The sequence below is a fragment of the Scytonema sp. NUACC21 genome, assembly GCF_054684315.1.
In genome coordinates this window covers 1-57,671 of the sequence record NZ_BAAFZH010000062.1, presented here as the reverse complement: position 1 = coordinate 57,671, position 57,671 = coordinate 1, and the positions used below count along the sequence as shown (strand labels likewise).

Here is a 57,671-nt window from a genome sequence, read left to right as displayed (position 1 = left end):
TAAACCTCTAGGTATTGTACCCAAGGTTGATGCATGATAAAACAAAATTTGAGCATCCTATAAACAAGATCGAATTAAATGCTTTTGAGTGAAACAAAGATGGTTAGACAGCATAGTCGGCACGCAATGTTACGTGAAAACACAATCATCGCAGCAAAGAACTTTCTAGTGGAGATGGAAAATGGTGCCAAGCTGGAACAATTGGAGTTTATTGCCAGCGCTGCAGGTGACATTGCTCTCTTTTGGCATTTGATTGGCAATCCTGATGAAATTCCCTTATACGAGTTACAGGGGTAGTAATGCCTAATTCTCATTCTCAATGTCAAAGTTCATCTTCCGATCGCTTTTTTAGGCTGATTAACTTTTAAAATTTAACAAATAACTTTTCAGGTTTCATATCAAAATAAACTTGACATTGTTCAATTGGTGGGCAGTGCCCACCCTACGATCGAGATAAGCTTTTTGGGCTTTGATTTTTGCAATAAGGTGATGGTGCAAGATATGAGTTCTAGAAATCATCTCTTAATTTAGAGAAATGGTATTAATTTCCACAATCTGCGAAGAACAAGAAAATGAGAGAAGCTCTATCTCAAAAGATTCAAAATGACTTTAACTGCATTGCGTTACTTGAGCAACCCACCTGGGATCATAACAATCACTATCATACTTTCCTACTGAAGCAACTGCCATCACGTTGTGAAAATGTCCTTGAAATTGGGTGCGGTACTGGTGCATTTTCTCGTCTCCTGGCTCAACGTTTTGATAGAGTTCTGGCTATTGATCTATCCCCTAAAATGATAGAGGTGGCTAAGTCAGAATCTGAAGGTCACCAAAATATCGATTTTCAGGTGGCTGATGTTTTGCAGTGGGAGTTCCCTATCCATCGCTTGGATGCTATTGTATCAATTGCAACGTTTCACCATGTGCCAGTTGAAAGCTTACTACCTAAATTGAAAAGTGCTTTGAGACCCGGCGGTAAACTCATCGTTCTAGACTTAGTAGAAAATGAGAATTTACAGGATAGCCTGAGCGATGCGATAGCAGTACCTGTAAACTGGATATTTCAAGTATTCAAAAATCAACGCATCAAACCAACACCAGAACAAGTCAAAGCTTGGAGAGAACATATCTCCACAGACAAATATCTGACTTATCAGCAGGCAAAAAAACTCTACACCGAGTTACTTACAGGTGCAAAATTGAGGAAACACTTGTTGTGGCGATATTCAGTAGTATGGGAAAAAGTGTAGCGATTGGGTAAGAGCTGTGTCAGTATAGGAACACAACAAATGTTAAACTGCGCCCAGAGCAAGTACACCCATTACATAGCAACGGCACATAGTGACCTATCTCTACATTGACCGTTGCGTCAGGGTGTTTGATGCGAAGCAATAAAGAAATGCTAACTGGGCGAAGCAAAGCCAAAGGTCACATAACCAAACTGCGTAGCGATGCAACTACAAACCATAACGCTACAAACTAGTGAAACTGTATTCAAGCTCCGGTTTGTTTGTTATTGGACTGGTAGCGGTGACGACGCCGACGTTGATTGCGTAAAGCTTCGGCTTTGCGTCTCCGTTTTTCGATAGGTGTTTCAAAGTGTCTCTTTTTCCGTAAATCCGGCAAAATACCTGCTTTGGAAACTTGTCGCTTAAATCGACGTAGGGCGGAATCGATTCCTTCTGCTTCTCCCAAAATGACTTGAGTCATTCGCTCTCCTATACCATATCTCTGTGTTCATACTCTATTCTATGGCGATCCATTTCATTTAGTTCGCCGGACATTGAACAGGGCTGGCATTGAGTTTCCCCATCAGCCCCGATCTCGAACCCAAATCTGTTATTGCTTAATAACGGTTCCGGAAATTATTCCGGTTTCCACCAAAGGAACCTTTGTTTTCACGGGGTCTAGCTTTATTGACTTTAAGGTCTCGACCCATCCATTCAGCACCATCTAAACCCTGGATGGCTGCTGCTTCCTCTGCGTCAGATGACATTTCTACAAACCCAAAGCCGCGTCGCCGACCGGTCTCACGATCGGTAGGAATCTGCACATCTTTGACTGTTCCATATTCTGCAAACACCTCTTTTAAATCGTCTGGTGTGACTTCGTAGGAAAGGTTGCCTACATAGATTGACATTGATTGTCTCCAAAATCATTGAGTTGTAGAGAGCAATATTTCGGAGACAAGGCTGTAAAAATCAAAAAGGCAAAGCCTGTCAATTCTAATAACACACATTGCAACCGAAATGACACTCAAGTACTAGCTTAACACAAACTAATACTTACAAGAGTCAAATTGATTGCAAACGATAAAGAATTTGAGCCTACTTTACCCTCAAGGGGTTTAGAGTAGCCCCAAACTCTTTTGTCTGTGTAAGTTCGGAAAAATTGGGAGATTCCATTTCCATAAACCTGTAGAATAGCAACAGTCAAACAAAATCAGCTAAAAACAATAGCTTCTATGGAATGGAAAGACTACCAGTTTTCGTTCCTGTTATATTACCATTTGAGACATGAAACACAGTGCATACTGATTTCCGAGTTATGCGTTCAGAATCACCGCACAGAACAATTATCATCGCATATGGAAAGCGAATGAGTCAAGCTTACCCATTACTGACCAAAGCGAATACTTTATAACTAATTTATATTTTACACCACCCGTGCAAGGAACAGCCAAGAAATTTCATCTTTATAAGAAAAAATCTGCCACCTCCTCGCTCTACTAGAATGAGCTTATGGTTATCTGAGGTAAAGACTTATAAATAAACGTTTACAAAGTTTAGTAGAATAACATCATTCACAAATAAGTATTTATTCTTATTGTCATGATGGCGGATCGATTCCCCTGGCTTACGGCGATTATCCTGTTGCCTCTCGTTGCTTCCCTACTTATCCCCGTGTTGCCTGATAAAGATGGCAAGCGCGTGCGGTGGTATGCCTTAGGCGTAGGAATCGCGGACTTTGTCTTAATGTGCTATGCCTTTTGGAAGCATTACGATGCAAGCAGTGCCACTTTTCAACTTGTAGAGAAGTATGCCTGGGTGCCTCAGTTAGGTCTAAACTGGGCAGTTTCAGTTGACGGTCTGTCCGTCCCACTTGTGCTTTTAGCAGGACTAGTGACGACGCTTTCGATTTTTGGAGCTTGGCAAGTCGATCGCAAGCCCCGCCTCTTTTACTTCCTGATGCTTGTGCTGTATTCTGCACAAATAGGGGTATTTGTCGCACAAGACTTGTTATTGCTGTTCATTATGTGGGAACTGGAACTGGTTCCAGTTTATCTGCTTGTCTCTATTTGGGGTGGGAACAAGCGTCGTTATGCAGCTACAAAATTCTTACTGTATACCGCAGCAGCATCCATCTTCATTTTAGTTGCGGCACTGGCAATGGGGCTCTATGGCGGCACCATGACCTTTGATATCGTCGAGCTTGCTCTGAAGGATTATCCACTGGCTCTAGAACTACCCCTTTACGCGGGATTGCTCATTGCCTTTGGGGTCAAGCTAGCTGTTTTCCCCATGCACACCTGGCTACCTGACGCCCACGGTGAAGCTTCTGCCCCAGTGTCAATGATTTTAGCTGGTGTACTGCTAAAAATGGGCGGTTATGGGCTGATTCGCCTGAATTTAGAACTTCTCTCCGATGCACATATTTACTTTGCACCAATTCTAGCTATTCTAGGCGTGGTCAACATTATCTACGGTGCGTTGAACTCCTTTGCCCAGTCCAACATGAAACGTCGTTTGGCGTATTCGTCGGTTTCCCACATGGGGTTTGTACTGCTAGGTATTGCCTCCTTCACGGATTCAGGAGTCAGCGGCGCGATGCTGCAGATGATTTCACACGGTTTGATTGCAGCGGTCCTCTTCTTTCTAGCAGGTGTGACCTACGATCGCACCCACACAATGTCAATGGAAGATATGGGCGGTATTGGTCAAGCGATGCCCAAAGTGTTTGCTCTATTTACCGCAAGTGCAATGGCATCACTGGCTCTTCCCGGTATGAGTGGCTTTGCCAGCGAACTCATGGTTTTCGTTGGTGTCACAACTAGCGACATCTATAGTTCGACTTTCCGCACCGTAACAGTCTTCTTAGCGGCTGTCGGAGTCATCCTCACACCGATTTATCTGCTTTCCATGCTGCGACAGGTCTTTTATGGTTCTGGTTTAGCACCTGCGTGCGACCTAAACAATGCCAACCTGCAGAATCAGCAAGATGATGAAGTGGTTTGTTTTGGTACAAATTGCGTTCTGCCCGCTCAAGCAGAATATAGAGATGCTAGACCTCGCGAACTGTTTATCGCTGCCAGTTTTTTACTACTGATTATCGGCATCGGTTTCTATCCCAAGCTGGCTACACAGTTGTACGATGTGAAGACTGTTGCAGTAAATACTCAGATTCGCCAATCCTATACCCAAATCTCGCAAGCGAACCCCCAAATTTATAGCAAGGGATTTTTGTTTCCTGAAATCGCAGAATCTGAAGTTGCATCTGTTTCGGGAATCACCAAGTAACCAGGTCGGTACAAATACAGTTAACTGATTTTGGTGGTTCTTTGTCATTCGTCATTCGTCATTCGTCATTTGTAATTACTATATAGCGGTTTTCATGTGCGTGAGGTACACCCAATTGTCAAAACCTCACTGTCTCCCAAACCGCTATATTTAGCTGTTATTGGTCATATCAAGTCCGGTTAATTAGTTATGATTAAACAATCTGTACAAAAACCAGAAAACTCGCTCCCCCTCTCCCTCTCCTATTCTAAGCCGTATTTTTCTAGCTCTAATTCTTGTACAACTGGTCCCAAGTGAATAAACTCGTGGTCGATCGCACACAAGTTAAACTTAAAACCTGGTGCTTCCTTTGGCAAACATTCCTCTGTAGTTGCCGCGCCACCGGGAACAGAACGCTTTTCCAGTAGCAATACGCTGTAACCCGCTTTCAGCAAATAAGCAGCACATACTAACCCATTGTGTCCTGCTCCAATAATTACAACATCATACGCTTGCATAGTTCATTGTCGGCAACTAGATTTACTCTCGATATTAGAAAACTATTAACAAAATTTCATCAATCGTGGGTTATAAAAATTAACCTTTAGGAATATTTTTGGTATTATTACTTTTGCTAAAGGTTAATAATTAACACTTTTTCAATTGAGCAGTAGTCCTTCCTATCATACTGAAGGTATTTGCTTTACGTAAGCGTCTACCAAAAGTACTAATTTGCCCTCTTGTAACTCCATATTTCTGACACGTAAAATCGTATCCTCAAACTCAAAATAAGGTAAATTAATCAGTTCTTTTACCTCCTCCATTAAGGCAACAACTATATCCAGTGCAATCCCTTCTCCCTCTGTGCAGTTGAAATTTTCTAACATGACAGGTTTATCCTGAGTTCGTGGAGAAGCCATTGCTGCAAAAGACACGGATTGAGTATTGCCCTCATCGCATAACTGTACTTTTCCATTCAATGTTATTTTGCCGCTTCCTGGTAAGTAAATTTGTATCTCTTCCGGCTTAAGACTAACAATTCTACCATCTACATTCAAATCAAAATTTTGTATTTTACTGCGAACATAGTTAGACCTCAAAGCATTGTTGATATCTGCTTCGTTCAGCACAATACGAGCAGTTGCATTAACTGGTTTGTTAAGTTCTACTTCACCAAAAAGAGCACTTAAAGGATTGATAGAAACACTATTTGTTTGCAGTAACATTTCCTGTATGCGGATGTTTCGCATCACCAATCCCCGACCTTTAACAGAAACCCGATTGGCTTCTCCCTGAAGGATTTTCAGCAAGTCGGTTTGCACGTCTACGTCTATTTTTTCAACACTATCTAGTTGCTGAGATATCGTTGTTTCAGCGACTTGTGACAGCATCTGTTCTTCTAACCGTTGTTCTTCTAACATGCGTTTTCCATCTCCCTACATCTTCTTATTGCTTAATCTAGACGTGGGAAGTTTGGGATGGTATCTGCATGAGGATATAGAATTGACAACAGATTTCATAGCATAATTTGACAGGCAAGGATGCCCGTCCCACAGGAGTATTTTCACAAATCAAATAGGATTGCTAGGGTGGATTTCTGAGCTATCCATTGCTTACAACCATCCGCACACCGCCTGAAGGAACAATCGTAATACCACGGCGTACTGGATGTACAGGACGCTTATCGGCAAGTGCTAGTTGAAAGCTTGACAGAATTGTCGCCAAGACTAATTTCATCTCATACATGGAAAATGCTGTGCCGATACATCCGCGATAACCTCCACCAAAAGGCAAATATTCATAAGGTGAAAACTTCTGGTTTAAAAACCTTTCTGGGAGAAATTTTTCGGGTTCCGGATAGGTTTCTGCACGTTGATGTGCTAAGTAAATGCAGGGAACTAAAACTGTCCCGTTGTTAAATGTATGCCCTACAATTTCTACTTTATCTTTTACCATTCGTGGCGTGCAGATTAAGGCAATGGGATGAACTCGCAGTGTCTCTTGGCAAACGGCGCTGAGATAAGGAAGTTGAGCAATTGCTTCAGGATTTGATGTGTTGCCCAAATCTTTTAATTCTTGCATCAACTTATGTTTTACCTGTGGGTGTGAGTGAATTAAATAAAATACCCACGCCAACACAGCTGCTGTTGTTTCATAACCTAAAAGCAGCAGTGATACTAATTGGTCGCGTAATTCTATATCTGTCATCTGTTGTCCGTTTTCATCACGGGCTAGCATTAACAGACTGAGAACATCTGTACGAGATAGCGGGGAAGCACTCTTTTCTAAGGTATCGGTTTCCAGACGTCGTTCGTAAATTTCTGCATAAATGAGTTTATCAATTTCTTCTAGTCGTCTCTTAAAATTTCCCCAAGGGCTCCACGCGCCTAAATCTTTTTGTAATGGTGGAAAGAAAAAGAATGTGGAATACCAAGGTTTAGTGATGTCTTCTAATAAGGAAGTCAGTTGTTTTCTTAACTTTTGATAACGTTCGCCAGGAGTTATACCAAATACGACTTGCAGTATGATTTGCAAAGTGATGTCCGGCATCACTTCTTGCACGGAAATTATTCTACCAGGCTTCCAATTTTCCGTGACTTCTTTTGTAATTTGGCAAATGGCTTCACCGTAAGCTTTCATGCGATCGCCATGAAAAGGTGGCATTAATAACTGCCGTTGTCGGTTGTGCGATCGCCCTTCTTGCAAGACTATGGATTTTGCACCAAACAAAGGTTGGAAAACATGAGTTGCCTTTTTAAAATCCAACTCTTGAGCTGGCAGTGCAAAGCATTCTGCGATCGCCTGGGGATGACTAAAAAACACTACGGGCGGCGAATTTATTCCTAATACCCGCACTGAAAACGGATCGCCATACTTAGCAGCACACTCCTCTAAAAATTTTACAGGATTAACTATCAACTGTAGCGTCTGTACTAATGGCAACATCATAACAAAACTTTATAAACGTCTTTGTTTTTGAAGGCTTTGGGTTTTGGCGGTTTATTATCTTTAAATTTTCCTCAAAATATTATATATTGGGCGGTGCCCACCCTACATATGAACAATAGGGAACGGTGGGCGGTGTTTACATATGAACAATAGGGAACGGTGGGCGGTGCCCACCTACTTATGAACAATAGGGAACGGTGGGCGGTGCCTACATATGAACAACAGGGATAAGTTTGGACTGAAGGGAGTAATAATTTAACTAGGGATAGATGCCAAAATTTGAGATTTGAGAGTCCGAGGATTTGTCACAACCATTTCAATAGGACGGTTGGGACCTGTCACCAAACCACGGCGTTTTGGTTTTATATCACCCTGAGTCACCAGTACCAAATCTAGCTGTGAAAGAATCTTTGCCAAGACGACTTTCATTTCAAACTGAGCAAATGCCGTACCAATGCAACGTCTAACACCACCCCCAAAGGGCAAATACTCGTATGGTGAAAATTGCCGCTCTAAAAAACGTTCTGGTCTAAATTGCTTGGGCTCGGGGTATAAATCCTGACGCTGGTGAGTGAGATAAATTGAGCCAAGCACTACTGTACCTGGTTCGAGTTCGTGACCGCACAGCGATACAGGTGTTCTTACCACCCTTGGAAAAGTCAGCATCCCAACTGGGTAAATCCGTAAGGTTTCAGAACAAACAGCGTTCAAATAAGGTAACTTCAATACACTGTTAGGATCTGAGTTATCCGCCAATGAATCAAGTTCCTCTAACAGCTTTTCCTTCACTGCTGGTAGTTTGTGAATCCAGTACATTGCCCAAGTTAAGGCTGTCGCTGTAGTTTCGTGACCTGCTGTTAACAAAGTCATCAACTCATCACGTAACTCCTCATCTGTCATTGGCTGACCTGCTTCATCTGTAGCCGCCATTAGCAGGCTAAGGATATCAGTACGTGATGGATCTGGGCGATGGCGTCGTTCCTGAATTTCGTCTTGCAACAGTTGGTGAACTCGTGCTTTGCGGCGGAGAAATCTTCCCCAAGGACTCTGGGAACCTAAATCTTTTTGTAGAGCAGGAAAATAAAGTTGGAGAACTCTTAAGGGAGTATTTTCACGTTCATCTAACAGTAACAACAAAACTTTTTCTAATTCTTTGGCGCGTGCTCCTTCATACAATCCAAACACTGCTTGCATAATCACTCGCAGAGTAATGGCTTGCATTCCATCTCTCACAGAAAATGGCTTGCCCACCTGCCATTGCTTGATGACTTCTTCAGTGACTTGGCTAATTGCTTGTCCGTAAATTTTCATTCTGTCACCGTGAAAGGGAGGCATTAACAATTGACGTTGCCGTCGGTGTGCCTCACCACTGAGAGTGATAACAGAATGCTTCCCAAGCATTGGTTCAAAAACAGTATTCCAGTCACTGGGGGCTTCAAACTCTTTCGTATCGCTGGTCAACATTTGTTGTAGCGCTTGGGGATTGCTTACTAAAACCACAGGTTGAATCAACTGCAATGTGAAAATATCCCCGTAACGCTTGGCATATGCTTCCATCTGCGACATAGGGCTGAGAATCCACTGAAGAATTTGGATAAGCCCTGGAGTTCGCGGAACATTTGGTAGTTTCATGGACTATTGTTATTGCCTTTACTTTTTTTGCCAATGAAACTAACTTTAAATAAACAATTTTTTTGGCGTTGAGCTTTCAGCTACCAATCTTGTCTTGACTTTATTTAAAAGTGTTCTCTTGTTACAATTTTTCAATTTAAAAAGAAATCCCTCTCTAACTCTCGATCTAAGAGAATGAAGAGACTAGAGAGGTTTATGTGTACTAGAAAAGTACAAATTGATATACATTAGGTAATACTAAGTGTAACTGTATTTGAATTACTACGAAATCCGTGTGTTTACTGATTATTTTTGATTTTTTAAGAAGATATTATGTTCGAGTGACGGCATTTTCATTAGTAAAATTTTGTTCTTTTCTCATATACAAACTAATACCGTTTCTGTGTTAAAACCCCCTCCTTATAAAGGGACTAAGTTGAATTTATCCCCCTTAATCCTCCTTATCAAGGGGGAAACCAGAAATTCAATTCCCAAACCTTTCTTAGGGCTACGGTGGTCGTGTACAAGTTGATTGGCCCTCCTTAATCTTCCCTTATCAAGGGGGGAAGATTGCACATCCAGTTCCCTCCCCTTTATAAGGGCAGGGCTAGACAGGGGTGTCGTTCAGTTGCATCTTGCCCATCTCATTAAAAAATCAGTGCTCTTACGTATTTAAGTGCAAACGTCTCTTGAGCTAAACTTAAATTTTTAGCAAACCTCCATCTAATTTAAGTAAATTCACTTATTTACGTAGTAGATTTTATATTAGTATGCAAAATATTACGAAAAGTTAAATTATGGCACATTGTTTAGTTCTTTAAATAGGATAAGGTGTCTTTTCCCAGTCTTGCTAGCCACACTGAATATGAGAAGGTTATCTGAAAAAACCAGCTTTTCCTATTTATATCTTGTAAGAGCTGCATAAACTGTGGGGAATTCTGCGTTAATTATATGACTAACACTACCTGTTTATGATTATTTTCTCTTGGAAAAAAGTATTAAATGTCACAGGGAAGTATTTCCGATCCCGGAATTGACTACAATGTTGAAGCATGAGGCTCTGAGTTATGAGGATTTAATTTATACGTTATTAAGATTTGCAGCTTTCATATTGTTTTTTCAATTTAATTCTGTTGAAAACAGCTTTGTTAAGTGAGGTTAATCAGAAAACGAAAAAAAAAGCACAATTAACAAAAAGAAAGACAATTACATTCCCTTAACCTAGTTACAATCTGGTCTCAACCTTTTGTTAGGATTTTCTCAGAGAGAATTTATAAGAGTGGCATAGACAACTAAGATGGCTCCAGTACTGCACGTAGGCAATGAAATGCTTACCATCACAGAAGTTTTGCCTTTGATGAGAGAGTATCAAATCATTCCTCTGTCAGTCAAGGAACTAGTGGTTAAACAGGTAACGAACACACAAAATAAATGTCAGGCAAAAAATATAAAGTTGGGCAGCGAAAAATTAGCATAACACAAGCAACTCTTTTCAGAGTAATATGTGTCAGTATCGGGTGCTACAAAGTAGTATAAGTTCTCATTTAAACTCTTAACGCTATTGAGTATGACTTATATAAAGAACACCACATTTCAAGAATTTCTTACAAAGATAGAAGGCTTTGACCAATTACCACAGGAGGTCATTGTCGCAATAGCACAACAAGTCCAAGCTTTGCGCTACCGCATAGGTCAGAAGATTGTTGGGAAAGAAAAAATTCCCGATCGCATTGCCATCCTCTATGAAGGAAAAGCTCGCCAGTTGGCATACGATCCCCGCACGCAAATGCCAAATACCTTAAAATTACTGGAAAAAGGGGCAATTTTAGGCGAGATTAGTCTATTACGTGAAGCCGCCTGCGAGACGGCGATCGCTTCCAATGAAGTTATTTGCTTAACAATAGAGGCGACAGAGTACCGAAAACTACTTGCCATGTACTCAGCTTTTGCTGAGGTAAGAAAAAATCGCTGTCATTTGGTTGAGATATTTGATGTGATAGGTGTCCAACCAGAGGTTCAAGCTTTAGGGGGTACGAGTATTAAAGAACTCGCTCTCAATGCTTACGGTAGTGCAAAGGTGCATTATCTCCCACCAGGAAAAACTCCATCCAATCAGCTAGATAGCGAAAAGGTTTGGTTTGTCAGTGGCGGTGGAACTCTCAAAAACTTCTCTCCCGGAACGCGATTAGACATCAGAGATGGGTTTAAGCTACTTGAAGTACAGGGAAGCCCAGCGCGTCTGATTGGTCTGCGCTCGGAGGATGTGTTCTTTTTAGATACCACGGAGGAAGAACCTCAAGTAGAGAGCAGCCAACTCGTAACAGATGCAGATGATGAGTTGGATATTCCATACGCAGCTAACGAAGAACTCCCACCACAACAACCCCCCAGCAAACAGCGGGCTTCAAGAACGAAAAAATACCCCTTTTTTGGTGGGAAGGGACAATTAAATAATGCGATCGCTTGTTTCCAAATGGTCTCGAAACATTTGGAAATGCCGTTTCGGAAAGATGTGATTCGGCGTGTCCTCTCCGACCAATTAAAACGTCAGGGGGTCATTTCATTTCAGCTTTGTGCTTACCTATCCGAGCTGATTGGGCTAAGGTCGCAACTTGTGGATGTCCCCACGGCTTCTGTAACTCGCATACCCACACCTGCGCTGATTCGCTATGAGGAAAGTTACGCTGTTGTCTACGAAATCAACGAAGCGATCGCTATTGTAGGTGTACCATCCAAGGGCATCCTGCGCTTGAAACCTTCCGAACTGATTGCCAAATTAGAGGTAGAGGAAAGCAGTTACCCGCCACAATTCAGGGTACTCTTACTTTCCGCCACCGCTGCAACACCCCAAGAACGCTTTGGTCTAAGTTGGTTCGTTCCCTATCTGTCACGCTACCGCCGAGTCCTGATAGAAGTCTTTTTAGCTTCCTTTTTTGTACAATTGGCAGCGCTGGCAAACCCGTTAGTCATTCAGTTAATTATTGATAAAGTCATCGCACAAAATAGTATTAGTACCTTGCACGTTTTAGGTGCTTTGCTGTTGATAGTCGGTTTGTTTGAAGCCGTGCTGGGTACATTGCGGACTTACCTGTTTGTCGATACCACAAACCGCATTGACATGGGTTTGGGATCGGAAATTATCGACCACATGCTGCGTCTACCCCTGCGGTATTTTGAACGCCGACCAGTTGGGGAACTTTCCACTCGCATCAACGAATTAGAAAATATCCGCCAATTTCTGACCGGTACAGCTTTGACAGTGGGGTTAGATGCGCTGTTCTCGGTGGTCTATATGTCCATGCCCAGGTAACGAGCAACTTCTTGGGAAAGTGGTACATTGGCAGAGCCAGAGAACAGCCGCAGGCGATTGTTTTCACTCACGCCTGTGGTAGTCGGCTGTACTTTTAAGGTTGTAGAACTGAGCACAGCAGCTCCTCGATGTGCATTCATGGCAATCCTATCATCAGAGATTTGAGAGATTTAACCGAATATAGCCGGAAAAAATATAAGTGGCCTTTTTTTGAAGCTTGCATAAAAACTTTCAACATACCTCCATGAAACTACATATCGCTCATTCTCCAGCCCTTCCATCTACAATCAATTGATAGCTTAACTGACATTAACTGTGTAAACCATACCCAGAGTTTAGTTTTTTATCTGGGTTAAAAAAAATTTTTTATAAATTAAATATAGATGCGCTTTAGGCGGCAATCTTGCGTATAATAACCTAATGTATAACTGTAACCAAGTATTTACAGTTCAACTTACTCTTTAATTTTACCACAATTAAGCATAAATACTTAAATTTTGCCTGCGATTGGCGACTAGATAATTAATGATACTACTTTTAGCGATTATTTGTTAAATGCAATCTTAAAATTGAGGTCTTTGTTTTGTAAGAGATGTCCAAGAAATAAATTATCCTTTGAATGTGGGACGGGCGAGGACGCCCGTTGTGTATAAGTGGCGGGCGAGGACGCCCGTTGTGTATAAGTGGCGGGCGAGGACGCCCGTTGTATATAAGTGGCGGGCGAGGACGCCCGCACCACAAGAGAAGATACTTTTTTATTTGGAGGTCCCTAATTTAAGGATATTGCAAATGGATCGGAACTAACATACTAACTTTATGTTTTCAAACGGATGTATTTCAAGAGAGTGTGAAAATAGAGTGTAGCGAGTCTGTTAAAACTGATTTAGCGATTACTAGTAATGAAAGTTACTAGCAATGGTTTCTCAAGAAGAGTTTTAACTTAGTATTCTTGTGGAAACTCTTTCCAACTTGGTGAAGTTCTCCTCTGTTGCTATTACACAGAATGATACGATGCAACCACCGATTACATCTGGCACTGTTTTGCAAAATCGTTACCGGATAATGAAAACTCTGGGTCAGGGGGGATTCGGTAGAACCTATCTGGCAGAAGACCAAAGGCGTTTTAACGAACTTTGTGCAATTAAGGAATTGATTCCAATAGCAACGGGGGGCTATGCATGGGAGAAGGCAAAAGAACTGTTTCAGCGTGAAGCAGAAATCTTATACCAGATAAAGCATCCTCAAATTCCTCAGTTTCGCGAGAGATTTGAACAAGACCAGCGTTTGTTTCTGGTACAAGACTATGTTGCCGGAAAAACATATGGTACTTTACTCAATGAACGCAGACAAGCTAGCAGTATATTTACGGAAAAAGAAGTATTGCAATTGATACGCTCTTTGCTGCCAGTTTTAGAGCACATTCACAGTCGGGGCATCATTCACAGGGATATTGCTCCGGACAATATTATTTTAAGGGACAGCGATCGCTTACCGGTTTTGATTGATTTTGGCGTTGTCAAAGAACTGGCAACCCGATTAGTAACTCCAGACAGCACAAGGCAAGCAACAAGCGTCGGCAAATTTGGCTATGCCCCTAGCGAACAAATGCAAACCGGTAGGGCATACCGCAGCAGCGATTTATACGCACTCGCAGTCACTGCAATAGTTTTGCTGACAGGAAAAGAACCTCAAGAATTGTTTGACGACAACCAACTGACTTGGAATTGGCAACGGTGGGTAAAGGTGAATCCTCAGTTTGCCCAAGTGTTAAATCGGATGTTGAGTCAAAAACCGAGCGATCGCTACCAAAATACTACGGAAGTCATGCAAGCGCTACAACTTGTAGACCAACCAAGTGCCTCAACGCCCGATCTATCCAACATACAAACAGTAGCAGTTGTTCAACGTCCCGATTTAGTCTCACCACCTGAATCAAACAGACCCGAACCGGTGATTCCACCTCCCAGGAATTCAATCTTAGATAATCCTTGGGCAATTGGAGCAATTACTATTATCGTCATTTGTCTGGCAGGATTTGGTTCTTGGGTATTAGTCCGCTCTATCCGCAGTCAGTCTCAGCCATCACCGGAAACAACAACAGCACCGCAAACTTTCCCGTCACCCGTGATTCCCAATGAAACAGTAACGCCTTCACCAACACCAACACCAACACCGACACCAACACCGACACCAACACCAACACCGATCCAAACCGAATCACCTGGTGTTTACAGGAGACAGTTAACTTTTGATGCATCCAATACAGCAAACGTGGAGGCGATTCTTGCAGCCCAAGAAAATGCCTTTTACGCTTTTCGGGCTAAAGAAGGGCAACAGTTGACTGTAACGCTTGCTAAAGAAGGCGGCGTGTTACTGACGATTTTAGGTCCGAATCGAGAACCAATTGATAATTCTGCTAAGGAAGTCTCTTTTTATCAAGGAAAAGTACCTGTTACTGGTACGTATACCATACAAGTCTACCCTGTTCCAGGGCTCGAACAAAGTGATTACAATCTCAGTGTTAGGTTAGAAGACGCCATTCAGCCAACACCTACACAGTCGCCCATAGATCCATTGCCAACCCCAACACCTACAGAAAGTGTTGTACCTACACCAACACCTACAGACATTACACCCACCCCAACACCTACAGAAAATATACCCGTACCTAACCCGACACCTACAGAACAACCTTCTGTATCTCCTCCAACTGAGGAACAAAATAGCCCACCTGGTAATGAAACTTCTAACTCCACCCCAGTTCAACCAAGCCCCTAATACAAAAAGGCTGAATTATGAAGGCTAAAGGATAAAAAAGCTTATACTGCAAGCTTTACAACGAGCGTGCATTTGTGAGCCTTATTTGCATCGGCTTGTACTAATTAATACAAGTTATAAATCAATACGGCTCCATTTAGATTAAAGTATAAATTAATACTTATGTAGAGACGCGCCATGGCGCGTCTCTACGTTTTGTTGCCGATCTGCCGCTGTGCTGTAGCCAAGCTATCGGGGTTCTGGTCTTATCTAAACCATATTGATTTACAGCACATTTCAGGTAAATGAAGTACACCCGTAGGGGCGCAAGGCATTGCGCCCTTACAGCAATCTGCTGTATAAATCAATACGGTTACATTTGGATTAATATATAAAATATTACTTATATAAAGACGCGCCATGGCGCGTCTCTATAGGTATGATTTTTTACACATTAACCTTATCTAAACCATATTGAGTTATAAATCTTAATCTAAGGTTAGTATGAAAAGAAAATATAGATTTACATAAGTTATTGATGTAAGGGTTCTATGATAATTGTGAGAAATTAGTTACTATCGTCGAAAGTGCGGGCAAGTTGAAAAAAAGATTAAGCTTGCCTGTATATTCATGACTAGCGAAACCTGCCCCTACTAAATGACTAATCAGCCCTTAAACGCACTACTGATTGTAGGAACTGATACAAATGCTGGTAAAACGGTTTTGACAACAGCATTGGCAGCTTATTGGCAAAAATATTGCCCGAACCGTAGTTTGGGAATTATGAAACTCATGCAGTCGGGAGAGGGCGATCGCGAATGGTATCAAAAAGTATTTTCTTTAGAGCAATCCCCTGAAGAAATAACACCTTTGTACTTTAAAGCACCCCTAGCCCCTCCAATTGCTGCAACTAGGGAAAATCGAACTGTAGATTTAGGAACTGTATGGCAAGCTTTTACAGCTTTAAGTCAGCGTCGCGACTTTCTGTTGCTTGAAGCCCTGGGAGGGTTGGGTTCACCCGTAACTTACGAACTAACAGTAGCAAATTTAGCAAGGGACTGGCGCTTACCCTCAGTATTAGTAGTTCCAGTGAGATTGGGTGCCATTTCGCAAGCAGTCGCAAACGTGGCATTGGCAAACCTTTTACAGGTAAATCTCAAGGGGATTGTACTCAACTGCGTTCAACCCCAGACAGAAGAAGAAATTGCTGACTGGGCACCAGCAGACTTAATTCAATCCCTGACTAATACGCCTGTATTGGGCTGCTTACCTTATCTAGAGAACCTAACTGATTTGGATAGGATTGCACAAGTCGCATCAAATTTAGATTTAGAACGGTTGCTACCCTTTAAAAAAATTTAATCGGTAAAGATAGAAATACTCTCACTGCCACTTGAAGTTAAAAAATGTAAACTAATGATTTCTACACTCCCAAATCCCACGTCTGTTAATTTATCGCGCATCCGATTGCCCATACGCTCGCTGCAACCCCAACTTGTAGAGTGGCGGCGACAGTTACATCAAAAACCAGAACTGGGTTTTCAAGAAAAACTCACCTCTGAGTTCATTTCGCAAAAGTTGCAGCAATGGGGCATTGAACATCAAACAGGCATTGCCCAAACAGGGATTGTTGCTATCATTAAGGGGAACAAACTCAGCCCTGAAAAAGTGTTGGCGATTCGGGCGGATATGGATGCACTGCCCATTCAAGAACTCAATGAGGTGCCATACCGTTCCCAACATGATGGAGTCATGCATGCCTGCGGACATGACGGGCATACAGCAATTGCCTTGGGGACAGCGTATTATCTTCAACAAAATCGAGACTCTTTTGCTGGGACTGTGAAAATTATCTTCCAGCCAGCCGAAGAATCCCCCGGAGGAGCAAAGCCGATGATTGAAGCAGGGGTTCTGAAAAACCCTGATGTTGACGCAATTATCGGTTTACACCTGTGGAATAACTTGCCATTGGGAACTGTAGGTGTGCGGGCTGGTGCATTGATGGCAGCAACAGAGATTTTCAAATGTACAATTTTTGGTAAAGGCGGACATGGTGCGATGCCCCATCAAACTGTTGATTCAGTAGTGGTTGCTGCCCAAATTGTCAATGCCTTACAAACTATTGTTGCTCGCAACGTCAATCCGATTGATTCGGCAGTCGTGACAGTGGGTGAACTTCATGCAGGAACAAAGTGGAATGTGATTGCCGATAGTGCAAAAATGAGTGGCACTGTCAGGTATTTTAATCCAGAGTTTGAGGGCTTTTTTAAACAGCGGATCGAGCAGATTGTTGCAGGAATCTGCCAAAGTCATGGAGCAACTTATGACTTGGATTACTATCCACATTATCCACCAACAATCAATGATACGGGGATGGCAGAATTTGTGCGATCGGTTGCCGAGGAAGTGATAGAAACACCTGTAGGTATTGTTCCAGAATGCCAAACAATGGGCGGTGAGGATATGTCTTTCTTCTTACAGGAGGTTCCTGGCTGCTATTTCTTCCTGGGTTCTGCAAATTCTGAAAAAGGTTTGGCTTATCCCCATCACCATCCCCGTTTTGATTTTGATGAAACTGCATTGGCTATGGGAGTAGAGATGTTTGTCCGTTGTGTGGAAAAGTTCTTGAACTAATTCCGCAAAAATTTTCATTAGGTTTGGGTTTGTTTTACAAGTTTGAAATAGTTCACAGGCGCTGGTTTTAATTTACCCCTGCCTAGCCCAGACCTTATAAAGATACTGCTGGTCATTCAGGGGTGTGACCCCTCACCCCACGATTTTGTGTTACTTTAGGCGATGTAGAGACGCGCCATGGCTCGTCTCTACGTAAGGTTTGTAGTGCAATAATGGGGAGTGTAATCCCCTATTCACCAGCAATATCTTATAACCGATTGTTGGTAAAACGAGAAAAATCTGGCAGCCCTGGCGAGAACGCTACCCCTTGTTCCGTTAGGTTTCGCCGTATGTCTACTCTGGATACCTCACCCAATGCCCAATCACCGAAAGTTGGCAAAATGGAAAAAGGGGAGCCTGCTGTCTCCAGACACAAATCTCCGAATCAACGTAAATATGAGGAAGTGCGATTTATTTAAACGCTGTTTACCACTCTAACCCCAAAGGAGCGATAGTTTTGCTTGCGCCTTGAAGCGATCGCACCTGCGGAATGTGGATTTTAAAACTGTATACTTTATTTTCTCGAAGTCCCTTAGGTCGTATCATCCCTAATACAGATTATCAAGTTGTTATTAAGGCTGCCCCATTTTTTGTAGCTCGGTCTCCCGGCTACCACGCTCCCGTATTATTTAGGTGTGAAAGTTGACAAAAAGTGTTCGTATTGACATATTGAAACCAATACGTGTAATTATACGTATATCACCCACATTGGATTTTTGCGTTTTAGAACGCAATAGAGTTAACGTATGAGTCCTACTATTCTGAGTTGTATCTACTCAGATACACTTGTTACAGCTACCGAATTAAATCGTCAACCTGGAAAAGTACTAGACCGAGCTTTAGAGCATCCAGTCACCATTACTCGTAATGATGAGCATTTTGCACTGCTGCGTCGTGAAGAGGTGTCTTCTTTGACCAAAGCAGCTCAAAGCGGTAAAAACGTTATTGAGCTTTTAAGTGCTGCTTTTCGTTTACTCTTAGGAGAAAAGCTCAGCAGTGAACATCCACACGGTTGGCTGAGAGTATTTGACAAAGATGACCTTCAACTATTCATTGATGAAATAACAGAAGCTTATCGCTCAGCCATCCTTTGTGGACAAGCTTGGGAGGAACTAGAAGCAATAATTCATGAATGGCACGAAAGCGCATTAGCGATCGCTAACCCCGATATAGCCTACGCATTTAGTGATAAAGATGAGTATGATGAAGTACCATTACCTCAACCTATCACTGAGAAAGCATCCTGAATTCTACAATGAGTGAAATTTCATAACGCCTCACGGTTCGTGTGGAAACCCGTCGCCTTTAGGCACGGGAGGAAACACGACGCGAGTCCCTTTAGGGACAGTTGATTTTTCTTGGGAACTAGTTGCATAGACCTCTCGCCCATTACTATAATTGGATGAATTTTTGAGGTAATTAAGTGCAGACAATATCAGTAAAATGCAAGATTGAAGTCCCTGTGAAGTTGCGGCAAGAGATTGATGCAACTTTGCTCCGGTTTGCTGACGCTTGCAACCAGATATTGGAAGTGGCAAGCGGAGATAGAGTCTACTACAAACTTAATAAAGAAAAATTAAAAGTCATTGTTTATTATGCGGGAAAACATATAAGCCCTGCGCCTAAACCTTAAAATTTCACTACAGAAACCTGAGTTCGATGTAAGAAAAAGTCTGAAAACTAGACAGTGTAAACTTGAGCCAACAAAGATGAAATAACCACACAATAAATATTGAGCGGTTGTTAAGTAAAATGGAGTTTTGTAACCGCTAATTCGCTTAAAGAGCGGGAATGAGAATTCAATCCTGACCGTTGTTGGGTTGAGGACACCTAAATAACACGGGAGCGTGGTAGCCTTGTAAGGGACTTCCAGATAAAAAAATATCCAACTTTCTCTTGTGGTGCGGGCTTCCAGCCCGCCACTTGTACAGGACGGGCAGGGACGCCCGTCCCACAAGATGGATAATTTATTTCTTGGACATCCCTAACTAAAATTTTCTCCTCAGAGCAAACCAGAAATTCAGAAAAAAAGGAAGAAATGCACTCTGTTGCTAAGTCAGTCGGCGTAAATAAACACAAATATGTTACAAAATGTAAATGCATTGAAAACCCTTACTAATGACCAATGACAAATGCCCACAAATCAGGCCATTCAGCCAACACTAATGGTAGTTGATCGCTACCATAAGCCGGGTTGCGGTATTGAAAGTGGGTGATGTAATGAAAAATATCGGGGTTTGTCAGCAGAATAGGCTTTTGCTGAATTGCCAACAACAGTTCTTGAAACTTATCACTCTTATTTGCTTGCTTAACCCGTCTGTTTAATTCCGCACCAAATAAACGGTCAACCCGTTGGGAACCATCCAAACCAAATAGCCTGTTGTAGTTCTTTTGCTGTTCGGCTTGGTCTTCCACAAGTTCGATAGTGGGATACAAAGCCATGATGCGGAAATCAGGATTGATGAGTCCCGGTAAATTTGCAGCCAACGACTTACCATCTCCAGTAGCCGATTGATTGCAAATAATATCTGCATCTCCGTGTATAATTTCTTTATAGGTTTTCGCCTGGTGCGATGATAGGGGACAAGCACATCCCGGCGGTGGCTGGAGATTGGGAGCCTTCTGAGTGACAATGCATTCAGAGGTACATCCAACCGGGCAGTTCTCAACTCCTGGGTTAAGCTGAGAGTAGAGAGGTTGTAAAAAAAGCTTCATTTGCTACCCTGTATTTCCTTTGAACCCAGTCTAGTACTAGTTTTAAAAATGTTGTTATCACTTTTTGACTACAATCCTAAAATTCTGGGAATACTAAGAGAGTCAAATACGCAAAATGCTTTGAAACAATGCCGCCCAAAGTGGATGCAAGTTACAACCAGCTTGCCTTTGCCCTAGAAATCCTGAGACTTCTAGCCGAAAAACCACGACGACGCGACGAACTCACAGATTTACTATCAATCTTTCTCGAACAGCACGGTCAATCTACAGATGCTGATGTTAAGCAGAAACTCACCCGCACAATTCGCAAGCTGAGGGATTGCGGTATTGAAATTAGAAGCGGAACTCACAGCCCTTACGAACTCGTTGAGTCAAATTTTCCCCTACTCCTGTCTACCGAACAGCGAGAAGCCCTAGCAATAGCTGCTTATTTCCTTTCTGATATGGGCTTTTCGGCTCAAGCCAGCAAAATTCAACGCATTGGTAACCTTTCAGAATCAGACATTCCAGCGTTTCTTAAACTCGATTTTAGTCCACCCGTGGATTATAGCGATCGCAATTTAGATACCATTGTTCAACAGCTCCAAGAACGCTTTCAGCAACAACGTCGGTACACAATTCGCTATGAAAGCAAACCAGGAGAAGGGCGAATCTGGGATATCGACCGTTCGGAATTGCGATTGCACGACGGTGTTCTCTATCTATTTGCGTTTATCCCTGATTGGCGTTCTTGGCGATTTGACCATTGGCACAACATCGACCAGAATCATATCTTTCGCCTGGATAGAATCATCAGTGTTGGTGCTGCATCGGACACTCGATGGTCATCATGTGACTTTCCCACCTTGAAAGTACGTTATCGCACGAGTGGACAATTAGCCAGTTACAAACCTCGACGCAAGGACGAAGGCATTGTTTACAGCGACCCGGAAAGAAAATTTCGTGACATCGAAGCCACGATAGATTATTGGTTTTGGTTTCGTCAGCGTATTTTGAAATATGGGGGAAATGCTGAAATTATCAGCCCACAAAAGTTAGCTGATGAAATGAAAAAAGAGTATAAGAAGATATGGGAAAAATTATCAGCAGATGAAAACAATCAAAATCAAAGTTCAACTAACTCCCGAACAGATTCAAAAGTATAACCAGTTTTTAGAGGAATTAACCTGGCTCTGGAACAAACTGTTAGCAAATCAGTTATATAATCATTGCCTGACATGGTATGACTGGGCACAGAAAAAGAGCCAGCAAATATCAGAAGCATTCCAAAGTCGAGCAGAACATGAAAAAGAAAATTCAACTTCAACCAAATCAACGAAAAGTAAACGCAAAAAATCTAAGCTAGATACTAGCATTTTAGATGAATTTGCACCTTTTGATTTAAATGGCATTATTAAATGCCCCTTACAGTTTGGTAATTCTGCCTTTTTAGGTGCTGCTTGTAGAATTGCAGTAGGTGGTAACTACTGGCAAAAGGACGAATCTGTTAAGATTCCTTATAAAAATAATAAAAATGAAATCGCTTATAAATATGGTTATAAATTAGTTCAAGGTGATAAACCTTATACTCCTATCAAACCAGAAGCACACACCTATCGTGTAATAATTAGTAAAGAGAATGAGCAACGACAGTTAAGACAGTCATCAGATTTTGATAGACTCACAATCTTAAATAGTATGAGAGCATCTGAAGGATTACCAGAAATAACTATAAAAACTGATTTCATTAGTGGAATAATTCAAAAAGATTTTGACGTTGCTTGGAAGGCATTTTTAGATCCCAATTTAATTCATCGTAAGAAACCTAAATTTAAACGAGATAAAGATTTAGTAAAAACTCTTATCAATAATCAAAAACCACCTAAAGTTGATTTTAACAAAGATATAATTAATATTCATGGATTAGGTCAGGTTCAAATAATTGATAAGCACTATCAGCAAAGACTAAAAATAGATGGTTTTATTCCTCGCACCTATGCATTAACTAAAAAACCTTCGGGTTATTATGTCTGTATTACTATTGCTCACCAGCTAGTTGAAGAGAAAAAATCATTGGAGCATAAGTTACCTAAAGTTGCTAAGAGTCAAGGTAAAGACTCACCAGAATATATAGATACACAATCTAGAATTAAGGAAATAGATAAAATCATAGCAAAATACGAGCGCAAGCCAAAGCATAAATTAGAACGCGCAATCTCTACAGGAATTGACCCTGGTGTAAAAGCTGTTATTGCTTCCGATAATGGAGCTTTGTTTAAACCTAATATTAAACGCGAACGTATAGAATGTCGTATTGAAAAGCTACAAAATCAGCTTTCTCAGCTTCGACTCATAAATGATGCTAAATGGAAAGAAACTGGTAATGCAGGAAAACGCCCACAAACTAAAAATGAAGCAAAATTACAAACTAAAATTAGCAGACTTCATGAAAAAGCAGCTAATTCTACAAATGCCTTTAATCATAAGCTTTCTACGCGATTGTCACTCACCTATAATTCTATAGCTTGGGAAGATACTCAGATACAAAACTTAATCAAACAATGCGAGCCTAAATTATCTGGCGAGTATCAAGGTTATGAACAAAACGGTGCAACAGCAAAAGCTGGATTGAATCGTAGCCTAAGAATGCGCTCTTTGGGAGATTTAAAAGCTAAAACTAAATATAAATTAGAAAAATTAGGTGGGAATTTTAAAGAACCACCAGCCCAGAATTCATCGAAAACGTGCTCTTTATGCGGATGTGAAGGAGAAAGAACAGAACAACATATTTTTATTTGTAAAAATTCGCTGTGTAGTTATTTTGATATTAGCGTACAAGCTGATGTCAATGCCGCTCGGAATCACAGAAAGAATGCTGGCTTAGGAGAAGCGCCTGCATTGAAATATCAAACAGAAAAGCTGAAATATAGCCGTCCCAAAAGGTTTAAAAAACAGAAAAAGAAACAAAAAAATTAGGTTGACAATTTGAATGAAAACATTTATCTTGAATATATACAGTACCGCAGTTTGGACGGGAAAATTTCAGGATTCCTGATAGAAATGACTCAAAGGGCAACCAAAGAGTAAGGTAAAGAGGTGACTCTTACCACAGACAAGCCGGAACTATGGCTTGCAATTCTTCAATTTAGAAATCATTAATTCTGTTTTCTGAGCAAGCTCTTAACTCCTTTCCCAGAAGATTACTTATACGCGTAGGTGAAGTTGTCCTTGTTTCACATTCATGATTTCTGCTTGCGGATTTGAACGTTTTGGGGCTTGAAGGAAGTAGTGACTCTGTACCTTGAAATTGGAAATATTTTCAGAATTTGGCGGGGCAAAGCACGGGCGAAAACCCCCCACCTCCCGCCAAAAGTCTGTAAACCTTACCATTAAAGGCATTTAACTTGTGACTGTAAATCAAGTGACAGTTTCATCAGTGGCTGAAACGAGGTTTTCTACCTCCCCCGCCAAAAATGGTTGTAGAAACCAGGATTGTGAAGGGTCTCAAACTTCGGGGTTTCACATTAATGATTTCTGCTTGCGGAATTGAAACTTTAATGGAGAAGTTATTTATAGATAATATTGAATGTTTCACATTAATGATTTCTGCTTGCGGAATTGAAACTAACTGTGGGTTCGTCGGGTTGCCATTATAAAGTTTGGGTTTCACATTAATGATTTCTGCTTGCGGAATTGAAACAGAGTTCTTCTAACTCCGTCTTTGTACGTACTCCTTGTTTCACATTAATGATTTCTGCTTGCGGAATTGAAACCATACGTTTTAGAATTTCAAGGTTTGAATCGTTCAAGTTTCACATTAATGATTTCTGCTTGCGGAATTGAAACATGTACAGTGAGTACTAATAATGAGAATACTTCTGAAGTTTCACATTAATGATTTCTGCTTGCGGAATTGAAACAATCCACAGTAAGGAATTGGGAAAAAGGGCGCACCATTCCGTTTCACATTAATGATTTCTGCTTGCGGAATTGAAACCGTTCTCCTCAGTTGCGTCAGGCAGCGAGATAAAGGTTTCACATTAATGATTTCTGCTTGCGGAATTGAAACAAACAAGGTTTTATAAAGTAGCAGATATCATGTCAGTTTCACATTAATGATTTCTGCTTGCGGAATTGAAACAATATAATTCCTATCTTTAAGGGTTTCTGCTTTTAGCGTTTCACATTAATGATTTCTGCTTGCGGAATTGAAACACTTCAACCTTACCAATTTTGTTTTTGTCAAAAGTCGTTTCACATTAATGATTTCTGCTTGCGGAATTGAAACGATGCAATGGATGACGCCGCAGCACGAGCAAGAAGTTTCACATTAATGATTTCTGCTTGCGGAATTGAAACATGGCTCGCTCAACCCAGTCGTTTCAATTATAGGTTTCACATTAATGATTTCTGCTTGCGGAATTGAAACTATTTCATTAAAACTCCTTGGATCTAAAACTCCGTTGTTTCACATTAATGATTTCTGCTTGCGGAATTGAAACATATGTCAAACAAACAAGAGTTAAAATCTTTAGCCGTTTCACATTAATGATTTCTGCTTGCGGAATTGAAACGGGTCGAAAAATCCGTCCATCCCAGGAATACTGGGCTGGTTTCACATTAATGATTTCTGCTTGCGGAATTGAAACCAAGCCCTGAAAGTAATGCTGGGTCTTGGGGTTCCATCGTTTCACATTAATGATTTCTGCTTGCGGAATTGAAACAGGGTAAAGACCTGCCCAAATATCTTGCCGCTTGCGGTTATGTTTCACATTAATGATTTCTGCTTGCGGAATTGAAACTTCAGACTGGTCGGCATGGACACTACCGTTTCGCTGGTTTCACATTAATGATTTCTGCTTGCGGAATTGAAACAGGTTGCGACGCACCGCTTTGCCGCGCATACGAAGTTTCACATTAATGATTTCTGCTTGCGGAATTGAAACATAGCCACACCTTGGAGCGCTTTGGATGCCGCTAGTTTCACATTAATGATTTCTGCTTGCGGAATTGAAACAAGATCCTGAAACAGCCAAAACTAATTTAGAGGACGTGCGTTTCACATTAATGATTTCTGCTTGCGGAATTGAAACGATGAACGCGATGAAAATACCTTACCCAGTATTGTGTTTCACATTAATGATTTCTGCTTGCGGAATTGAAACGCCTGGGAGGAGCCCTCAAGTACCGCAATTATTGGTTTCACATTAATGATTTCTGCTTGCGGAATTGAAACATGTCATCACCGAATCACCTCAATCATCGATAAGCTTGTTTCACATTAATGATTTCTGCTTGCGGAATTGAAACTTGATGATATTGATATCAGTCGGTTTTCGGCACTCGCTCAGTTTCACATTAATGATTTCTGCTTGCGGAATTGAAACAGGTTATCAAAGTATCAACCGAAGAATTCTTGCCAGGTTTCACATTAATGATTTCTGCTTGCGGAATTGAAACTTTTAGGAGAGGTTCAATACAAAGCTTCTTTAGAGAGGTTTCACATTAATGATTTCTGCTTGCGGAATTGAAACAAAAATAAAAAATAATCCAAAGCAGACTCAACTATGTTTCACATTAATGATTTCTGCTTGCGGAATTGAAAATTGAAACGGCAAAGAAGCAGAAGAAAATTAAAGTAATCAAAGTTTCACATTAATGATTTCTGCTTGCGGAATTGAAACAAATTCATAATGCTATCCTACCAAATATAAATACTTGTTTCACATTAATGATTTCTGCTTGCGGAATTGAAACAGCGCAGCGGGAAACTGAAGTAGCTCCTCAAAGCTGGAGTTTCACATTAATGATTTCTGCTTGCGGAATTGAAACGAACAAATATTACTGGCACGCCAGCTATATTCGCGTTTCACATTAATGATTTCTGCTTGCGGAATTGAAACTTGAGCACCGTTGCAGTTTGAAGGAGAAGCCAAGACGGTTTCACATTAATGATTTCTGCTTGCGGATTTGAAACGGGTCTGGGTCTGCCCGATTCGATTCAATCAGAAGAGGTTTCACATTAATGATTTCTGCTTGCGGATTTGAAACGCAACAACTCAAGCCATGCTGCGATCGCCGTTACAATTAAGCCAAGCCCAAATTGGTTAACTCTATGACTCGCCAGGAACTTGAAAACCAATTGCTCACCCTAACACCCTCTGAAAAAGCAGAGATTATCCAAAACCTAATTAAATCTGTCAGCAGTGATGCCAAAGGTATCACTAAAACACCTGGTGTCTGTGGTGGGGAAGCCTGTATTGAGGGAACCCGTATTGCTGTTTGGTTACTAGTCGAAGCGCGTCAGCTTGGCATCAGCGAAGCCCAGCTTTTGCAAGACTATCCTCACATCACTGCTGCCGATATAGTAAATGCTTGGATATACGCAGATGCTCATCCAGAAGAAATTGAAGCGGCTATCCGTGCTAATGAGGTTGCTTGATTAATGGCGCGTTTGTATGCGGATGAGCAATTTCCACGAGAAGTGAGTGAACTGCTTCGGACAATGGGACACGATGTGTTAACAGTACAGGAAGCTGGCAATGCAAATCAGGGTATTCCAGATGAACAGGTGCTAAGATTTGCAGTTAATGATAATCGGGTTGTTATAACCCTCAATCGCCAAGATTTTATCCGACTACATAGAAGCTCACCTGAGCATCTAGGTATTATTGTTTGTACTAACGATACTAATAGGTCTCGAATGGCAACTCGGATTAATAAAGCGATAATTACTGAGGAACAATTAACAGGTAAATTAATTCGTGTGATACGTCCTAGTTAAAGATAGTTTTGATACTCTTTTTCCTGAAGTAAATCCCAGAACTTACATCGAAGTGCTTAAAGAATCACGGTTGGTCGAGAAAGACTAGGGAATGTAGACGATTTAAAATGCAGACAATGTAAAAATGTTACAAAATTTACCTGAAATGTGCTGTAAGGTATTGGTGGGCAGTGCCCACCCTACGGGGAACTTCGCCGTTTCAAACCCAAAATTCAAAGTCTCTCTCCTTGTAGTTTGTTGAAGATACGCAGTCTCATATAGAGGCTGCCAAAGTAGCGATCGCAACCAGTGACTTTCAGCTATTTGCTAAAGAAGCACACCATCTTAAAGGTAGTAGTGCTAATGTTGGAGCTAAAGCTATTCACCAAATAGCAGAACAGTTAGAACAACTAGCTCGTTTCCAAGACTTTAGGGGCACTAGTCAATTAATTTCGCAGTTAGAAGAGTCTATTTTCCGTCTTCAAGCTTTTTTAAAAAATCTGGAATAAACTACTCCCTTCCCGCTAGAAGATTACTCATAATGTATTATATAATAATACGATTATACAACAAAAAAACTCTCGTTTCTAGGATTAATTAAAACGAGATAAATATGTAGTAGTTGATAAAGTTCTTTAACTTTCTATTGAAAAGGTGTGTACTTACCCCCCAAGCCCTCAACTATCGTCTTCGTATTGGCAACGAGCATTTTTTGGTAAGTATCAGCTTCAGTTCCCTGTTCTCCCAAGCCATCAGCAAACAGTTCTCTGTCTGAAACCTTGACCTTTGCATTCCTAGCCACTGCTTCAATCAGCTTGGGATTAACTGATGTTTCCGCAAAGATTGTGGGAACATTCGTTTTTTTGATATCTTTTACCAGTTCGCTAACGCGTGTTGCTGTCGGTGCTTCTTCCGTACTCAAACCACTCAAAGCGCCTTCATAGGAAAGATTGTAGGCTTTGACATAGTAGTTGAGCGCATCGTGGGTTGTCACCAACTTACGTCCAGATGTTGGAATCGTACTGACCTGAGATTTAATCCAAGCATCCACTTGTGTCAGTTCATCCGTCAGTTTTTTGGCATTGCTGCTGTAGATTGATGCGTTGCTTGGTACTATTTTTTCCAAGTTGCGGCGCACTACCTCTACCATGCGAATACCATTTTGAGCATCGTGCCATACATGGGGATCGGGAACGTTTTCACTATGAGCGTGTTTTTCTCCTTCTTCATGACCGTGCTCGTGTGCTTCTCCTACAATTGGCTGAGGTACTGCTTGCTCGTGTACCGCTACTTTAGGTGAACTGTTGTTAGTTGCTTTGACTAACTGGATGATGCTGGGCTCAAAATCATAACCTGCGTATAAAATAAGTTTTGCTTTCTCAATCGCTTTGCGGTCTTCCGATGTTGGCTGATAAACGTGGGGGTCTTTACCTGCGTCAACCAAACAATTAAGGTCTATTGTTTCGTTAGCAATTTGTTTTGTTATGTCACATATGACACTTGTTGTAGCCACTACTAAGGGACGAGCGCTACTAGCTGTTTGATTGCTGGCTGGTGTTGCAGATGGGGAAGTATTATCTGTGACTGATTGTTCGCTGGTTTGCTGTATAGCGTTACATCCAAGTAAGCTTAGAGCCAGGAAGAATGCTGTGGTTATTTTTGCGTGTGTTGTGTGTAACATTTTTCTTACTAATGCTCCAGTTTTTAGCTATGATAATCGTTGTAAAAAAGGATAAATATTGATGTTAGAAGTTCGCGATCTGGCTGTCAACTATAGAGGTATTGCTGCGGTTGCTGATGTGAGTTTCCGGTTGGAACCGGGGCAAATCGTCGGCGTGATTGGTCCGAATGGTGCGGGAAAAAGCACGATGGTTAAGGCAATTCTGGGTTTGATTCCTCGCAAAAGTGGGGTAATTAAGTTTCGTAATGGTTCTCTTAAAAAATATCTGTCACAAATCGCCTATGTCCCTCAAAGGAGCCAAATTGATTGGGATTATCCTATTACTGTTTGGAATGTAGTGATGATGGCCCGTACTCGTCATACGGGCTGGTTTCGCGCACACTCCCGACAATCGGAAGAAATAGTCAAATCTGCTCTAGAGCGAGTTGGAATGTGGGAATTGCGAAAGCGTCAGATTGGAGAGTTATCGGGAGGACAGCAACAACGGGTATTTTTAGCGCGTTCTTTAGCGCAGCAAGCTGAGTTATTCTTTTTTGATGAGCCATTTGTTGGAGTAGACCAGAAGACGGAAGCAATCATTTTTGAAATTTTTAACGAACTGAAGTATGAGGGAAAAACCTTGTTGGTTATCGGTCACGATTTGGGAGAAGCTTCCCGAAAGTATGACAGATTTTTATTAATTAATAAAACAATTATTGCTGAAGGTTCTAGGTCAGAAGTCATTAATGTCACCAATATTCAAAAAGCCTATGGAGATAACATCTTTTTACTGCAACGTGATGGCAGTGGAGAATAATGAGTAAAGGTAAGTGATGGAGGATTGTATTTATGTTGCATTTTCTTTTGGAACCGCTTGAGTTTGAGTTTATGCGGAATGCGATCTTCACTGCCTTTTTACTGGGTATTTTGTGTGCGGTAATGGGCAGTTATTTGATTGTACAACGAATGGGTTTGCTAGGAGATGTTATTGCTCATGCAGTTCTACCAGGATTGGCTATCGCTTTCTTTTTTAGTGTCGATATTTTTCTGGGTGCCTTTATTTCGGGAACCCTCAGTACCTGGGTCATTGCTTGGATTCAATCCCAGTCGCGGGTGAAAGTAGATGTAGCAATGGCGCTGGTTTTTTCGGGATTTTTAGCATTAGGAATTATGCTAATTACCCTGTTAAAAAGCAAACTTGATTTACATCATTTTCTATTTGGCGATATTTTAGGAGTTACCATCTCTGATGTCTGGCGCACTTTAGTCATCACTGTGGTTATTTTGTTGTGTGTCAAGCTCTTCTATAAAGAGTTATTGTTTTACACCTTCGACCCTTTAGCCGCTCAAGCTATAGGATTACCCGTCAATCTCATTTATTTTGGCTTGATTTCTGCCATCACCCTCACCATCATAGCTAGTATGCACGCTGTAGGGGTAGTGTTGGTTGTTTCATTGTTAATTGGTCCTGCCATTACAGCTTATTTATTAGTGAAAGAATTACACCAAATGATGATATGGGGGGCAGTCATCGGTGTAATTGGCAGTGTCAATGGAATGTATATTAGCTACTATCTAAATGTGCCATCAGGAGCAGCAATTGTATTAGTTATATCTGGCTTGTTTATCTTAGCCCTGCTGTTAAGCCCTTCCGAAGGGATTTTAACTCGAATACTATCAAATAAGCTCAAGCACTTATAGGATTTGAAAGGGCAATACTCGACTTGATAATAGCCGGAACAATTTTTTCGCTTGCCATTCTTGCACCAGATAAATTTCGAGCTGTTGGCCCTACTTGTAAAGCTGCTAAACCACCCATCAAGAATAATTCACAACCCCACCAGCGCAAATATTCATCTAGAACTGGCAAGCCATTCACGATATTGATTGGATAAGCTTCTAAAACCTCTTGTAGTAGCGCCTCAGATGTAACATCAAATTGAGTGCCAGTGGAAAGCCAAATTCTACTGTACTCATGCTGACTCCCATCACTGCATTGGACACGCCAATTCTCACCCAACCACTCAGCTAGAACTACTTGGCAGTTTTCATCAATCCTGAGACGACCTTTGCGTACTTCTCTTCGCAGTTGCATTCCCATTGCTGGGGTCATGGAACCACCGTTACGTGCTTGCTTAATCATGCCAAAGCGCTGTTCATAATCTTGTTGGGCAAAAAATCCCTTCAAATACTTTGGTTCCAACCAACCGGGTTCGGCATCAAACAATTTTTCTTGTAACTGTCGTTTGATTGCCAAGTGAACTTTTGCACCACGAGAAATAGCACCTATTGCTAAATGCCCACTTGTTAACCCGCTACCCACAATTAATACTCTTTCACCCATTAAGTTCAACTTCCGCAAATCCACAGATTGTGAGTGGCAAAGCCTATCTTGGGGATATGTTGACCCAATCTGGTTTACCCAGTCAGGCTTTTGCACTTTGCTGCTTCCCGTTGCCAGTACTACCCGCCGCGCAATAATTGATTGTCCGTCCTGCAACCACAGGCACAGGCGAGGACGCATCGGATGAGGTAACGGTTGAATACGTGTTACATCAAGGGGAATCAATTCTTGCTGTAAGGAAAAACGGCGAATAACATCCTGACAAAAATCCTCAAATAACCGTGTTCCAGGTAAGTCATAAGGGGGGAACAGTTCATTCGGACGAGATTCAGCAAATTTTCTTAATGCAAAAGGATTGGGGTCGGGATGATGAACAGCAGGCGATCGTAGGTGGGGAATTTCTAAAGCAGCAAATTGGTGTTGCCAGTGGTTCATCCACTTGCCACTTTTGTCAAAGACCAAAAATCTACCTCGCATAGTTTGCCGTTTTTGTAGCAAGTGAGTAACTAATGTCAAGGCGTGAGGACCAGCACCGATAATTGCTAAGTCAATTTTTTTAGGTAAAGATGGTGGTGTATCTTCCATCAGAGTCGGATAATAATCATGACAGGTGTGTATGCCCTTGTGTAACAATTTTTGGTCAAACCAAACACTTGTTAAGTAGAGAATGAATGGTACTTACATTTAACTTTCTGCCAATAAACACCAACTGATTTTTAGGTGGAGTGCGCCATTCATCAGCTTTTAAGTTATAACGAAGACCGCTCAGTTGAAAAATATGGCGTAGATCGCTGTCACTAAACCAAAGAATACCCTTAGCTCGAAATACTTCTTGTGGCATTTGTTCTGTCAGAAATTCTTCAAATTTATAGGCATCAAAAGGTCTGTCACTTTGGAAAGAAATAGAAACAAATCCATCATTGTCTAAATGATGGGAATGGTACTCGTGGTGATGATGATGCTCGTGTTCGTGGTGATGGTGTTCGTGGTCGTGATGATGATGTTCGTGGCTATCTTCCTCTACAGACGATATATATTCTTCTTGTGGAGTCAAACCTACCCCTAAAATTAATGGAAATGGCACCTGACCAAATGTAGTGTGGAGAATTTTGGCACCTGCTTTTACCTCGTGGATATAAGCTTCTAGTTCCTGCAGTTTTTGTGGGGTAACGAGGTCGATTTTATTTAGGAGGATAATATCTCCATAGGTAATTTGCTTTAAAGCTGCTTCACTTTGGAAATGTTCTCGGTTAAATGCCTCAGCATCCACCATAGTGAGAATAGAATCCAGGTTGGTTAAGTCTCTTAAGTCTGTACCAAGAAAAGTTAAGATAATCGGTAAAGGATCGGCAACACCTGTCGTTTCAATGACAAGGTAATCAATTCGGTCTTCTCTTTCTAATATTCGATAAACTGCATCAACCAATCCATCATTTATCGTACAGCAAATACAACCATTGCTCAGTTCAACCATATCTTGATTCACAGACACTAGCAATTGACTGTCAATGTTGATATCGCCAAACTCATTAACAAGTACGGCAACTTTCAAGTCTTGTTTGTTCTGAAGTATTTGATTCAGTAGTGTAGTTTTTCCACTGCCTAAAAATCCCGTGATGATGGTAACAGGCATTCCTCTTTTAGGGATAGCAGAAATAGGGTTATTAGCCGATGTCATTAATTGTGCCATAAGTCATTTGTCCAGTGTCATTTGTCCAGTGTCATTTGTCACGGGTTCAGCCATTTTTATCTTCCTGAAAGCAGATGTTGTTATTTCCAGCTACCTACTGAACTAGAAAGCAGGTTCAGTATTCAACATCGGGCAAAAAAACCCGTTTTCTTTGAGTCGGCTTAATTTAACCCAGGTCTTAGGCAAAAAACCGGGTTCTCTGGGATGGCGTACCGACACTCTCAGTTGTTAAAATCACAGTCCAACGCCGCTTATGTCACTGAAGCAGCGATCGCTAAAGTTGTGAAAACAGCTTTTAAGCACTTAATACACTTTTTATAAGCATATAGTTGTCTTTCTAAAGGTATATCTCTCGTTTTCGCCATTTTTCTTGCTTTAGCTAGACTGGACTAAACCAACAACCATGCTAGCCAACAATAAGAATCGTTGTCAAGTATCAAAGAAACTTGAATAGACGAAGGGGTGCTTTATATACGCGAAACCTTACTGAATAGGGGCGGTTTTCCACAATCACCCCTTACTGACCTCTACTGATTTGTAAAGTTAATATTAAGATGTTGGAAATAACACAGGGGCTAACGTAAGGTAGACGGTTCTTAAGGCAGGCTGCTGGTGTTATGTCATAAGTAAATAGACAGTGGAGAGATTGGATCGGGAACATTGAGCCCGAACAACCCTAGATTACTGAAGTAACCGACTGCTTGCACCTTCCCGTACAGAAGACTTTCACATAGCACAAATATCTGGAGAGTTATCCGGAATACTGTAACCCACGTTTGTAGTAAAAAGTGTTCCAGAAAAAAGAGTGGAACAATACTGCATAAAACAAGAGAACCAAATCTATATAAGTAATAGGGAAGGGTATAAACCCAACTCACAAACACTAACTTGAAATTCTAAATGATAAGGTGAGCAATTATGACTAGCTTCTCTCACATCCAAGCAAAACAAGACATTCTTTCTCCTGTTCGCCAGTGGCTGGATTCGGTAGAAATTCATAACGCTAAATTAGCTCATTTCTTGTGCAAGCTGATCCCCGCTCAATGTCCTTTTGAGCGTGATATTACATTGTTTGGTCGCAAGCTACTTCACATTCCTCCAATGTGCAAGCTCAATCCTGTCTATGAGGAAGTAGTTTGTCTGCGTTTTCGTGCTTTGTGCTATCTTGCCGATGAATGCGGTGAAGATATCTCAGTCTATTGCTAATTATGAGTCTGATAGCGAGATTGCACTGCAACCACAGATAATTGCACGCTTACCACAGGATTTGATTTAATCAACAGCTTGCCACTATGAGCTTCAACAATACATTTCACAATGGCAAGTGCCAGACTGTTTCCAGGTAATTTTGTAGAGAAAAAGGGCTAAATTAGTTCAGATAATATATCTGAAGACATTGGTACAGCGCCATTGTGAACATCAACATAGATTTAATTGAGAAAATATAGTTAACTAAGTAGGATGACGCAAATAAAGTTAACTCATGAGGGTCTTCCTTAGTCCTTTGTCATTGGTAAGGATGTCGGATTCATTAATTTTATAACACAGTTCTATTTATTTCTGTCCGCTTACTTAGTTAGGGCAGTCATTTGTCAGAGTTACAGCCATTTTTATATTCCTTGCCTGCATTACCGAAGTTATCGCTACACTTGAAAACGGTGGATACCTTTAGGAATGTAATGAGTTACCTCGAAACAGCGGCGCAATTCTACAGCGAAGTTGCAGAAACACCCCAAATAGGGCTTTGTTGCGTACAGAGTACACCCCTGCAACTACCGGGGCTGCATATTCCCCTTCAAATGCAGGAAATGAATTATGGCTGTGGGACAACCGTTCATCTAACAGAACTTGGGAATCAACCGACTGTATTGTATGTTGGAGTTGGCGGTGGTTTGGAAGCTTTGCAATTTGCCTACTTTTCCCGTCGTCCCGGTGCAGTTATCGCCGTTGAACCAGTTGCCCAGATGCGGGAAGCCGCCACACGTAACTTGGAAATTGCTGCAAAAGAAAACCCTTGGTTTGACACCAGCTTTGTAGAAATTCGTGCAGGTGACGCCTTTCACCTACCCGTGCCCGACGATTCCGTCGATATAGTCGCACAAAATTGTCTCTTCAATATCGGTAAAGCAATAGGTTGCGCTATGTCAGACCCTCACACTCCTCATAAAAAAGACCGTGCCTTGGAAAAAGCCCTCACCAACAAAATCATTGATGATTATTTTGATAACTCAGAAAGTTGGCTGCGAGCTATTTTGCGGATGTGTATCTTCTCCTTAGGTCACTTGAATGGACAACCAGTGTTTGTTGTAGAGTGTCCCAACCAAGCAGTCGCCAAGCGGCTGAGTCGCAAAACCTATCCTTTTAGAGGAATTGTATACTACTTAACTGATAATTTTAACGCTGGCGATCGCTCTTTGTTCTGCTACCGAGATTCATCTGAGGAAACTTGGCGCTGTTTTGACACAAGTACGAACTCCTGGAAAACCCTGAGTTATCCACAAACACGTGCTACGCCAACAGAATAACAGTAAATGGATAATGGTTGGTGGTTGGTAGTTAGTAGTTAGTAGAATAACCACTATCCACTATCCAATAACTACTCTCTAAATTGCCTTGTTACCAAACCACCGACAAAAGCCCCTAAAATAGTTCCCGTCCACAACCCAGTCGTACTTCCTTGCCACATTGCTCCCGGAGTCACCAAAACGTTACACACCTTTTGCCATCCCCAAGATCTGCTTTGGCACTTCTGAGTGTGAATACTTAGGGTAATTTGTCCCCCTACATAACCCCCGAAGAAACCCGATAACAGGGCTAGGAAAGTACAGATTAAAATTCGTTTTTTAGTCATTTGTTATTTGTCATTTGTCATTTGTCCTTAAAAAATAACAAATGACCAAGGACGAATGACAAATGACACCTATAACGGTTCAACCAGTATTTCTCATACCAGCGGCAATACCGTTAATAGTTAACAATGCGCCTCGCAGCAACTCACCCTTACTATAACGAGAGTGAATGACCCCGGAAGTCACGTTAGTACGGGCTTGACGCAGGCGTTTAAGGAGAGCAACCTGTAGAAATCCTAAGGGTACAATTGTACCATTGCGTAACTGTACCGATCGCTGCAATGTCGGGTCACCATCCAGAAGACGTTCGTGACCTGTGATTTTCAAAACCAAGTCTCGTGTTAAGTAGTACTCACTGGCGATTTGCTCAAACACCTTTTCCAAGCGTTCTTTGTCTTCCGGCTGCGACAGTTCCTGTACGTAGTGCCGCGCCATTTGCAAGTCCACCTTCGCTAAAGTCATTTCCGCTTTAGAAATGACCATCTTAAAGAAGGGCCACTTAATGTAAAAATACCGCAGCAGTTTCAGATGTTCTTCTGGTTCCTCATTTAAAAATTCTTGCATTGCCGTGCCCATTCCGTACCAAGAAGGTAGCAAAAATCGGGTTTGCGTCCAGCTAAATACCCAAGGAATTGCTCGCAAACTGCTTAAGTCTTTTTTACCAGAAGGGCGGCGGGCGGGGCGGGAACTAATTTGTAGCTGGCTAATTTCCTCTATAGGGGTTACCTGGTGGAAGAAGTCAATAAAATCAGGTTGCTCGTAAATGAGGGCACGATAGTGAGAACGAGATCGCGCTGCGAGTTCTTCCATGATTTCATTCCAGGGTTGAATATCATCGAACCCAGTCCGCAGGAGACTTGCTTGAATAACAGCAGTGGTAATTGTTTCCAAATTATACAGAGCCAAGTCCCGCAAGGAATACTTAGAAGCTAAAACCTCACCCTGCTCTGTAATTTTGATTCTTCCATTAATACTGTGACCGGGCTGAGCCAGGATAGCTTCATATGCCGGACCCCCGCCACGTCCCACGGAACCACCTCGTCCGTGGAAAATTCGCAAAGCCACGCCATACTCTTCTGCAACTTTCTGTAGAGCTTTTTGAGCTTGATGGATTTCCCAGTTGCTGCTTAAAAAACCAGAGTCTTTGTTGCTGTCAGAATACCCCAGCATGACCTCTTGCAAGTTGGGAGTGAGTGGAGAGTGGGGGAATTTCTCCCGTTCCTCCGTACTTGCAGCAAAGCCCCCTGCTAATAAAGCACGGTACAGGGGTAATGCAAAGAGTTGCCGCATAATGCCAATCGAATGGCGCAAATCTTCCACTGTTTCAAACAGGGGAACAACTTGGATAGTACCGATGGCAGTACCGGGGTCATAGAGTCCGGCTTCTTTGGCAAATAGCAAAACTTCCAGTATGTCACTCACTTCACGAGACATACTTATGATGTATGTTTGGCAAACATCTTGACCAAACTCTTGTTGAAGCGATCGCACCACCCGTAAAGTTTGAATGACATCATTCGTTTTTTCTGAAAATGGCAATTCTGCTGGAATTAAGGGGCGACGGGTGGAAAGTTCTGCTGTCAGCCAAGCAACTCTTTCTACCTCTGATAACTCGTTGTAAGGGACTTTAAGAACCTTCAGGTAGTCGAGAATTTCATTTAAAGCATCTGAATGACGGGATGATTCTTGGCGGATATCTAGCTGTGTTAAATTAAAACCAAAAATTTCCACCTGACAGATAAGATTTTCCAATTCTTTACAGCTTAAACCTGTTTCTGTTAAGTTCCGTTCAATCAACCGCAGTTCTGCTAAAAATTCCTCTCCCGAGCGATAAACGGGGGTGTTGTCGTTGGTTAATTTTTCCCCTTTATATAGGGCTAAATTGCGTTCGCGTGTATTTTCCAAACGCTTTTGCACGTAAGACAATTTGAGCCGATAGGGTTCTTGCCGATAGCGCAGAGCTAGCTTATCGTACACTTCACTCAATTGCGACTGTTCTAGTTCTAAAGATTCCAGCAAATCTGGTAGGACATCGCTCCAGTGCAGCGATAAACTGAGCAAATTAATCAGTTGCTTGACCGATTTGATATACCTTTCCAGAACAATATTTCTTTGATAGCAAGCTGTCTGCCAAGTAATGTCTGGTGTTACTGAAGGGTTGCCGTCCCGGTCTCCACCTACCCAAGAACCAAATCGGCAAAAGTTTATTTTTGGTGGTTCCAACCAGGGGAAAGTGTTAGCCAAAGAGTATTTGAAGCGTTTGTAAAGGTGTGGAATTGCATCAAATATAACTTCTTGGAAGTAATGCAAGGCATAGTCTACTTCATCTAGCACCGAGGGTTTAAACTGGTGCAGTTCGTCAGTGCGCCACCAAAGGCGAATTTCCTCTAGCAATTGCGATTGCAATTCCTCTGCTTCCCAAGGATAGCCTCCACCATTACTAGAGCGTTTTTCCACTGCATCTAGCTGTTGCAGAAGTTGTACGACACGTCTCTGTTTATCGCGAATTGTATGACGCACAATTTCTGTTGGGTGAGCCGTGAACACCAGCTTCACATCTAATTGTGAGATTAAACGTTGAATTTGCTGTGGCGGTACATTGAGCCGAAATAAATGGGGAAAAAGACTTGTAAAAGTGCCCTTTTGTTTTCCACTCGAGGTTGCCTGCCAACTTTTTGCCAGAAGATCTGCGCCCAATCCACTGTTCAGGGGTGCTTCTGCTTCTTCTTGGTTCGATGAATAAATAAAATTTGGCAGAGTTTCTTGAGCTTTGGTTTCTGTTTCTACCTCATAACGGCTTAACTGCTGACGTTGTTCGTAGTCCTGTTCTATGATGTTGATTAACTGAAAGTACAAAGCAAAGGCACGAGAGGCACGAATTGCTTCGTTAATATTGAGTTGTTCTATCAACTTAGTGACAGTGGAGGTTTCGTCATCTGTTGCTTGACCCTCTGGCGAACACAAGTCCCGTAATTGCCGTAATAAGTCCACCATGTTTTGACCGCACTCTTGTCGGAGAACCGACTCCCACAGTTCTTCTACAATTTGCAGGCGATGCCGTAAAAAGACTTCGGAGGCGGGGTAGATATTCACATCCTGAGCAGAAGTGTATAAAAGGGAACTCATACCGTTGTTTTGGTTAAGCAAAATAATATTTCTAATATTTATATAATTTGCGATTTATAGTCATGGAAATTGCCACAGAATTAGCCCACTTTAAAAGTATACTTTTTAACGTTGGTTTAGTTCGTTTTGGTTTGGAAAGTCGAGAATGGGCAGGCGATCGCCTCGAAACAATTCTTCACTTGCTTCTCCGATCGCATACAGGGTTTCTACGGTGGCTTTTGAAGCTAGTACCAGCAGTAGTATAGACGCTGTACCAACTTGTAATAGGGCATACTGAGGGATGGTAAAGAGAGGCAAATTTAATCCACTATCGGAGGGAGGCTTGGAAGTGTTAGGTGACATGGATAATTCCTAATAAGTTCAAGAATAAGAGGAAAGAAACAAAAAAATCAATATAACTTTAGTTGGAGAGCGGTACAAGACTATCTTTACCGATTTTCCAAAATGTGAAGGTAACAAAAGTGTTAAAAAAAACTACATAATGTGATAATTCTATGGTTCTAGTGTACAAGCCAAAGCAACATTCCCCAAAACCAATATTCCTGTAAAGTCAACTTCCCATGAAAAAACTATCACCAGTTAGCCAGCAATCCTTATTGCAGTGGGTAAGCCAAGCAACAGGGATTAGCACTTTCGGGGTAAAAATCCACTTGCGGGGAAACGACCTACACATTCTTTGTGAAGGTCCAGAATGCCCTCAACGGTGGCAGACGTTATCTGACTTGCTCAAAGCACTACAACAAACAGATTTGGACGTGCTCACAAGTTCAGAACAACCTGCAATCTACCAAGTACTCGTCTACGGACGCAGAAAAGGGGAAAAGAAGCCCGAATGGTGCCACAGGGTACATCTCAATCAATTGGATCGGCATCTAGAACAGGTGCGCCAATCCCTTTTGGCAGACGCTGAAAAATCATCTAGCAAAGCACAACCAGCAGTTGGGGCAGGTGGAGCGTTAATTGTCTCTAACGAGAGTTTGGCTCGCCAAGGGCATCCAGAAGCAATTGCTCGCTATCTCAGTGAAACAATGAGTGCTTTTGGCGTGGCTGTAGAGGTTAAGGTTATCAAGCAGAAGCCAACAGGAAATCATCAGAAGCATGAAAGCCGCCTGTGGGTATTCTGTGAATCGAGTTACAGTCCCGATCCATCCTTAATCGCAGAACCAGTCGCTCAAAAGTTACGACACCTCAAACTTTCTGGTTACCAAGATGCTGTGATTGCCTCGCGAGTCACTGGTGAAACCGCCTTAGATTGGCTGTTGCGGGTGGATCTAACACCATCGAAGGTGATGCTTCGGGAATGGGCGCGTTGGGGAGACGTACAGGCAATATCCATGTTACTTAATGACGCTTTGTCAGAGTTAAACGTGGCTGTGGGAGCAACTTTGAAAGAGACTACGCTCCATTTATTCTGCACTCCTGCTTCCGATCCATTAGGCACCGCTGAGGCACCAGATAAAGCTCAGTGCTTGGAAAAAATTAAACCCCTTCTGGAAACAATTGCCCCTCAAGGCATTGTCGCTGCTACTTTATACGGGCGGCAAACGGCTAAGGATAGCAAACCAGCTTGGATTGATTGGTTTGCTTTACCCGCAACCGAGCATTCAAACCTTGCAGCGTCTGCTTTAGAGTTGGCAACTGTTGGTGATGAACCAGCGATCGTATTTTTACTTGAGCGTCTGCTCAATCCCAATCTAGAATCCCGTCTTAAAACAGGTGGTCTTCGCGTGCTTCTGCTTCGCAAAGGGGATTTATTACACATCATGTGTGATGCACCCATTTGTCCCACACGCAAACAGGTCGCTGTTAAAGTCACTCAGTTTGTGCGCCAGCTAAAAATCAAGACTGTTACAGGGGTAAGGGTCTACGGTCGTCGGGCTGGAAATAAAGAACCATTTTGGAATTATGGCGTTGATTTTGAGGAACGAGAGCGGTTAGTCCCGGAAGCAACTCCAGAATTTGCTGCGACTTCTGCATACATTCGCGAACTTTTACCCACTACAACTCAAGAACCAATCCTGCGTCCCGATTTAACCAGCGAGGAAGTTCAAACTTTTGTTGCGGAAGTAGCACGGGATTGGACAACATCTGTTAGGAAGTTTCTCTTGGCAACGCAGTTATTTGCGGAAAAAGACCAGTTACAGGAACAAGCACCTGATTCTCAGGGGCTTCGAGTAGCTATGGTTTGGGCAGCGCTGGGCTTAATTCTCACATTACAGTCGGATTGGCTACTGAGTAGAATTATTGCTCGCAATACACTAACAACCACCATTGCTAGTGTCTCCTCTGACTCGCAAATGAAAGCATCTTTGACCTCTACAAACGATGGCAGCGACCAGGGTGAAAGCGCAATCTTTTTTACAAACACCTCGAAGGGCAAACCCTCTAACCGTAGAAATGACGGTTTTAATTCCTCTGGATTCACTCAACCAAATGACGACCCAGACAATTTGCCAGCTGAACCACTCAAGCCAAAAGCAAATTCATCTGCTATTGTCTTAGCAGCGCGATCGCAAATGCCAAGTTTTAATGCTCGCCAATTGGATGAGCAATTTGCACTATACAAACAGCGCCTGCTCAAAAGGGGTAGCCCGCCTGATGTATTGATTATTGGCTCCTCCCGCGCTCTTAGGGGAATAGATCCTGAAGCTCTTTCCAAATCATTGGCTCGTCAAGGTTACTCAGATGTTGACGTGTTCAACTTTGGTATTAATGGTGCGACAGCACAAGTCGTTGAGTTTATCATTCGTCAAGTTATTGAGCCAAAGGAACTGCCAAGGCTGATTATCTGGGCTGATGGTTCCCGTGCGTTTAACACCGGTCGAGAGGATGTGACTTTTAAAACTATCGCTGCATCTCCTGGGTTCAAGTATGCCTTAGAAAAAGCGCGAGCAACCAAAGATACTGCAAGCGAAATTGACGGTACGGCAAAGCAAACCCAAAACGAAACAACAAGCACAGCCAACCAGAATGGTAGCAATAGCTACCAAATGCTAGATGAGTGGCTAAATCAAAGAGTTGCTAACCTATCAGCTAGCTACAAACAACGCGACAAGTTCAAAAAGCTATTAAATCAACAACTGAGATCTTTGCCCGGATTGAAAGAGAGCTCTCAAACAGTAAATACGAAATCTGACAGGGCAGATTTAGAAAGTATTCTACAGCAAGCTGTTGATTTTGATGGATTTTTACCTTTGTCTATCCGCTTTCAACCCTCTCAGTACTACAGCAAACACTCAAAAGTCCCTGGTAATTACGACAACGACTACAAATTTTTCCTCCTCGGAGGCGAACAAGATGCTGCTTTGCGGTCAGTGCTTGAATTCACTGAATCTCACAACATTTCCCTAGTCTTTGTCAATATGCCTCTAACTGCTGACTATCTCGACCCCATACGCTTGAAATATGAAAAGGAGTTTCAGCAGTATATGTTCAATCTCTCCGGACACCCAAACTTCGTCTACCGCGATTTAAGTCAACTTTGGCCCAAAGCCAATGACTACTTTTCCGACCCCAGCCATCTTAACCGTTACGGCGCTTACGAAGTCTCCAAAAAGTTAGCCATTGACCCAATGATTCCTTGGCCAACAAAGTAGCTAGTACAAAAAGGCTGAAGTATCAAGGCTAAAGAGATGAATAATTAATGACTAATGACCAATGACCAATGACCAATGACAAATAACTAAAAATGAATTTTATATCAGTTAGTAGTAGTTGGTGATTTTGCTGACCAACAAGATGTAGTGCTACCTTACTCGTACTTGCAGTTTGCTTCAGATAAGTCCACAGTGGCATCCGTTACAAATATGGGTGTAGTGACTGCACTTAGTGATGGTGTGTCGGTACTCAGTGCGTCGCGCAATGGTATTACGGCTGTAACGGCGCTAAGAGTGGGTGAGTTAGGGCTGCCGACGAACGATGCAGAGTTTAATATGGCGTTGGTAGAAAGTAATGGTCTAAACGTGTACCCACAAGCTGTCACCTTGGTTGAAGGTGTAAAACGTAAAATTTTGGTTGGTATCAATGAGGTTATTGATTCGCCTGATTTGAGAACTGCTTTATCTGGTACGCGTTACTTTGTGAGTAACTCAGATATCATTACCGTAAGCGAGGATGGGTTAATTACTGCATTAGATGAAGGCGTAGCGAATGTTACTGTCATTCACGGCGCTAGCGAGTATGTATTGCCTGTAAGGGTGGAAATTCCACATCTAAACTCAGCAGTGCTGGGTAAAGACGGTGGTGCGGTACAAGCTACTGATGGCTCAATGGTGATGGTAGCACCTGGTGCATTGAAGGAAAATGCTACTGTTAGCATTACAACATTAGATGCTAGTACGCTGCCCTTATCTGTATTGGATGATAAATTTGCATTTGCTGGAGCATTTAAGTTGGACGTTGGTAAAGAACAGCTGAATGTACCAACACAACTTGCCATTCCAAATACCTACGGGATTGAGGCTGGGAAAGAAGTATTTTTCATGCGCCAAATTATGGCACCTGATGATACAGGAGCTTTGCAACCAAGTTGGATAATTGATGATTCTGGGGTAGTTGGTGATGATGGTATGATTCGTACTTCCTCACCACCTTGGGCGGGTGCTGTAGTATCGGGTACATATACTGTTGCCGTTCCATTATTTCGCTATGCTGTTGCCGGAGCCATTACACAACTAGGCACATCAGTAACAGCAAGTACGGCTATTGCTGCTTCGGGTGCTACACAATTAGCTTTAAGAGCACCTGGACTTTCAGGTGTTTATGTCGGTCTTGCACTAGGTATAGGCTTTGGACTATTATTGTCGGCGGCGGTGCTTCAGACTATAGCAAAGACAACTCTAATATGTATTCCCACAATTGGCTTACCTTACCAAATTTCAGATCGAGTCAGTCTTAACCTAGAACAAGTTACATCAAAAATGACTGCTGTAGTTCAACTAGACCCTCCAGCAATCGAGTCGAGAATCATACCAGTAGTTGAGAGTGTTGCTCTGGATTTCGATCGAACAGGAGCATTTCTACAAGTTGATGGACAAAATTTTGGAGATAGTATTGAGAATCTCAAAATAGATTTGCAATACGGTCTTAAAACTTATGAGTTGAAAGATATTTCCATAAAATCTAATTCTCAACTTCTGCTACGTCTTCCAGATTATATTCCTTATAGCAAAGATGTAACAATTTCATTGAGACGAAAGCTGTCTGGTGTTGAAGATGATTTAACTAACCCCATTCCAATACCTATTCCTCTTACAGATTGTTTTGAAGTAGCTGTAGCTGCAAACCCATTTAGCGATACTGTTAAAATTATCAATGCCCACGACCCTGAAGCAGTTATTGCACAAGAGAGTGTTGCGGATCTTCTACTAGCTAGTATTTCTGTTGGCGACCTTAGCAAGCAAGATAGACCAAGATACGTTGCAACCACTAGTAACGCATCACTTGCTTACGTACCTTTAATGGGAACTGGTGAAATCTCCGTTGTAGATTTACGTGGTTTGCGACCACTAGATGTAAATCCTAACGAAGATGGAATTCAGTCTATTAAGTTGAGAAATGCTGCTGGTACGGCACTTGCTGACATTGTCATCCACCCCAATAATAAATATGCTTATGTTGCCGATCGCAATCAAGGACAAATTTTTGTTCTAGACATTAACCCTTATTCACGAAGCTTTAACCAGCACGTTAGCACGATCCAGCTCAGTGATGCACCTAAGGGAATACGCCAAATGGCAATGAACAGCGATGGGACTCGGTTATTTGTGACTAGTGCTACTAGTACCAGGGCTAATAAAGGTTCAATTTCGGTGATTAACATTAACCCCAATGACCCCTATCGTGTATTACATACGGTCATGGGAACTATTGAAACCTCTGCTGGGGTAGAAGGTATTTCTGCTACTCCATACGCAAACCAAATGATTTTTACTAATCGTTTGAACGATGCTGAAGGGTTTGGTGTTCTGACGATTGATAATGAACCCGGTCAGTTTAAAGCCACAACAAAATATACCAAACTATTGCTAGGCAGCGAGCAAGATGCGTTTGATGTGAATGAAGCGGTTGCCGTGACAATGATGCGTGACCCTGATTCGGGTGAGGAGTACGCTTTTGTTGCTGGTCGTAACGGTCGTTTGTTTGGTTCAGGTATTCCCAGTATTGATGGGGTTGGTTCAGGTAGTAATGTTGGCGTTATCATCAACCCGTTAGGAGAAAACTCGAAATTAGTAGCTGCTACTCGACCAATTTCAATGGGGCTTACCAATGATTTAGTAGTTACGAGCGACAATCGATACTTGTATGCCACATATCCTGGAATTAGCAGTACTCTCCTCTATGATGTTCGAGAAATAATTCAAACGATTAAAGATACTTCCGCTGCAGAGCTTAACAAAAAATCACTTGATAATATCAATTCAAAAGTTGCTGTCGCAGCACCTTGGGGTGAAAGCCAACAAATTGGCGCTGGTGTTTCAATAGGGTTGAGTATTGCCTCTGATAAGCCGTTAATTAACTTAAATGAGCCAACTGCAACTGGGGTTTATAACATTGATACATTGCTACCCACATTTAGATGGAATTTTGATGGCGAAACCACAAATTCAAGTGACGTATGCAGTAATCCCGATAGCAACGATATCAAAGAGGTAAATCTTTACGTTAGTGTCTTTAAAGAAGGGGAGGGATTACTACCATCGGATAATTGGGGTAAGTTGGACTTAATTGGGCTAGCCGATACCAACCCCAATCGTATCTTGACAGCGAAATGGAAAAATGGTGTATGGACTTGGGTTGGTGGTAGTCGCTCGGGTAACAACAATGTGTTTACGCTTCCTTCTGACCGCATTCTAACTGCTGGGCAAAAATATTATTGGGCAGTTGAAGCTATTACGAACAAAGGTAAAGAATATATTGTCCGTGATGGTGAGTTTCGGACTCGGCTAGCACAGTTACCTAGTAGTGATGCTTTTAGTAACGTAACAATACTTACACGTGGTTCCGAAGCCAGCTCAATGAGCGAGGTAATCGACAACCAACTCCTAGCAACAGCTAAACGTATCGCCCAATTGTATGATTCTAATATTCCAGAGGCAGAAAGAGGCTTAGTTCTGCTTTATGACAGAGAAACTGGTGGATGGAAGAATCAGAGAAATAATAGTTTCATTACCACAAGTGATTTACAAGCCAATTTAGGTAAACCCTTAGTATTATTACCAGGTTGGGATATTCAACTCAGCAAAACTGCCTTTAATTCAGGGTTTAGCGAAGCTTTCTCCGATACTTTGTTTGCGTCTCTGGTAAATTTAAACCAAACATTGGACCGCAATCAACTATTTAATTCGCGCACGCATTTTGTTGGATACGGTCAGGGTGCTGTTATTAACAGCGAGATAATCCAGCGTTTGGGTAGTTTCTTCCCTAAAGATAGGTATTCTAGTTTCTTCCCCGACCTTCAAATGACGATGGTTGACCCCCATGATTTCCAGCAAAATTCTTTGGACAGAAGTTTGTGGAATCTTAACGAACCTGGTATTAGGGTTTGGAATAATGTTACTTATGCAGACAATTACTATCAAAACGTTGGCACTGGGGGAAAAACACGCAATGGTCGAGAAATTATAGGTGCAGATAGAAATACAAACATTGGAGGTAGGGCAAACTTTACCCCAGATAACGGGCAGGGTGCAGCACACAAGCAGGCGCTCACCTGGTATGCCGGAACTGTTGACCTTAATGAAGATATGCTTCCAGCTCCAGAGGACACGTCGAGCTTTCTTGATGATTTTATCCCCTTTGTTTATCAAGGTAATCGGGTTTACCGTCGTCTTGGGGATTTAGAACCATCTCAACGTAGCGCAAATAGCGATTTAACTTGGTATTCTCCTGATTATACGGGGTATCAATATGTGCATGGCGCTCAAAATGCTCCTTGGGAGGGCATTGGTACGGGTTGGTTCTACTCGGCATTGGGTGGTGGCATTGACCGTCGCGTGTACGATGTCAATGGTAGTAAACTTAGCAAGGAGCAGCTTGGCGATTTTGACCAGTATCTGAGAAATAATCGGACGAAGCTAACAGAAGATAACACTGCCCTAGCTAGGATGCGCGGTGATTATGCTGTACCCACACTGTTTAACGGTAATTTTGACGCGGTTACTAACAAGTTTGAAGTACAAGAAATACCTGGCTGGTCTTTCTACAATGGCGAGAATGATGCTTCGCAAAGGCATTTGGTTAGGTGGGAAGATATTAATTCTTTGGCGCAATACAGGCAAGCTGTAAATTATAATCCTGCTCAAACTAACTATGCCCTAAAGTTAGGAGATGGGCTAAATGAGATTACGCACAACCGCTTTGTTGTTCCTGATTGGGGTGCCCTAAGGCTTGATGTCCATGTGCCTGTTCCATCTCGTTTAGACGATATGGACGATTATATTCAGGTTTACTTAGAAACAGACACAAAAACCTATAATTTAAGGAGTCAGCAAATTCATCCTAATACTATAATTCCTGGGGATCAGATTAACCAAGAACTGCCAGCAGTAGATTTACGTGAAGTTCACCCAGAAGCTTTTAGCGATCCAATAGTAGGAGTAGCAGTACCATTTGAACGTATACAGTCACAACTAAATCGTATCGGCTTTGGTACAAGGGGTTTTGAAACTTTCCAGGTAGACGTACCAGATGAAGTGAGAGGTAAAACTGCAAAACTCAAAATAAGTCTACACGGAGATACACCAGTCTATATTGACAACGTATTCTTCAAAAGTAAGCATCTCCAATTTGGAAGCCCAGTACTAAACGGACAGGAGGCTCGACAGGATGAAGGATTCAGCCAGCTCAATAATTTCCTCATTGAAAAACCACAATTTGCACTTTCCTATAACGAAAGTCTAAAAACACCTAATTGGGTAAGCTATCAATTAAATAGGTTATGGAATGAAGGTCCAAATGGTAATGTATCCAGGAAGGAAGTAGGCGATCCCTTTGTCGCAGACTATTCCCTGCCTTCACCTCCCCTAACTAGAGTTCCTGGTTCAAGCGATGTAAAATATGATGTTTTTCAACGTGGTCATATGACCAGGGCAGAAGACCGATCTCGATTAGTAGAAAGTTATTATCCAGATAGCCAAACAAATGAACACTACAAAATTTATAAAGATTATAAACTGACATACCTGATGACTAATATGGTTCCCCAAAATATTGTTGAGAAAGGTGTTGATCCCTGGGGACAATTAGAGATATTTTTATCTGATACCCTAGTTACAGACAAGGGGAAAGAATTGTACATTATTGCGGGTAGAGATGGAGAACGTAAAACTTTTACTGCACCTATTGATGGAGTTAATGCTAATATTAGTGCTCCATCTCATGTTTGGAAAGTATTTTTGGTGCTAAACCCAGGTGAAGGGATTGCAGATGTAACTAAGGATACCGTTGCTTTTGCAGTAGATATTCCCAACTTTTCCCAGGTTGATATTGAACGGGGTACACCAGGTGCTCCATCAACATTATCAAAAGACTGGAAAAAGTCTGTAGTTTCAATTAATGATTTAGAAGCAGTAACAGGTTACAATTTCTTCAACAACATACCTACTGATATTCAAGAAACAATTGAAAGTAATACTGATATCAATAAGCTTCTAAATCTTCCCACTGCTCGACTAACAGCCGAGCAAGAGCCTTCCTCAATATTCCAGAAACTCGAACCGGGGTCCTTCATCAATACTTCCATCAGGCAGCCGCAGGTTCCAAATAAAGGCATTATGGATTCGGAATACCGATTCAGTGTTAGTAGATCCATTCAAACTAGTTTGAACCAAAATAGCTTCTTCCAGATTAGTGAAGAACAAGTTGGCATTTCTCAAAGCAGCTTTGGTCAAATTAGCTCCCCACATATAGGCTTCACTCAAGTTAACATTACGCCAATCAGCTCGATACAAACAGGTACAGTTCAAGTCGGCATTGCTCAGATTGACATCGATCAGGGTACTCGAAACCATAGAAGCTCTGGACAATCTAGCTTCGCTCAAGTTACTTCTGTAAATGCGAACACTGTTGAGATTAGCACCGCTCAAATTAATTCCTCTCAAATCAACATCTTCAAAGACCTTGGTCGAACTCAGTTCAATTCCAGCGAAGTTACGCTCTCCAGCAGCATAACGCTGCAACAACTCTTCAGTCTTCATAACTTAACCCTTGCATCAACCAACACGTATAAAGATAACCCACTACACCTCTGGCAATTACTATTCGACCCCACCTTCAACATTAATCTTGAAATCAAAGATCTCCCCACCGGACAACTAGCTGAAGCCCAAATTACCAACTACGACTCACTAGGTCGCCCCAACGGTGGAACCCTCCTCATAGACACTGACGCTAATGGCGTCGGCTGGTTTATCGACACCACCCCTTGGGAAAATAGCGAATTCTCCCAAACCTTAACCGATTCAGCGTTCCGTGCAACAACAGGCGTCGCAGCTCTTAAGTATGACCTACTAACCACCATCCTCCATGAAATGGGACACTTAGTGGGTATCATTAACGGCAACCCAGGTTTCGATCGCTACGTACAAACTGTCGATGGCAAACGTACATTCGTCGGCACCGACTTCACAGCCACCCTCACCCCCGACGGTAGCCATCTCGACTCTAAGGTACATCCCTACGACCTGATGAACAACACTCTTGCTCCAAGCGTGCGTAAGTTGCCATCGTGGTTAAACCTGCAAATGATTAACGCTATCCGTAGTACCACGGTTGCGCCTAGTACTATAACTCAGCTAAAAGCACCATTATCTTCGATACTGCTTGCAGAAATTACCAACGGGAACTTTGACCAAACCGATAGAAGCAAGCCTGAATTTGGTTGGTCAACCCGTGGTGCCGCAACAATATTAAATAAGGAAGCAGTCCTCACGGAAGACTCACCCTCCGGGTTCGCCACTTTGCTTATGCCGGGGAACCCGTCCACCGCAAGTGGCTCACCCTTTAACAGCAACTTCTCGCAATCATTTATTATCCCAGAAGGAGCCAAGTACTTACAGTTCACTCTCAAAAACACCACCTTGGGTCAAGATACTCCACTCGCACCAGGTGACGCATTTGAGGTCGCACTACTCGACACACTCACCAAGCAATCTCTAGTCAACACACTCACCGGCTTAAGCAAAACTGACTCCTTACTCAACATTCAACACGACGGCACAGCTTATACCAGCAGGGTGGGAACAGTCAAACAACTGCTGCGAGGATGAGGATGAATGCAAAATGGTTAGTAAACCGGACTTTTTAGGAGGGAGTGGACAAGATCACTTCCGTCCTGAATTACAAGTGGAAAGCCCTGAAGGAGAGCTATATTTGAGGTTTTTCATTCCCTCGCATCAGGAGTTTGCACTACTCGCCACGGGAATTAGAGAAGTCATTGAACTGAGTCCCGACAGAATAACGCCGATTCCTAATGCTTCTCCTTTGCTTTTGGGTACTCTAAATTTACGAGGTCGAGTCATTTGGGTAGCTGATTTGGGTCAATTTTTGGGAGAAGTAACCACATTAAATACAGATCGAGCAGAAATTCCGGTAATTGCTATTGAAGAGCAAGATACAATCGTCGGCTTGGCAGTAGAAGAAATTGGCGGAATGGATTGGCTTGATGTACAGCATTTGATGGCACCCACTGGCGTTCCTGACGCTATGACTCCCTTCTTACGAGGAGAGTGGGTTTTAAACACTCAAAAAAATCAGTGTTTGAGGCTGCTCGACCAGATGGCCATTTTGCGAAGTGCTCGGTGGGCAGGATGAATTTGGGAGGTAGGAAAAACAATGTCAATCGGTATAGAAGATTACGAGCAGACGTATCAACAGGCTTATCTAGCCTATGTAGACAGTAAATACGAAGAAGCAGCCGCTTTGGTTGACAAAGTGGTGCAACATCTACCAGATGACCCAAATGTCCGTTTATTACGGGGTCATATTTACTACGTTTTGCAACGCCTTGATGTGGCAAAAGCAGAATACCAATGTGTTTTGGATTTAACTGACGATCCAAACATTACGAATTACGCTCATAGTGGTTTAGAAGCTATTGGGCAATACCAACAGCAATTGGAGGAAAATAGCCTACCTGAGGAGGACAAGAACGAAAATCACATGAGTGTTTCGTCACAGTCAACACCTCAAGTCTTTTCTGAAGAAAAATTAGAAGCATTAGAGGAAATAAAAGATTTTCATAGCAATAGCTTTGGTTTGAAATCCTTTGATGAAAATCAAGAAGTTGCAGATGAAATGGAGGAACTACCTGTTAGCAGTCCATTTGATATACCAATAGATAACAGTAGTGTATATAGTTCATCCTCTTCCCAAGACAGTGTGGGAGATAATCCTTTTGTTGTAAAACAAGAAGCATGGGAGCGGAAAAAGTCTACAAGTGGGGAGGAAGTAGAATTAGAGCTTCCTGATTTTTTACAAGGGGATCTCTCAGAATTAAAATTTGAAGATATAGAGGAAAATAATAATTTACAAATAAGTAGTACAAGTTCTAAAGAAAAGAAATCCTACGGCGAAGAACAAAATGATTTGAGCAATTCCCCATTTGCACAATTAGAATTGCCATCAATTAGTTTGGAAAATGAGAATTTTTTCAGTCAGGAAAATTTTGAAGAAATTGATAAAAATAAGATTGGAAGAATAAATCTGGCTGAAGATGAAACTTTATTGACAGATGATATAGATTTAAGCGAACGAGCACAAACAAGCTATAGCAGCCAAGAAAAGTTTTTTTCCTCACAAAATAGTACATTAGAAAGCAATAAATCGCCAGGTTCTGTGAGTGATTCTGCCTCTGGGAATGACTCACACAAAGAAGATGTCAAGCCCATCATTGCTTTACCTCAAGTTGAAATATCCTCTTCCTTCAACGACAATTTTGCACAAAGCAATTTTGTCAAAGAAGAGAAACAGCAGAACTTGAGCCCCAAAGTTCAACAGAATATTTTTGACGAAGACGACGAGAGTTTTGACTTTGAAGCTTTTGAATCTGCTTTTGGTACCGAGACATTTTCTGACGATGAAGATAGTAGGAACATCCCCCAAGGTGGAAATATCCCTAAAGGGAACAATATAGAGTTTCTGGACGACTTTGACGAATTCGACGACTTGGGAAATATTCCAGGGTTTGACATTGTAGATAATGACGCACCATTGCGTGTAGCCTCAGTAGAAAACAACGGTAGAACGTCGCGCAGTACAACTTTCGAGAACTCAGCTAGCATCGAAGGCAGCCTGGTATCGGAACGGGACTCGGAGTTGTTTAGTATGACGGGTTCGCAAGAAGAAGTGCCCGTGTTTACCCAGGGAGATGTCTCGAAGGTAGAACCTCACGTCTCAGTAGAACAGGGTTTTCTTGCACCACTAGAAAATGCTCCCCTACAAGCCAAACAATGGATTACAGCGGGAACTGTAGGCTGTGTCTCGGCACTTGTTGTTGCTGCCGTTAGCTTGGCTGCTACCAACTTTTCACCACCCACACAACGGGAAGGAGTGCGAAACACTGGCTGGGCAATGTCACTAGCCGCAGGGCTTGCTGGATTTGCAAGTGCAGGTTTTATGGGGGGTCTTGCCTTCAAGCAAGTTCGCCGCACAACAAAAGATTTGCAAATGCAATTTGACGCTGTGAGCAAAGGGAATTTGAATGTTCAAGCCACAGTGTATTCCGAAGATGAATTGGGTCAGTTAGCAGCCAGCTTTAACGAAATGGCTCGTGTCATTTTCACAACGACCAATGAAGCAACACGTAAGGCACAAGAACAGGAAGAGGCAAAAGAGAACCTGCAACGTCAAGTGATTCGTTTGCTAGATGATGTCGAAGGAGCTGCCCGAGGAGATTTGACAGTGCAAGCCGAGGTGACAGCTGATGTACTCGGGGCGGTGGCTGATGCTTTTAACCTCACAATTCAAAACCTGCGCGATATTGTGCAACAGGTGAAAGTTGCCGCACGGGAAGTGACCAGAGGTGCCACTAATTCCGAAACCTTTGCTAGAGCATTATCTAGTGATGCCTTGCGGCAAGCAGAAGAACTGGCAGTGACGCTGAATTCCGTACAGGTCATGACTGATTCCATTCATAGGGTAGCAGAAGCAGCACGGGAAGCAGAAGCAGTGGCTCGTGATGCCAGTCACATTGCTCTTAAGGGTGGAGATGCGGTGGAAAATACTGTGGCGGGAATCTTAGAAATTCGCGAGACTGTAGCAGAAACAACTCGTAAAGTCAAGCGACTGGCAGAATCCTCCCAAGAAATCTCCAAGATTGTGGCGTTGATTTCTCAGATTGCTTCCAGAACAAACTTGCTAGCACTCAATGCCAGCATTGAGGCGGCTCGTGCAGGGGAAGCAGGACGTGGCTTTGCCATTGTAGCGGATGAGGTACGCCAACTCGCAGATAGATCGGCTAAGTCCTTGAAGGAAATTGAAGAAATTGTGCGGCAAATCCAGAGCGAGACAGGTTCTGTGATGACTGCAATGGAGGAAGGTACCCAACAGGTTATTAAAGGTACCCAACTCGCAGAAGAAGCCAAGCGATCGCTCGAAAATATCATTCAAGTGGCGAAGCGCATTGATATTCTGGTACGCGGAATTACAGCTGACACCGTCGAACAAACAGAAACTTCCCGTGCTGTAGCTCAGGTTATGCAATCTGTAGAACTGACAGCACAAGAAACTTCTCAAGAAGCACAAAGGGTGTCTGGGGCTTTACAACACTTGGTAGGTGTGTCTCGTGACTTGATCTCCTCAGTTGAACGCTTCCGCGTCGAAACCAGTGAAAATACGAGGTAAAGGATGAAGTATAAAGTATGAAGTATAAACGTTTTATCCTTCATCAAAAACCATTCATTCTTTATCCTTATATATTTCATCCTTTATCCTTCATACTTTATCCTTTCTTTTGGTTATGCTGCCAGAACAACAACAGCGCATCTTGGGTTACTTCATAGAGGAAGCCAAAGACCACCTGAATACTATCGAGCAGGGATTGCTGAACCTTCAAAGTACCCTTAACGATCCGGAAATGGTCAATGAAGTTTTCCGGGCGGCTCACTCCATAAAAGGAGGGGCGGCAATGCTTGGTCTGAGTAGCATTCAGCGCACGGCTCACCGTTTGGAAGACTGTTTCAAAATTTTAAAAGAGCATCCAATTAAGGTAGACCAGAAATTAGAGTCCTTATTTCTTGGCGTTTTGGATACTTTAAAAGCATTATTGGAGCATCTACAGAGACCGTTTGGTTTAACTGAAGAAACAGCCAATACTCTCATGTCGGAAACCGAACCCGTCTTTACGTGGTTGCACGAGCATTTAGAGTTACTGGTACAACAGGGGAGTGCAGAGGGCGCAACTCAGAACACTGGGGCAAGGGAAACTGCTTTTTCGCAACAGGCGAGATTAACAGAAAGCGAGCGTCGGCAAAACGTGCAAGCCGAGGTACTCCAAATTCTGCGAGAAATGCTGCAAATCTTTAAACAAGGTGCAACAAAAGAAACTCGTCAAACCCTTGAGCAATGCTGCCATAAATTAGCTCAATTGGGGGAAGCATCTGATTGGTCTAATTGGTGTAGTCTGTGTCGGGCTTGCGGAAATGCGATCGCCAACCCCGAAAATACATATCTTACCCTAGCTAAAATTGTCATTACGGATCTCAAACAAGGTCTGGAATTAGTCCTTTCAGGCAGAGAGCCTGAAATTGCAGTGAGTCAACAACTGCAAGCTTTGACCTGTCTTGAAGCAGAAATAGAATTATTAGAAATTCCTTTTGATTTACTTGATGAATCAGCAAACACGCCTACAGGAGCATCAGAAAATTCAGAACCAAACATCATGTCACCAACTTTCAATGTTATTGAAAGTGCGGATGAAGGTGTTGCACAAATCATTGAAGATGATTCTGTCGCAATTGGCAGTGTTGAGCCACAAGATACCATTTCTAGTCTAACAGATTTAACCTACTCATTTCAAGGTCAATTTGATACCTTACCTGTGATACTTAGCAGCACAGATGCCCACGGTCCGGAAGTAGGAATAGCTGAGTTAAATACTCTTGCCGATTTATTTGAAGGAGAAAGTTCCGATCTTGATGACACATGGGACAATGAAGAAGTTTTAGACATCTCTAACACCAGCCAACCGGGAATTGAGGTCAGCAGCAGCAATAACGAGGATTTTGACAGTGAATTTGAGGACTTGTTCTTTCAAGAAGAAATCAGTAATAGGAAGCAACAAACGAAAAATACCAAAGAAGAATTAGGTTTTGGAGAATTATTTGGCGATTTTATAGAAGAAGACAATGTAGAACCAAAACATGAAGGAAGCTCTCATTTAATTAATGTTGACAATACACCGTTCTCAAATGATGCCACAGTTGTCCAAGCCCCCAACATTGAAAAAAAACAAGACGAAATCGGCAATTTATTAGAACTCAAAGTAGATGACAATGAACTATTAACCTTAGGCAATGACGCAGGAGCGGACACAGAACCACAACCAAGTCTTGAACTGGTTACTATTCAAGAACCAAGTTTTGATGACTTGTTCATAGAAAGTGCAAATTTATCTCCTCTAAAAGAAATTACGCTACAACCTCAAGTAGAAGAACCAAAAGCATCTCTACAAAAGAGTGAAAATCTGGTTTTAGATGAACTATTTGACGAAGCTGAACCAGAAAGCGAAATAGCTTTATCTAACCATGAATTAATATCTAATGAATTATTAGACACTTTACCTGGAATAGAAGATGGCCAATTATTCTGGCATCAGGAAACAGAAGAAATTCAAAATGAAATTGATTCCTTGATTGAGGAAGATGCAGCACAACAGTTAGAGAAAATGTTGTATGCCGCTGCTGATGAAGATATTTTTAGTAACAGCAAGCAGTCGCCGGAGAGCATTTCAGACAATTTAAATTTAGAAGATTTAGAGAGCGATTTTCAGACGGAAGAACAGGATTTTGATTTCTTGTTTTTGTCTGAATCAGATGATGATTTGTTTGAAGAGCTAACACTCACAGATTCTACAAATTTATCTTCTCTTGGAAATGGGAATATTTCTTCTCATGAATCTTCCGGTTTGTTGGAACAAAATAGCAATCGCTCTCAACCAAGCGATACCTCAAATGCTCCACCTCCCGAAGGTCTGGAACTATCTCCGGAATTTACTCACTCGTCACAAGAAACGACACAAGCAAATTGTGCAGATGATGTTAACTTTTTAGAGGTAGAGAACAATACAGTATTGCCCGATGTATTTGAAGATACACAAGCGATGGATTTAGATAATCCTTTTACGCTGTTACCTCAAGAGACAACAGAAAATCTGTTTTCTGAAGAAATTGCTCGGGATGAAATAAATTCTCAGGAGACGCCGGCATTTATAAATTTAGAAACCGATTTAGAAAGTTTAATAGACATTCAAAATGAGACAATACTACAAAGAAGTTTTGCAGATTTTGATTTCACAGATAATACAGATTCAGAAAATCCTTTAGAAATTAATTCAGAATTGGATTTCTTGGTAGAAGAATCTAATGAGCCTGAAGTAGTACAATCCAGTCAAGAGTTACAACCTGTTGATGATGCATCAGAAAAAATTAATGAGGAAATTTTAGACGCAATCAACGAAGACAATTTAGGAACTGTGGTTCCATTAACAGAATTAGAATCAAGTCTTGAAGAAGCAGATATCCTACTAAATATTAAATCTTCTGATTTAACAGAGGAAAATGCAGGAATTGTTTTAGATATTCAAGAAGCTGATTTTTCTAACTTATCCGCACTATTTGAAGGTGTAGAATCAAAAAGCAGTGAATCTTCAGTTCCTACAAGACAAGAGGAATCAGAGGAGAAAACAGAAATTTTAGAAATACAAGAATCTAATTTCTCAGACTTATTCGCCAATGTAGATTCAGAAGAAGCGACTGATAGACCCGAAGAACTTGTTGAGCAGGAAACACAACTTTTAGATACTCAAGCAGCTAATTTATCAGAGTTGTTGGCTGGGCTAAACCTTGAGGATTCATCTTTCATCATAGGTTCAACTTCGCCAGAAGTAATAGAATCAACTGCGTTCCAAGAGGAATTAGCTCAACAAATTGATGTTTCTTTTGATGATGAATTTGCTGAGTTAGATAAGTTATTAGAACAGGAGTTGGCATCTGGTTTAGATGCAGTCCAGCAACCACAGGCAGAAATGACTGCTCCGAAAAAATTATCAGATTCAGCGATTAACTCAGTAACACCAGTTGTTGCTAAAGGGGATATCGACGTTCAATTCCAGGAATTGGAGGAGATGGTTAAGGGAGATTTTCCACCCAGACCCTCAGTCCCTCGCACTCCTCGATTTGAGCAATTGATGAAAGTTCCGGTCAAGCATTTGGACGACTTGAGCAATTTGGTTGGGGAGTTAGTGGTCAATCGCAATACCTTGGAACAAGACCAAGAACGTATGCGACAGTCTTTAGACAACTTACTCCATCAGGTGCAGCAATTGAGTGATGTAGGAGCGAGAATGCAGGAACTCTATGAGCGTTCTCTGCTAGAAGCATCTCTGCTGGCTAGTCGTAAAAGCAGCAGTTCTGGCTTGTTACACCAATCTACGGACAGGGGATTCACAGAACTGGAAATGGATCGATTCACCCCCTTCCACTCCTTGTCTCAAGAAATGATTGAACTGATTGTGCGGGTGCGGGAGGCAGCCA

Annotated in this window: 36 protein-coding genes, 5 pseudogenes and 1 CRISPR repeat array; of the genes and pseudogenes, 26 read left to right on the top strand and 15 right to left on the bottom strand. The window is 42.0% G+C overall.

Annotated elements, in window-relative coordinates; translation table 11 throughout:
* The first annotated feature begins 99 nt into the window (after positions 1 to 99).
* Together ACYRY3_RS10195 and ACYRY3_RS10190 are read left to right on the top strand one after the other, a co-directional pair.
* Positions 100 to 297: a hypothetical protein gene (locus ACYRY3_RS10195; RefSeq protein ID WP_460201560.1), complete on the top strand. Its 198-nt coding sequence runs from the start codon at positions 100 to 102 to the stop codon at positions 295 to 297.
* Between the two features lie 275 nt (positions 298 to 572).
* Positions 573 to 1,250: a class I SAM-dependent methyltransferase gene (locus tag ACYRY3_RS10190; protein WP_460201559.1), complete on the top strand. Its 678-nt coding sequence runs from the start codon at positions 573 to 575 to the stop codon at positions 1,248 to 1,250.
* Between the two features lie 244 nt (positions 1,251 to 1,494).
* Here the strand turns inward: ACYRY3_RS10190 and rpsU are convergent, their stop codons facing one another.
* Positions 1,495 to 1,710, bottom strand: a complete 216-nt coding sequence (gene rpsU / locus ACYRY3_RS10185) for a 30S ribosomal protein S21 (RefSeq protein WP_460201558.1) — start codon at positions 1,708 to 1,710, stop codon at positions 1,495 to 1,497.
* A gap of 136 nt (positions 1,711 to 1,846) precedes the next feature.
* Entirely contained in the window at positions 1,847 to 2,140 is a 294-nt protein-coding gene (locus ACYRY3_RS10180; RefSeq protein ID WP_460201557.1) for an RNA recognition motif domain-containing protein, read from the bottom strand.
* A 691-nt stretch (positions 2,141 to 2,831) separates the two neighbouring features.
* Between ACYRY3_RS10180 and ACYRY3_RS10175 the strand changes: the two genes are divergently transcribed.
* A complete protein-coding gene (locus tag ACYRY3_RS10175; RefSeq protein WP_460201556.1) occupies positions 2,832 to 4,517 on the top strand; it encodes an NAD(P)H-quinone oxidoreductase subunit 4 in 1,686 nt (561 codons plus the stop codon).
* A 245-nt stretch (positions 4,518 to 4,762) separates the two neighbouring features.
* Here the strand turns inward: ACYRY3_RS10175 and ACYRY3_RS10170 are convergent.
* The 4 genes and pseudogenes from ACYRY3_RS10170 to ACYRY3_RS10155 form a co-directional block, all read right to left on the bottom strand.
* Positions 4,763 to 5,014 (bottom strand): annotated as a pseudogene (locus tag ACYRY3_RS10170) (phytoene desaturase family protein); the annotation flags it as partial.
* Positions 5,015 to 5,179: 165 nt separating this feature from the next.
* A complete protein-coding gene (locus ACYRY3_RS10165; RefSeq protein ID WP_460201555.1) occupies positions 5,180 to 5,917 on the bottom strand; it encodes an LmeA family phospholipid-binding protein in 738 nt (245 codons plus the stop codon).
* Positions 5,918 to 6,098: 181 nt separating this feature from the next.
* The gene (locus ACYRY3_RS10160; protein WP_460201554.1) at positions 6,099 to 7,445 is read right to left on the bottom strand and encodes a cytochrome P450; all 1,347 of its coding nucleotides are present in this window, start codon (positions 7,443 to 7,445) and stop codon (positions 6,099 to 6,101) included.
* Positions 7,446 to 7,700: 255 nt separating this feature from the next.
* On the bottom strand, positions 7,701 to 9,077 hold the full coding sequence (locus tag ACYRY3_RS10155; RefSeq protein WP_460201553.1) for a cytochrome P450: 1,377 nt from the start codon (positions 9,075 to 9,077) through the stop codon (positions 7,701 to 7,703).
* A gap of 1,276 nt (positions 9,078 to 10,353) precedes the next feature.
* On the opposite strand from ACYRY3_RS10155, the gene ACYRY3_RS10150 reads away from it, so the two are divergent.
* Complete coding sequence (locus tag ACYRY3_RS10150) at positions 10,354 to 10,533, top strand: hypothetical protein (RefSeq protein WP_460201552.1); 180 nt, start codon at positions 10,354 to 10,356, stop codon at positions 10,531 to 10,533.
* 90 nt (positions 10,534 to 10,623) lie between these two features.
* Positions 10,624 to 12,351, top strand: a pseudogene (locus ACYRY3_RS10145) (ABC transporter transmembrane domain-containing protein); the annotation flags it as partial.
* On the opposite strand, the pseudogene ACYRY3_RS10140 reads toward ACYRY3_RS10145, so the two are convergent.
* Positions 12,348 to 12,506, bottom strand: a pseudogene (locus ACYRY3_RS10140) (phosphoribosylpyrophosphate synthetase); the annotation flags it as partial. The pseudogenes ACYRY3_RS10145 and ACYRY3_RS10140 overlap by 4 nt on opposite strands.
* A gap of 871 nt (positions 12,507 to 13,377) precedes the next feature.
* Between ACYRY3_RS10140 and ACYRY3_RS10135 the strand changes: the two are divergent.
* The 6 genes from ACYRY3_RS10135 to ACYRY3_RS10110 all read left to right on the top strand — a co-directional run bounded on the left by ACYRY3_RS10135 (position 13,378) and on the right by ACYRY3_RS10110 (position 19,429).
* Positions 13,378 to 15,144 carry a protein kinase domain-containing protein gene (locus ACYRY3_RS10135; RefSeq protein ID WP_460201586.1) on the top strand — a complete coding sequence of 589 codons (1,767 nt, stop codon included), beginning with the start codon at positions 13,378 to 13,380 and terminating at the stop codon, positions 15,142 to 15,144.
* A 636-nt stretch (positions 15,145 to 15,780) separates the two neighbouring features.
* Positions 15,781 to 16,485 carry a dethiobiotin synthase gene (bioD, locus tag ACYRY3_RS10130; protein WP_460201551.1) on the top strand — a complete coding sequence of 235 codons (705 nt, stop codon included), beginning with the start codon at positions 15,781 to 15,783 and terminating at the stop codon, positions 16,483 to 16,485.
* 54 nt (positions 16,486 to 16,539) lie between these two features.
* Positions 16,540 to 17,757 (top strand): M20 family metallopeptidase, encoded by a 1,218-nt coding sequence (locus ACYRY3_RS10125; protein WP_460201550.1) that lies wholly within the window; start codon positions 16,540 to 16,542, stop codon positions 17,755 to 17,757.
* 212 nt (positions 17,758 to 17,969) lie between these two features.
* The gene (locus ACYRY3_RS10120; protein ID WP_460201549.1) at positions 17,970 to 18,215 is read left to right on the top strand and encodes a hypothetical protein; all 246 of its coding nucleotides are present in this window, start codon (positions 17,970 to 17,972) and stop codon (positions 18,213 to 18,215) included.
* Positions 18,216 to 18,542: 327 nt separating this feature from the next.
* Positions 18,543 to 19,043: a hypothetical protein gene (locus ACYRY3_RS10115; protein ID WP_460201548.1), complete on the top strand. Its 501-nt coding sequence runs from the start codon at positions 18,543 to 18,545 to the stop codon at positions 19,041 to 19,043.
* A gap of 176 nt (positions 19,044 to 19,219) precedes the next feature.
* On the top strand, positions 19,220 to 19,429 hold the full coding sequence (locus tag ACYRY3_RS10110) for a hypothetical protein (protein WP_460201547.1): 210 nt from the start codon (positions 19,220 to 19,222) through the stop codon (positions 19,427 to 19,429).
* Between the two features lie 482 nt (positions 19,430 to 19,911).
* Here ACYRY3_RS10110 and cas3 read toward each other — a convergent pair whose 3' ends face one another.
* Positions 19,912 to 20,511, bottom strand: a complete 600-nt coding sequence (gene cas3, locus ACYRY3_RS10105) for a type I-D CRISPR-associated helicase Cas3' (protein WP_460201546.1) — start codon at positions 20,509 to 20,511, stop codon at positions 19,912 to 19,914.
* Positions 20,512 to 20,639: 128 nt separating this feature from the next.
* Here cas3 and ACYRY3_RS10100 point away from each other — a divergent pair, with 128 nt between their 5' ends.
* The 5 genes from ACYRY3_RS10100 (at position 20,640) to ACYRY3_RS10080 (ending at position 27,762) form a co-directional block, all read left to right on the top strand.
* Positions 20,640 to 21,656 (top strand): helix-turn-helix transcriptional regulator, encoded by a 1,017-nt coding sequence (locus tag ACYRY3_RS10100; RefSeq protein WP_460201545.1) that lies wholly within the window; start codon positions 20,640 to 20,642, stop codon positions 21,654 to 21,656.
* Positions 21,601 to 23,466, top strand: coding sequence for an RNA-guided endonuclease TnpB family protein (locus ACYRY3_RS10095; protein ID WP_460201544.1), 1,866 nt, complete (start codon positions 21,601 to 21,603; stop codon positions 23,464 to 23,466). Before ACYRY3_RS10100 ends, ACYRY3_RS10095 begins: the two co-directional genes overlap by 56 nt.
* Before the next feature lie 540 nt (positions 23,467 to 24,006).
* Positions 24,007 to 26,541: direct repeats of the CRISPR family, unit length 37 nt; unit sequence GTTTCACATTAATGATTTCTGCTTGCGGAATTGAAAC.
* 64 nt (positions 26,542 to 26,605) lie between these two features.
* Positions 26,606 to 26,932: a DUF433 domain-containing protein gene (locus ACYRY3_RS10090; protein ID WP_460201542.1), complete on the top strand. Its 327-nt coding sequence runs from the start codon at positions 26,606 to 26,608 to the stop codon at positions 26,930 to 26,932.
* 3 nt (positions 26,933 to 26,935) lie between these two features.
* A complete protein-coding gene (locus ACYRY3_RS10085) occupies positions 26,936 to 27,274 on the top strand; it encodes a DUF5615 family PIN-like protein (protein ID WP_460201541.1) in 339 nt (112 codons plus the stop codon).
* Between the two features lie 257 nt (positions 27,275 to 27,531).
* Complete coding sequence (locus ACYRY3_RS10080) at positions 27,532 to 27,762, top strand: Hpt domain-containing protein (protein ID WP_460201585.1); 231 nt, start codon at positions 27,532 to 27,534, stop codon at positions 27,760 to 27,762.
* 134 nt (positions 27,763 to 27,896) lie between these two features.
* Here the strand turns inward: ACYRY3_RS10080 and ACYRY3_RS10075 are convergent, their stop codons facing one another.
* Positions 27,897 to 28,934 (bottom strand): metal ABC transporter solute-binding protein, Zn/Mn family, encoded by a 1,038-nt coding sequence (locus ACYRY3_RS10075; protein WP_460201540.1) that lies wholly within the window; start codon positions 28,932 to 28,934, stop codon positions 27,897 to 27,899.
* A gap of 61 nt (positions 28,935 to 28,995) precedes the next feature.
* On the opposite strand from ACYRY3_RS10075, the gene ACYRY3_RS10070 reads away from it, so the two are divergent.
* Together ACYRY3_RS10070 and ACYRY3_RS10065 are read left to right on the top strand one after the other, a co-directional pair.
* Complete coding sequence (locus tag ACYRY3_RS10070) at positions 28,996 to 29,730, top strand: metal ABC transporter ATP-binding protein (protein ID WP_460201539.1); 735 nt, start codon at positions 28,996 to 28,998, stop codon at positions 29,728 to 29,730.
* A 32-nt stretch (positions 29,731 to 29,762) separates the two neighbouring features.
* Positions 29,763 to 30,614 (top strand): metal ABC transporter permease, encoded by an 852-nt coding sequence (locus ACYRY3_RS10065; protein ID WP_460201538.1) that lies wholly within the window; start codon positions 29,763 to 29,765, stop codon positions 30,612 to 30,614.
* Here ACYRY3_RS10065 and ACYRY3_RS10060 read toward each other — a convergent pair.
* Positions 30,601 to 31,842, bottom strand: coding sequence for an FAD/NAD(P)-binding protein (locus tag ACYRY3_RS10060; RefSeq protein ID WP_460201537.1), 1,242 nt, complete (start codon positions 31,840 to 31,842; stop codon positions 30,601 to 30,603). The genes ACYRY3_RS10065 and ACYRY3_RS10060 overlap by 14 nt on opposite strands.
* Before the next feature lie 55 nt (positions 31,843 to 31,897).
* Positions 31,898 to 32,947 carry a CobW family GTP-binding protein gene (locus ACYRY3_RS10055; protein WP_460201536.1) on the bottom strand — a complete coding sequence of 350 codons (1,050 nt, stop codon included), beginning with the start codon at positions 32,945 to 32,947 and terminating at the stop codon, positions 31,898 to 31,900.
* A 918-nt stretch (positions 32,948 to 33,865) separates the two neighbouring features.
* Here ACYRY3_RS10055 and ACYRY3_RS10050 point away from each other — a divergent pair.
* From ACYRY3_RS10050 to ACYRY3_RS10040, 3 genes and pseudogenes are all read left to right on the top strand, one after another.
* Positions 33,866 to 34,153: a Mo-dependent nitrogenase C-terminal domain-containing protein gene (locus ACYRY3_RS10050; RefSeq protein WP_460201535.1), complete on the top strand. Its 288-nt coding sequence runs from the start codon at positions 33,866 to 33,868 to the stop codon at positions 34,151 to 34,153.
* Positions 34,154 to 34,626: 473 nt separating this feature from the next.
* A pseudogene (locus tag ACYRY3_RS10045) lies at positions 34,627 to 35,067 on the top strand (methyltransferase domain-containing protein); the annotation flags it as partial.
* A 21-nt stretch (positions 35,068 to 35,088) separates the two neighbouring features.
* Positions 35,089 to 35,472 (top strand): hypothetical protein, encoded by a 384-nt coding sequence (locus ACYRY3_RS10040; protein WP_460201584.1) that lies wholly within the window; start codon positions 35,089 to 35,091, stop codon positions 35,470 to 35,472.
* Positions 35,473 to 35,543: 71 nt separating this feature from the next.
* Here the strand turns inward: ACYRY3_RS10040 and ACYRY3_RS10035 are convergent, their stop codons facing one another.
* The 3 genes from ACYRY3_RS10035 to ACYRY3_RS10025 form a co-directional block, all read right to left on the bottom strand.
* Complete coding sequence (locus ACYRY3_RS10035) at positions 35,544 to 35,798, bottom strand: hypothetical protein (protein ID WP_460201534.1); 255 nt, start codon at positions 35,796 to 35,798, stop codon at positions 35,544 to 35,546.
* A 79-nt stretch (positions 35,799 to 35,877) separates the two neighbouring features.
* Entirely contained in the window at positions 35,878 to 38,922 is a 3,045-nt protein-coding gene (ppc, locus tag ACYRY3_RS10030) for a phosphoenolpyruvate carboxylase (protein ID WP_460201533.1), read from the bottom strand.
* Between the two features lie 105 nt (positions 38,923 to 39,027).
* The gene (locus tag ACYRY3_RS10025) at positions 39,028 to 39,264 is read right to left on the bottom strand and encodes a hypothetical protein (protein ID WP_460201532.1); all 237 of its coding nucleotides are present in this window, start codon (positions 39,262 to 39,264) and stop codon (positions 39,028 to 39,030) included.
* Between the two features lie 218 nt (positions 39,265 to 39,482).
* On the opposite strand from ACYRY3_RS10025, the gene ACYRY3_RS10020 reads away from it, so the two are divergent.
* Positions 39,483 to 42,518: a DUF1574 family protein gene (locus ACYRY3_RS10020; RefSeq protein WP_460201531.1), complete on the top strand. Its 3,036-nt coding sequence runs from the start codon at positions 39,483 to 39,485 to the stop codon at positions 42,516 to 42,518.
* 210 nt (positions 42,519 to 42,728) lie between these two features.
* Positions 42,729 to 48,515: pseudogene (locus ACYRY3_RS10015) on the top strand (DNA/RNA non-specific endonuclease); the annotation flags it as partial.
* A 102-nt stretch (positions 48,516 to 48,617) separates the two neighbouring features.
* Here ACYRY3_RS10015 and ACYRY3_RS10010 read toward each other — a convergent pair.
* On the bottom strand, positions 48,618 to 49,118 hold the full coding sequence (locus ACYRY3_RS10010) for a pentapeptide repeat-containing protein (protein ID WP_460201583.1): 501 nt from the start codon (positions 49,116 to 49,118) through the stop codon (positions 48,618 to 48,620).
* 1,084 nt (positions 49,119 to 50,202) lie between these two features.
* Between ACYRY3_RS10010 and ACYRY3_RS10005 the strand changes: the two genes are divergently transcribed.
* The 3 genes from ACYRY3_RS10005 to ACYRY3_RS09995 form a co-directional block, all read left to right on the top strand.
* Positions 50,203 to 50,733, top strand: coding sequence for a chemotaxis protein CheW (locus ACYRY3_RS10005; protein ID WP_460201530.1), 531 nt, complete (start codon positions 50,203 to 50,205; stop codon positions 50,731 to 50,733).
* A 21-nt stretch (positions 50,734 to 50,754) separates the two neighbouring features.
* Positions 50,755 to 53,763, top strand: coding sequence for a methyl-accepting chemotaxis protein (locus ACYRY3_RS10000; RefSeq protein WP_460201529.1), 3,009 nt, complete (start codon positions 50,755 to 50,757; stop codon positions 53,761 to 53,763).
* 115 nt (positions 53,764 to 53,878) lie between these two features.
* The coding region (locus ACYRY3_RS09995; protein ID WP_460201528.1) for an Hpt domain-containing protein at positions 53,879 to 57,671 on the top strand (3,793 nt) is incomplete at its 3' end.

Coding starts and splice junctions, on each gene's coding strand:
- ACYRY3_RS10195 (WP_460201560.1), top strand. CDS start 100: ATGGTTAGACAGCATAGTCGGCACGCAATGTTACGTGAAAACACAATC.
- ACYRY3_RS10190 (WP_460201559.1), top strand. CDS start 573: ATGAGAGAAGCTCTATCTCAAAAGATTCAAAATGACTTTAACTGCATT.
- rpsU (WP_460201558.1), bottom strand. CDS start 1,710: ATGACTCAAGTCATTTTGGGAGAAGCAGAAGGAATCGATTCCGCCCTA.
- ACYRY3_RS10180 (WP_460201557.1), bottom strand. CDS start 2,140: ATGTCAATCTATGTAGGCAACCTTTCCTACGAAGTCACACCAGACGAT.
- ACYRY3_RS10175 (WP_460201556.1), top strand. CDS start 2,832: ATGATGGCGGATCGATTCCCCTGGCTTACGGCGATTATCCTGTTGCCT.
- ACYRY3_RS10165 (WP_460201555.1), bottom strand. CDS start 5,917: ATGTTAGAAGAACAACGGTTAGAAGAACAGATGCTGTCACAAGTCGCT.
- ACYRY3_RS10160 (WP_460201554.1), bottom strand. CDS start 7,445: ATGATGTTGCCATTAGTACAGACGCTACAGTTGATAGTTAATCCTGTA.
- ACYRY3_RS10155 (WP_460201553.1), bottom strand. CDS start 9,077: ATGAAACTACCAAATGTTCCGCGAACTCCAGGGCTTATCCAAATTCTT.
- ACYRY3_RS10150 (WP_460201552.1), top strand. CDS start 10,354: ATGGCTCCAGTACTGCACGTAGGCAATGAAATGCTTACCATCACAGAA.
- ACYRY3_RS10135 (WP_460201586.1), top strand. CDS start 13,378: ATGCAACCACCGATTACATCTGGCACTGTTTTGCAAAATCGTTACCGG.
- bioD (WP_460201551.1), top strand. CDS start 15,781: ATGACTAATCAGCCCTTAAACGCACTACTGATTGTAGGAACTGATACA.
- ACYRY3_RS10125 (WP_460201550.1), top strand. CDS start 16,540: ATGATTTCTACACTCCCAAATCCCACGTCTGTTAATTTATCGCGCATC.
- ACYRY3_RS10120 (WP_460201549.1), top strand. CDS start 17,970: ATGGGGAGTGTAATCCCCTATTCACCAGCAATATCTTATAACCGATTG.
- ACYRY3_RS10115 (WP_460201548.1), top strand. CDS start 18,543: ATGAGTCCTACTATTCTGAGTTGTATCTACTCAGATACACTTGTTACA.
- cas3 (WP_460201546.1), bottom strand. CDS start 20,511: ATGAAGCTTTTTTTACAACCTCTCTACTCTCAGCTTAACCCAGGAGTT.
- ACYRY3_RS10100 (WP_460201545.1), top strand. CDS start 20,640: ATGCCGCCCAAAGTGGATGCAAGTTACAACCAGCTTGCCTTTGCCCTA.
- ACYRY3_RS10095 (WP_460201544.1), top strand. CDS start 21,601: ATGAAAACAATCAAAATCAAAGTTCAACTAACTCCCGAACAGATTCAA.
- ACYRY3_RS10090 (WP_460201542.1), top strand. CDS start 26,606: ATGACTCGCCAGGAACTTGAAAACCAATTGCTCACCCTAACACCCTCT.
- ACYRY3_RS10085 (WP_460201541.1), top strand. CDS start 26,936: ATGGCGCGTTTGTATGCGGATGAGCAATTTCCACGAGAAGTGAGTGAA.
- ACYRY3_RS10075 (WP_460201540.1), bottom strand. CDS start 28,934: ATGTTACACACAACACACGCAAAAATAACCACAGCATTCTTCCTGGCT.
- ACYRY3_RS10070 (WP_460201539.1), top strand. CDS start 28,996: ATGTTAGAAGTTCGCGATCTGGCTGTCAACTATAGAGGTATTGCTGCG.
- ACYRY3_RS10065 (WP_460201538.1), top strand. CDS start 29,763: ATGTTGCATTTTCTTTTGGAACCGCTTGAGTTTGAGTTTATGCGGAAT.
- ACYRY3_RS10060 (WP_460201537.1), bottom strand. CDS start 31,842: ATGGAAGATACACCACCATCTTTACCTAAAAAAATTGACTTAGCAATT.
- ACYRY3_RS10055 (WP_460201536.1), bottom strand. CDS start 32,947: ATGGCACAATTAATGACATCGGCTAATAACCCTATTTCTGCTATCCCT.
- ACYRY3_RS10050 (WP_460201535.1), top strand. CDS start 33,866: ATGACTAGCTTCTCTCACATCCAAGCAAAACAAGACATTCTTTCTCCT.
- ACYRY3_RS10040 (WP_460201584.1), top strand. CDS start 35,089: ATGTCAGACCCTCACACTCCTCATAAAAAAGACCGTGCCTTGGAAAAA.
- ACYRY3_RS10035 (WP_460201534.1), bottom strand. CDS start 35,798: ATGACTAAAAAACGAATTTTAATCTGTACTTTCCTAGCCCTGTTATCG.
- ppc (WP_460201533.1), bottom strand. CDS start 38,922: ATGAGTTCCCTTTTATACACTTCTGCTCAGGATGTGAATATCTACCCC.
- ACYRY3_RS10025 (WP_460201532.1), bottom strand. CDS start 39,264: ATGTCACCTAACACTTCCAAGCCTCCCTCCGATAGTGGATTAAATTTG.
- ACYRY3_RS10020 (WP_460201531.1), top strand. CDS start 39,483: ATGAAAAAACTATCACCAGTTAGCCAGCAATCCTTATTGCAGTGGGTA.
- ACYRY3_RS10010 (WP_460201583.1), bottom strand. CDS start 49,118: ATGAAGACTGAAGAGTTGTTGCAGCGTTATGCTGCTGGAGAGCGTAAC.
- ACYRY3_RS10005 (WP_460201530.1), top strand. CDS start 50,203: ATGGTTAGTAAACCGGACTTTTTAGGAGGGAGTGGACAAGATCACTTC.
- ACYRY3_RS10000 (WP_460201529.1), top strand. CDS start 50,755: ATGTCAATCGGTATAGAAGATTACGAGCAGACGTATCAACAGGCTTAT.